This is a genomic window from Mesorhizobium atlanticum, assembly GCF_003289965.1.
Lineage (GTDB): Bacteria > Pseudomonadota > Alphaproteobacteria > Rhizobiales > Rhizobiaceae > Mesorhizobium > Mesorhizobium atlanticum.
Genome location: NZ_QMBQ01000008.1, coordinates 224,887 through 279,584, shown reverse-complemented (window position 1 = coordinate 279,584; position 54,698 = coordinate 224,887). Strand labels below are relative to the sequence as shown.

Genomic DNA, 54,698 nt, shown 5'->3' with positions numbered 1-54,698 from the left:
GGGCGCCGCAGCGCCCGAGGCGAGTTGTTCTTGTCATGCATTCCTCCCAGATTCCCTTGATCTGGCCGTGCAAGACCGGGGCGGTAGATGCGATTGCGCGACCGGTTTGTTTTGACCGCCCCATCCCCTCTGGAACGGCTGAATGGTAGTCCTTTCCCTGGATTTGAAAAGTATCAATTAGGAAAAGCTAATGTCCTAAGACCTTTGACCTATCTTTGGACGCGCGCCAACAAAAAACGGCCCCGTACGGGACCGTTTTGCTTTGATGGCGCTGCGCGGTTGGTCGCGGGTTTTTCAGGTGAGCGGCGACAGCTGGATTTCGACACGCCGGTTCTGTTCGCGCCCCTGGGCCGTCGCATTGGATGCGATCGGGCGCGTCTTGCCGAAGCCAGTGACGGCGAAGCGGCGCTGATCGACGCCCTGGCCGGCCAGGTAGTTGGCGACGGCGAGCGCGCGACGCTGCGACAGGTCGAAATTGTGCTGGTCGCTGCCGGTCGAGTCGGTGTGGCCGAACACGTCCACCGTCGTCTGGCGGAACTTCTTCAACACCAGCGCGACGGAGTTCAGCACCGGATAGAAGCCCGGCTTCACCGCGTCCTGGTCGACGTTGAAGGTGATGTCGGACGGCATGTTGAGGATGATCTGGTCGCCGCTGCGGGTGACGCTGACGCCGGTGCCCTGCAACTGGCGGCGAAGCTCGGCCTCGTTCTGGTCCATGGTCGCGCCGATCGCGCCGCCGGCCAGCGCGCCGATGCCGGCGCCGATCAGGGCGTTGCGGCGGTCATTGCCGCCGGCGAGCAGGCCAAGGCTGGCGCCTGCAAGCGCGCCAAGGCCGGCACCGGCCGCCGTGTTGGAAATCTTCTGGTCGCCGGTATACGGATCGGTGGTGGTGCAAGCGCTCACCAGCACAGCCGTCGCCACGACGACGAGCACGGTCTTCTTCATGAGATTGGTCCCTCTCCAATTCGCGGCCCTTGCGGCCACGCCAAATCAGCCCTTCCGCAGCCTTGTAGCATGAAATGCGGCGAAAAACGGAACGGGGATGCAGCCGTAAAACTAGCATGCCGTCCCCGCTTCGCCTCTACCACAGATTCTTGCCGTCGATGACCACCACCTCGACCTTGTCCAGGTCGAAATCGTCGAACAGGCGCGAATTGACACTGATCTTCGGATTGTCGAAATCCGGCTTCCCGGTCGACCAGTCAGGCGTCTCGGTGAAGGTGCCACAACCGCAAATGGCGCAGAAACCATGCTTCACGGTCTTCGAGCCCAGCGATAGAAGGAGACGTTTTCCGGTGGGCTCGTGAGCTTGAATTGCGACGGGACATAGTAGGCCCATAGCGACCCTCGCTTCGAGCAGAACGAGCATGTGCATTGCGTCACCGTCTGCGGCGCCTCGGCAACCTCGAAGGTTGTCGCCTTGCAGTGGCAGCTGCCTTTGATGGTCATGAACTCACCTCTCCGTTGTCCGCCGCGCCCATATTGCAGGCAATTCCGAACGGAAAAGCGCTACGCACTTTTCCTGGAACTGCTCGGTGGCAAGGCAACATAAAGAAGCAGTCCTGACAACTGTCCGTCAGCAGCTTCGGCAGGGATGCCGGCGCGCTCGAAGGCTAGAGAGTTTCACCGTTTCACGGAAACGGCGAACCACTCTATATCTTTGTTTCCACGCAATTCCGGACGGAATACTATGGCGAAGAGGCCAAGCCTAACCGCTCACACTTTTCCTGGATTGCGCTAGTAAGAGGGCGGCGGCACGAACAGGCAGATGGTCTTGCCGGCGTCGAGCCCGGCCTGATGCGCGCACCAGTGATACTCGCCGTCGGGCGAATTCTTGATCCGCTTGTCGCTATAGGCCACCACCTCGCCCGTGCCTTTTATGACATAGCCTTCGGGCCGCTCGCTGATCGATGACTGCGGCACTTCCTTGCAATCGAAGTTGGCACAGCAGGCAAAGGGGTATTTCCAGCCTTGCGGCATGGCGGCCGTCGGTTGGGCGTCGTGCGCGATGGCCGGCGGCGCCAGCACCGAGATGGCCCCAACAGCGAAGAGGGAGAACAAAAGTCGGCCAGCCGGTCGAACGGCTTGGGCCGATCTTGATGTGGCAGCAGACATCGAGCGTTCCTTTCGAGCATCAAGCGTTTTCGCTTGCCCGTTCCCGGAACGTGTCTTCCCAGTGGCCGGATCGTCGGTCGCAGATATGCCGCAGCCGGCCATAAATGCTTTTAAGCCCAGCACGAAAACTGGGCTGATTCCTCGACTGACGCAAGCAACCGCTTGCAACGGCGATGCGGCGTTTTGCACCAGCCTCTGCCATCCCGAACCGTGCGCCGGCCTGGCTAACGACCGGTTAGCCGCACGGTGCCGGTGCCCGACAACGGGAAACGGCTCAAGCTGGTTCCGGACGTTCAGCCGGGAACATGCCCATCATACTGCGGCAAGTCGTCGGCGATTGTGAACCATTTCGCCTTGGAGCCGACAAAGATGTGCGCGGTCGGCCGTATGCTCGGATCATCGACCAAGGTTCCCATCGCGACGTGGACATAGGCACCGTCGCGGACCAGCGAATAGAGCAGCGAGCCGCATCGGCCGCAATGCGCGTCATGGCCGCTCTTATCGCCGAAAATCAGCAGCCTGTCATCGCCCGCGGTGAGACGGAACTTGCCGCGCTCGATGCCGGCGAAGGGCTTGAACGCGGAACCCGTCGTGCGCCGGCAATTGGAGCAGTGGCAGTTCGCGGCATAGGCGAATTCGTCCGCCACTTCATAGTGAACGGCGCCGCAGAAGCATTTCCCGGTAAGATTGCGTGTCACCGGCTCCTCCATGCGGCGCCAGGACCCTAATCCAGGTCCGCCACCGCTTCGCCCGCGCCGCCCTCGATGCGATGCGACAGCGAGGCTTCCATGAACTCGTCGAGGTCGCCGTCGAGCACGCTCGACGGCGAGGTGCTTTCAACGCCGGTGCGCAGATCCTTCACGAGCTGATAGGGCTGCAGCACGTAGGAGCGGATCTGGTGGCCCCAGCCGATGTCGCTCTTCGACGCCTCCGTGGCGTTGGCGACCGCCTCGCGCTTCTTCAGCTCTTCCTCGTAGAGACGCGAGCGCAGCATTTCCCAGGCCTTGGCGCGGTTCTTGTGCTGCGAGCGCTCGGCCTGACAGGCAACCGCTATGCCGGTCGCGAGATGGGTGATGCGGACCGCCGAGTCGGTGGTGTTGACGTGCTGGCCGCCCGAGCCCGAGGAACGATAGGTGTCGATGCGCACGTCGGATTCGGAAACATTGATCTCGATCGAGTCGTCGATAACGGGATAGACCCAGACACTGGCGAAGGAGGTGTGGCGCCGCGCATTGCTGTCGTAAGGCGAGATGCGCACCAGGCGGTGGACGCCGGATTCGGTCTTCAGCCAGCCATAAGCGTTGTGGCCCTTGATCAGCACGGTTGCGGATTTGATGCCCGCCTCTTCGCCGTCATGGACTTCCAGCACCTCGACCTTGAAGCGGCGGCGCTCGGCCCAGCGCGTGTACATGCGCAACAGCATCGAAGCCCAGTCCTGGCTTTCGGTACCGCCCGCGCCGGCATGGATTTCGAGATAGGTGTCGTTGGCGTCGGCTTCGCCGGAGAGCAGCGTCTCGACCTGACGGGCTTTCGCCTCGCCCTGCATCGAGCGCAGCGCAGCCTCCGCTTCGGCGATGATGCCGTCGTCGCCCTCTTCCTCGCCGAGCTCGATCAGGCCGATATTGTCTTCCAATGCCTGGGTCAGCCCCTTGACGGCGGCGATACCGTCCTCGAGCTCCTGGCGCTCCCGCATCAGCTTCTGCGCTTCGATCGGATCATTCCAGAGGCTGGAATCCTCGGCGCGCGAGTTCAGGTATTCAAGCCTCTTTACAGCCTGATCCCAGTCAAAGATGCCTCCTCAGCAGGGTTATCGCCTGCCTGATCTCGTCGACAATGTTTTGCGTTTCCGCGCGCATGGCTTTTCGTTCGGTCCTGTTTTCTTCGGTCTTTTCGGAATAGGCGCGATACATAGGCACGGCATCGCCGCCTGTAAAGCGAAATGGGCCGGCGGTCCCGCCAGCCCATTCGAGCGCTATCGAGACGTCAGTAGAGCCCGCCGCCGCCGTCCTGGATGGCCTGGTTGGCTTGTGGCGACAGCGCGCCACCCGAACCGTTGGAGCCATCCGCGCCCATGCCGATCACCCAGTAGCTGTCGGCCGGGCCGGTGCCCGGCTTGAACGCCTCGACGATGGTGTTGGGATCGCCTTCGGCGGCACGCATGCCGGTCTTGCGGTTGATGGCGATGAGCTTCATGCCGTCCGGAACCTGGAAGTCGGTGTTCGGCTTGCCGTCGAGCGCCACGCGCATGAAGTCCTTGAAGATCGGCGCGGCGAGACCGCCGCCCGTGGCACCCTTGCCGAGGCCGCGCGGCGTGTCGTAGCCCATGTAGAGACCGACGACGAGGTTTGGCGTGAAGCCGATGAACCAGGCGTCCTTTTCGTCGTTGGTAGTGCCGGTCTTGCCGGCGATGTGGCGGCCGAGCTCGCCGATGGTGGCGCCGGTGCCGCGCTGCACCACGCCTTCCATCATCGAGGTGATCTGGTAGGCCGTCATCGGGTCGAGCACCTGCTCGGAATTGTCGACCAGTTCCGGCTCGGGCTGGTTCTTCCATTCGGTGGCGTTGCAGCCCTCGCAGCCGCGCTCGTCCTGCTTGAACACCGTCTTGCCGTAGCGGTCCTGGATGCGGTCGATGAGCGAAGGTTTGATCGATTTGCCGCCATTGGCCATGATTGAATAGGCCGACACCATGCGCATGACGGTCGTCTCGCCGGAGCCCAGCGCCATCGGCAGATAGGGCGCCAGGTGATCGTAGACGCCGAAGCGCTCGGCATATTCCACGACCAGCTTCATGCCCATATCGTTGGCAAGCCGCACTGTCATCAGGTTGCGAGACTTCTCGATGCCGGAGCGCAAGGTGGCCGGGCCAGCGACCGTGCCGTCATAGTTCTTCGGCGTCCAAGTGGTGTTGCCGCTCTGGATGGTGATCGGGCCGTCCATGATCACCGAGGCCGGCGTATAGCCATTGTCGAGCGCGGCCGAATAGACGATCGGCTTGAACGAGGAGCCGGGCTGGCGCATCGCCTGGGTCGCGCGGTTGAACTCGGACTGCGCATAGGAGAAGCCGCCGACCATGGCGAGCACGCGGCCGGTATGCGGATCCATGGCGACGAGACCACCTTCGACCTCGGGCACCTGGCGCAGCATATAGGTGTTGTCGGAGCCATCGTTCTTCTGCACGAAGACGACGTCGCCGGGCTCCAGTACTTCCGCAGGCGACTTCGCCCTGACGGACTTGCCGTTGACGAAATGGCGCATGGCGAAGCCCATGTCGTCCTTGCTGACGGTGCCCTGGACGCGATCCTTGACGAGATCGCCGGAGACTTGGCGCGCCGGCTGAAGGCCGATGGTCAGGCCGGCATCCGAACTGTCGAGCACCACGGCCAGCGTCCATTCCGGTACGTCCTCGAGACCTTTCACATTGCCGAGCGGAACGCCCCAGTCGCCGGAAATGTCGATATGTGTGACCGGACCGCGGTAGCCGCGCAGCATGTCGTATTTGAGCAGGCCATTCTGCAGCGACTTGCGGGCGATGAGCTGGATGTTCGGATCGAGCGTGGTGCGCACCGACAGGCCACCCTCGTAGAGCGCGTTCTCGCCGTAGCGGGCAATTATCTGGCGGCGGACTTCCTCGGTGAAATACTCGCCGGCAAACAGATAGGATCCGTTGCGGCGCGGCGTCACGCCGAGCGGCTCGGCCTTGGCCTTGGCGCCCTCCTCGCGGGTGACGTAGCCATTCTCGACCATCTGGTCGATGACCCAGTTGCGGCGCTCGATCGCCCGGTCAGCATGCTTGAAAGGATGATAATTGTTCGGGCCCTTGGGCAGCGAGGCGAGATAGGCGGCTTCCGCGACCGTCAGTTCGTTGACCGACTTGTCGAAATAGGTGAGCGCCGCACCCGCGACGCCATAAGCGCCGAAGCCGAAGAAGATTTCGTTGAGATAGAGTTCGAGGATGCGGTCCTTGGAATAGGCCTGCTCGATGCGGAAGGCCAGGATCATCTCCTTGATCTTGCGCTCGTAGGTCTGGTCCGAGGTGAGCAGGAAGTTCTTCGCCACCTGCTGGGTAATGGTCGAAGCGCCGACCTGGCGCCGGCCCGAGCCCAGATTCTGCAGGTTGACGATGATGGCGCGGCCAAGGCCGGTGATGTCGATGCCGGGGTGGTTGTAGAAATTCTTGTCCTCGGCCGACATGAAGGCGGCCTTGACGCGGTCCGGGATGGCTTGGATCGGCAGATAGAGGCGCCGCTCGCGCGCATATTCCGCCATCAGCGAGCCGTCGGAGGCGTGAATGCGCGTCGTCACCGGCGGCTCGTATTTGGCCAGAACCTCGTAGTCGGGCAGGTCCTTCGCGACATGGCTGATATAGATGGCAAGGCCGGCCGCCACCAGCAACGCCAGCGTCGTGCCGATGCCAAAGAAATAGCCGATGAGACGAATCATACCCGCTCCAGTCCGAGGTTCGGGATTTTCCTAAACGAAGCCGACAGTCGCGCAAGCTTCCCGGGGCGGTCCCAATCCGCAATCAAAGACCCATGTCGCCACCATGTGGACAAAATACGGCAGCGCGAAATTTGAGGTCTCGGTTATTGAATAATAACGCCGGGTGTTGTCGTCATGCAACGGCTGCTTGTGGTTGTAGACGCCCGGTGGTTGTGAGCGGGCACAGCCGGTCAACCGCCCGTCGCCGTTCCGGTCTTGGCCGCGGCAAACAGGGCGACCGCGTTGGTTATGCTTTGCGCCGCCTTGCCGCGCCAGTCGGCGTTGAGCAGCTGTGCCTCGTCCTTGCTGTTGGAGAGGTAGCCAAGCTCGACCAGAACGGACGGCACGTCCGGAGCCTTGAGCACCCTGAAGCCGGCCGAGCGTTGCGGATTGTTGATGAGGCCGACACTGGTCGACAATTGGCCTACCAGCGTATGGGCGAAGCTCATCGAGAAGCCATGCGTTTCCCGGCGGATCAGGTCGATCAGGATGTCGGTGACTTCCTTGTTGTCGTCCTCGATCTTCATCCCCGCAAACTGATCGGAGAGGTTCTCGCGATCGGCGAGCGCCTGGGCCTCGGGATCTGAGGCTTTGTCCGAGAGCGTGTAGACCGTGGCGCCGCGAAGACCTTTGACGGCGATCGTATCGGCATGGATCGAGATCAAGAGATCCGCCTCGTGCTGGCGCGCGATCCGCACGCGCTCGTCAAGCGCCAGATACACGTCGTCGTCGCGTGTCATGAAGACATCGTATTTGCCGACCGTAGCCAGCTTGTCGCGCAATTCCTTGGCAAAAGCGAGCGTGACGTCCTTCTCGACCGTGCCGGCCGAGCTTTCGGCGCCGCCATCGACGCCGCCATGGCCGGGGTCTATCACCACCGTGAAGCGATGGCCGGGCGCCGAGACCGGCCCGGTGCCGACCCGCTCGCCTTTTTCGGTGGAGACCGTCGAACCGGTGGTCAGCGACTGGTTGGCGAGCGCCTCGTCGAACTCTCGTTCGGAGGCGGCCGACATATCGATGGCGATGCGGTAGCCGCTGCCGTCGTCATTCTTGAGCACATCGAGCTTGTCGACGACGAAAGGACCCTTGCCGGTCAGGATCAGTCGCGAACCATGTCCCTGGTCGCCGTAGCGGACGGCCCGCACAAGGCCGCGCGGCTTCACATCCTTGGCGTCGAGAGCGAATCGCGTGCGCGGCAGGTCGACGACCAGGCGATCGGGGCCTCGCAACAAGAACCATTTGATGTCCGGCTCGCGGTCGAAATTAACGACGATGCGCATCTTGGTGGCGTCGCCGGCCATCTTGTAGCCGGTAGCGCCAAGCGGGGCGTCGGCGCGCGCGGCGGCCGCGAAACAAAGCAGCAGCGCCAGCAGCGAGGCGGCCCAGACCATGCGCGTGAAATGCGCCGCGGCCCCGCCCCTCTTGTCCGCGCTGCCCGCCAGTCCCATCTCTTGTCCGTCGCTCCCGGTTTGACGCATGCGCCCGATCTTCTCACAGAGTGCCCGTCAGGCCGCCAATTCGATTAACGATTGGTATTCAGAGAAGGTTAACCAAGCCTTTCATGCGGTGATGCCCAAGGCCACCTTCCCTAACGGAAGCGCTTTTTGCCGGCATCGGAAATCGGGGTTGCCTTCCATCCCGCCAAATCATAAAAGCGACGTTGGATCACTGCAATCCTGGAACCGCTCGCCTCAGCAGTTTCCTGCCAAAGGTCGGATGCAAAGGCGGCTCCGTTATCCTTCCAGGCTCAGGTGGTCGCGACGATTTTCGCAGGCGTGCTCCCGTGGCGGGGGAATCGCTTGCGTGAGGAAAACGGCCGGGTTGCCCCGCGCCGGCTCTTCGTGAGCAAACAAGCTGGTCCGGCTCAGCCCGGGCTTTGGTTCAAAAGGTTCTGCTGGGTGCCGATGGCTTCAAGCGCAATCATGGAAAGGTCCGCATCAAACCGCGCCATAATGGCTGCGGGCGGCACCGCCATTGCGCTCAAGCGGCGGCTGGCGGACATTCAATTATCCGGCATGCACACAGATACAGGCGCACAGCGGCGGGCATTGCCACGCCAGCTGCGGCCGTCGGCTGCCGGCAGGAAACAAGATAATGCCCAACAAGATGCTGATAGACGCCTCCCACCCGGAGGAAACACGCGTTGTCGTCGTTCGCGGTAACCGCATCGAAGAATTCGACTTTGAATCCCAGGACAAGAAGCAGCTCAAAGGAAACATCTATCTCGCCCGCGTAACCCGCGTCGAACCTTCCCTCCAGGCAGCCTTTGTCGAGTATGGCGGCAACCGTCACGGTTTCCTCGCCTTCAGTGAAATCCATCCCGACTATTATCAGATCCCGGTAGCCGACCGTCAGGCTCTGCTGCGCGCCGAAGCGCAGGAGGCCGAGGACGACGACGAGGAAGCGGAGAACGGCGAAGAGCAGCAGGCGCGCGATCGCGGCGGCCGGCGCAACCGTCGGCGCGGCGGCAAGAACCGCGACCGCGGCGAGCACAGACACGCTTCCTCGGAAAACGAGGAAAGCCCGGCTGAGCCCGCAGCCCTCGAACAACCCGCCGCCGAGCCCGCCGGGAGTGAGGAAGCTGGCGGCGCGACCGTCGATGCCTCGCCAGAAGATGCCTCGATCGTCGCCGAAGCCGTCGAAGTCGAAACCGACCAGGAAACGGCTGAAGAGCCTGCCGCCGAGATTGGCGGCGACCAGGCAGCGGACGACGAGGACGGCAAGCCGTCCGAAGGTGGCGCCACCTCGATTGCCGCGAGCGTGGAAGCCGACGTGATTTCCGAGGCGGTCCCGCAGGCGGATCTGCCCGAGCAGAGCGGCGAAGCCGCCAGCGACAACGATCGCGGCATGCTGGAGGATGTCTCGGCCTCGCATTCGGACGAGCACGAGGTCGAGTCGGTCGGCGCCGAGGACGCGCTCGAGGAAATCCGCAATCGCCGCAAGCCGGTGCGCCGCCAGTACAAGATCCAGGAAGTCATCAAGCGCCGCCAGATCCTTCTGGTGCAGGTGGTCAAGGAAGAGCGCGGCAACAAGGGCGCCGCGCTCACCACCTATCTTTCACTTGCCGGCCGCTATTCGGTGCTGATGCCGAATACCGCGCGCGGCGGCGGCATCTCGCGCAAGATCACCAACGCCCAGGACCGCAAGCGGCTGAAGGAGGTCGTGAGCGACCTCGACGTGCCGCAGGGCATGGGTGTCATCCTGCGCACCGCCGGTGAAAGCCGCACCAAGGCCGAGATCAAGCGCGACTATGAATATCTGATGCGGCTTTGGGAGAACGTCCGCAGCCTCACGCTGCAATCCACGGCCCCTGCCCTCGTCTACGAGGAAGGCAGCCTGATCAAGCGCTCGGTGCGCGACCTCTATAACAAGGATATCGACGAGATCCTGGTCTCCGGCGAGGACGGTTACCGCGAGGCCAAGGACTTCATGCGCATGCTGATGCCGAGCCACGCCAAGGTGGTTCAGCCCTACCGCGACACCACGCCGATCTTCGTGCGCAACGGCATCGAGGCGCAGCTCGACCGCATGCTGCAGCCGCAGGTGACGCTGAAGAGCGGCGGCTACATCATCATCAACCAGACCGAGGCGCTGGTCTCGATCGACGTCAACTCCGGCCGCTCCACCAAGGAGCATTCGATCGAGGAAACCGCGCTCCACACCAATCTGGAGGCGGCCGAGGAGGTCGCGCGCCAGTTGAGACTGCGCGACCTTGCCGGTCTCATCGTCATCGACTTCATCGACATGGAGGAGAATCGCAACAACCGCGCTGTCGAGAAGCGGCTGAAGGATCACCTCAAGAACGACCGCGCCCGCATCCAGGTCGGCCGCATCTCGCATTTCGGCTTGATGGAAATGTCGCGCCAGCGCATCCGTGCCAGCGTGCTGGAATCGACGATGAAGCCCTGCCCGCATTGCGGCGGCACCGGCCATGTGCGCTCCGATTCTTCCGTGGCGCTGATGGTGGTGCGAGCGATCGAGGAATTCCTGCTCAAGGATTCGCGCAGCCACATCATCGTGCGCACGCCGGCCGCGACGGCGCTTTATGTGCTGAACCACAAACGCGCCAACCTGGTTGAGCTGGAGGCCCGCTTCGGCCTGACGATCACGATCGAGGCCGATGAAACGCTCGGCACCCAGCATTACGCGATCTTCCGCGGCGCCATCGCCGAGAAGCCGGAAGGTTTCGTCGAGGTGCGCAGCCTGCCGGCCTATGTCGAGCCGGAAGAGCCAGAGGACGAGATCGTCATCGAGGAAGAAGAAGAGGTCGCGGTGCAGGCCGAACAGCCGCGCCCGCAGCAGCAGGGCCAGCACCAACAGCGGTCCGAGGACGGTGAAGGCCGTGATCGCAAGCGTCGCAAGCGCCGGCGGCGGCGTGGCGGCAGGGACCGCGACCGCGAGCAAAATGGGGATGTCACGGCTGCGCCAGCGGAAGCTGGCGAAACCAGCGACCATGCCGAGGATGCACCGGAAGAAGCAGCCCAGGAGGCGACCGCCAGCGGCGAAGCCGTGGCGGTGACCGCCGAGGACGGCGCCGGCAAGAAGCGCCGGCGCGGCAAGCGCGGCGGCAAGCGCAATCGCCGCGAGGACGAGACTTCAGAGGCCGTCGCCGGCGACGTCGAGGACGAAGCGGCGGAAGACGAGGACGCCGCAGGCGAGCCGGCAGTAGCAGCCGCGCCCGAGCAGCCTGCTGCTCCCGCGGCCGCCAATGACGATGCCGAGGCGGTCGAAAAGCCAAAGAAGCCCCGCCGTTCGCGCGCCAAGAAAGCCGCCGAGGAAGCCGTGGCCGAGACGGTGTCCGAACCCGTGGCGGAAGCCCAGGTCGCGCCCGTGGCGGTCGAGCCGGAGCCGGCACATGCCGCTCCTGAGCCGGCACCTGCCGCTCCCGCGGCGACCGAGGCGGAACCTGCCGCCAACGCGCATCCAACGCGGCGCAAGCCGCAGTCGATCGATGCGCCGGTTGTTCCCGTCGTATCCTCGAACGTGTCCGACGAGGCCAAGGCCGAGGACAAGCCGAAGCGCGCCGGCTGGTGGCAGCGCAAGGGTTTTTTCTAAACCTTTCAGTTCGTTAGACTGTTCTTCTGAGAGAATCCCGCGCCGCACCTGGCGCGGGATTTTTCATTTCCGCGAAGGGGCATTGTTTTAAGGCGCGAAAATCGACCAGTTCATCATCCGGGCGAGCTTCTCCAGAGCGATGGAGCCGAGCTTGGAGTTGCCGTTCTCGTTGAGACCGGGCGACCAAACCGCCAGCGAAGCCACGCCGGGCACGATGCCGAGAATGCCGCCGCCTACGCCGCTTTTGCCGGGAATGCCGACGTGGAAGGCGAAATCGCCGGAACCGTCATAATGGCCGCAGGTAAGCATCAGCGCGCCGATGCGGCGCGCCCGCTCGGCCGACACGACCGAGTGCCCGGTCGCCGGGTTTCGGCCGCCATTGGCCAGAAATCGTCCCGCCATGGCGAGCTGACGGCAGCTCATGGCGATGGCGCAATGGTGGAAATAGACACCCAGCGCCAGTTCCGGCTCATGATGGAGATTGCCAAAGGATTTCATGTAGTTGGCCAGAGCGAAGTTGCGGTAGCCGGTGGCCCGCTCGGATGCCGCCACTTCGCGGTCGATGATGATCGTCTCGTCATCGGCGAGGAATTGGATAAAGCGCAGGATCTCGCCGATCGCCTCGCGCGGCTGATGGCCCGCGAGCAGCACGTCCGAGACAACGATGGCGCCGGCATTGATGAACGGATTGCGTGGAATGCCATTCTCATGCTCGAGCTGGACGATCGAGTTGAACGGATTGCCGGACGGCTCGCGGCCGACGCGCTGCCAGAGCGCATCGCCGATCTTGCCCAGCGCCAGCGTGAGGGTGAAGACCTTCGAAACGCTCTGGATCGAAAAGGGCTGATCGGCATCGCCGGCAAGGATGACGCGGCCATCATTGGTCACGGCGGCGATGCCGAATCTCTTCGGATCGACCTTGCCGAGCTGCGGGATGTAGGTCGCCACCTTGCCGCGATCGGTGCGCTCAGCCATTTCGGCGGCGACTTCCGCCAATGCTTGCTCGAGGTCCGGCATGGCTTCTATTTCAGCCAGCGTTCGATACGGGCCAGCGCCTCGACCATGTCTTCATGGCTGCCGGCATAGGAAAAGCGCATGGTGCGATGCCCTTGCAACGGGTCGAAATCGCGGCCAGGTGTGGCCGCGACATGCGCCTCGGCCAGCATCTTGCGGGCGAAGGCCATGCTGTCATTGGTGTGGCGGGTGACATCGCAGAAGGCGTAGAAGGCGCCGTCCATGGGCGCGGCCAGCGCGAAACCAACCTCCGGCAGGCGCTTCATCAGAAGGTCGCGATTCCAGGCATAGCGCGCCTTCACCTTTTCCAGCTCCTCCGTGGCTTTGAAGGCCTCGGTCGCGGCGATCTGCGACAATTCCGGCGGCGAGATATAGAGGCTTTGGGCGATGCGCTCGACCGGCCGCACCAGTTCCTCAGGCAGCACCATCCAGCCGATGCGCCAGCCGGTCATGCAATAGTATTTCGAGAAGGAGTTGATGACGATCACGCCGGCGCCGTGCGCCAGCGCGGTGACATCGGGCGCCGCATAGGCCAGCCGGTGGTAGATTTCGTCGGAGATGACGGCGATATCGAGTTCCTCGGCCGTCTTTACCAGGGCCGCAAGTTCGTCGGCGGGGATCACCGCGCCGGTCGGATTGGCGGGACTGGCGAACAGCACGCCCTTCAGCGGCTTATCGCGATGCGCGCCCTTCAGGTGATCGGCATGCAGATAGGCGTCCGCGCCGAGCTCGATCTCGACGATCTCGATGCCGAGCGCCGCCATGATGTTGCGGTAGGCCGGATAGCCGGGCGCGGCGATGGCGACGCGATCGCCCGGATCGAACATGGCCAGGAAAGCGAGGTTGAAGGCGGCCGACGAGCCGGTCGTGACGGCAATACGGGACGGCGCGACGTCAATCCCGTAATGCTCGCCATAGTGCTCGGCGATCGCCTTGCGCAGCTCGGCTAGGCCCAAGGCATCGGTGTAGCCAATGCGGCCGTGCCTGAGGGCCGCGGCCGCTGCCGCGCGGACTCCGGCCGGCGCGGGATCCGATGGCTGGCCGACGGCCATCGACACCACGGGCACGCCGGTGGCCTTCAGCCGGTTGGCTTCGGCCAGGATGTCCATGGCGTGGAAGGGCTCGACCTCCCCCCGGCGCGAAAGCGAAACGACCATTTGACCTCTTCCAACTGCCCTATTTCGGTGAATTCCGCACGCAAGCAGCGCAGACTTGCCTTGAACTGCCCTGGTTAAAGGGGCAGCGCCGCACAAATGCCCGATTGATGTGGGGATCACAAGGGCGCAGGAAGTTGCCGGCGCCGACTTTTCATCTTTCGCCCGCTCGTCTACCAGTGGACCTATGTTGAGCCGACTCCGACCATCGATTGGCAGATCGACCTCCCTCAGCCGAACCGCGCGCGGCTTTGCGACGCTTATGCTTGCCGCCGCCGTTGCCATATCGAGCTCGGTCAGTGCCTTCGCGCAAGGCGTGCCAGTGGTGCGCGACGCCGAGATCGAGGCGCTGGTGCGCGACTACGCCCGGCCGATCTTCAAGGCCGCGGGGCTTGCCAATGACGGCATCGACATTGTTCTGGTCAATGATCCGAGTTTCAACGCTTTCGTCACCGGGCGGCGCCTGTTCATCAATACCGGTGCGCTGGTGACCGCCGAAACGCCGAACGAGATCATCGGCGTCATCGCGCACGAGGCCGGCCATATCGCGGGCGGACATCAGCAGAAATTGCGCGATCAGCTCGACCGCGCCAAGACAATGGCCATCATCGCCACGCTGCTCGGCGCCGGCGCCATAGTTGCCGGCGCCACCACCAGCAGCAAGGGCCTGGCGGGCGCCGGCATGGGCGTCGCCGCCGGGGGCGGCGAGATGGCGCAGCGGTCGATCCTCGCCTATCAGCGCACCGAAGAGATCACCGCCGACCGTTCGGCGATCACCTATCTCAACGCCACCGGCCAGTCCGGCATGGGCATGCTCAAGACCTTCGGCCGCTTCCAGAGCGCGCTGTCGCTCGCCGGCACCCAGGTGGACCCCTACCGGATCAGCCATCCGATGCCGCAGGAGCGCATCGCCAACCTTGAAGTGCTGGTCAAGCAGAGCCCCTTCGTCAACGTTGTCGACCCGCCGGCGCTGCAGCAGCGGCACGACATGATGCGCATCAAGATCGCCGCTTACATGCAGGGCCAGGCGGCCGTCGCGCGGCTGATGCGCAAGAACCCGACCAGCCTTGCCTCGCGCTACGGCGATGCGCAGCAGACCTATCTCTACGGCAATCCGGGCGCCGCGCTGATCAAGACGGCGGCGCTGATCAAGGAGCAGCCGAAGAACCCGTATTTCCATGAGCTGCGCGGCGATATCCTGATGAAGGCCAACAAGCCGAAGGACGCGGCGGACGCCTATGCCAAGGCGGTGAGCCTCGATCCCGCGCACTCCGGACTGCTGCTGGTCTCGCTCGGCCAGGCGCTGATGGCGGTGGGCACGCCCGATTCGCTGAAACAGGCCGTGGTCCAGCTCAATAACGGCGTCGGGCGGGACAAGGAGAATGCCGAGGCCTATCGCTTCCTGGCGCAGGCCTATGGAGAACAGGGCGACATTCCGGCCGCCGATCTCGCCACCGCAGAGGGCCATTACTATGCGGGCGACTACAAGAATGCGAAGATCTTCGCCATGCGCGCTCAACAGAAATTGAAGCGCGGCGAACCCCGCTGGGTGCGCGCTCAGGATATTATAAACTATACACCGTCTAATAAACTCAAATGAACCTCCCGGACGTCGGCGACGACGAAGGCGGACCGGAACAGGCAAAGGGACGACGATCATGAACAAGGCAATCCTGCTTGGCAGTGCCGGCGGTCTGGCGGTGGCGCTCGGCATGCTGGCCTTCGGTTTCGTGGCAGGAAATCCACAGGCCGCGAAGGCCGACACCGTGCAGGTGGCCCAGGTGACGTCCTCCACCGACACCAAGGCGGCCGCCGATACCAAGATCGACCGCAAGGAAGTCGAGGGCATCATCCGCGATTATCTCTTGAAGAACCCGGAAGTGCTGCTCGAGGTGCAGGACGCGCTCGAAGCCAAGCAGAAGGAAGAGCAGCGGCTTGCCGCGCTCGGCGTCATCAAGAATTCCAAGGACGAGATCTTCAACTCGACCTTCGACGGCGTCGTCGGCAACCCGACGGGCAAGGTCACGATCGTCGAGTTCTACGACTACAATTGTGGTTTCTGCAAACGCGCCATCGAGGACATGAAGGCACTGACCAAGGCCGACCCTGACCTGCGCTTCGTGCTCAAGGAGTTCCCGATCCTCAGCCCGGATTCGCAGAAGGCCAGCGTCGTCTCGATGGCGTTCCACTTGATGCATCCGGAGAAATACGGCGAATTCCACACCGCGCTGCTCGGCGGCCAGGGCCGCGCCACCGAAGCAACCGCCATTAAAGTGGCGCTTTCGCTCGGCGCCGACGAGGCGACGCTGCGCGAAAAGATGAAGGATCCGAGCATCGCGGAGACGCTTTCGCGTACCTACGATCTTGCGACGAAACTGTCGATTACGGGCACGCCGTCCTATGTGGTCGGCAACGAGGTGATCTTCGGAGCGCTCGGCCAGCAGGTTCTGGCGGAAAAGATTGAAGAAGCCAAGAGCGCGCTCTAAGCGCTTGCGGATGCAAAAGCCGGCCGCTGTGGACAGCGCAAGAACGCACTTGCGCTCTTTTCGCGGGCGGCTATGCCCATTATAGAGGCCCAGTGCGCCGGCTCGTAGCCGGCGTGAAACAAGGTCGGCATATTGAAAACGATTTTCGTCCTCAACGGTCCCAATCTCAATGCGCTCGGCAAACGCGAGCCGGGAATTTATGGCGGCAAGACGCTTGCGGCCATCGCCGAGGACTGCAAGGCGGCGGGCGCCGCGCTCGGGTTCGAGATCGATTTTCGCCAGTCCAATCATGAGGGCGATCTGGTCGACTGGATTCAGGAAGCAGGCGAGAAGGCTGCAGGGATCGTCATCAATCCCGGCGCCTACAGCCACACCTCGATCGCCATCCACGACGCCATCCGCTCAGTCGCGCCGCTGCCCGTCGCGGAAGTCCATCTTTCCAACATCCACGCGCGGGAGCCCTTCCGCCACGTCTCCATGGTCGCGCCGGTCGCCGTCGGCATGATCTGCGGGTTCGGGCCGCTCGGCTACACGCTCGCGCTGCAGGCACTGGCGGCACGCCTGTGACCGGCCCCCAAACAGAAGGCTCGAAAATGTCCATAAAAAAGACCGGTGTTGACCAGCAGCTGATCCGCGATCTGGCAGGCATCCTGAACGACACCAATCTGACCGAGATCGAGGTCGAACTCGGCGATCTGAAAGTGCGCGTGTCGCGCCAGTCGCAGGCTGTCCACGCGGTCGCCGCGCCCCTGCCCGCGATCGCCGCTCCCGTCGCCGCTGCGGCTCAGCCGGCCGCGGTCGCCTCCGTGGCGCCCGCCGATCCGTCCAAGAACGCCGTGCCTTCGCCGATGGTGGGCACCGCCTATCTGGCGCCCTCGCCCGACGCCAAGCCGTTCGTCGAGATCGGCCAGAAAGTGAAGGAAGGCCAGACGCTACTCATCATCGAAGCGATGAAGACGATGAACCAGATTCCTTCGCCGCGCGCCGGCACGGTGACGGCGATCCTCATCGAGGATGCCCAGCCGGTCGAGTACGGAATGCCGCTGGTAGTCCTCGAGTAGGAACAGCCAAGAGATGTTCCAGAAGATCCTCATCGCCAATCGCGGCGAAATCGCGCTCCGGGTGCTGCGCGCCTGCAAGGAGCTCGGCATCCAGACGGTGGTGGTCCACTCGACCGCGGATTCCGACGCCATGCATGTGCGGCTCGCTGACGAGAGTGTCTGCATCGGCCCGCCGCCGTCGCGGGAAAGCTATCTCAACATCCATCAGATCGTCGCCGCCTGCGAGATCACCGGCGCCGATGCCGTGCATCCGGGCTACGGCTTCCTTTCCGAAAACGCCAAGTTCGCCGATATCCTCGCCGCGCACAACATCACCTTCATCGGCCCCTCCGGCGATCATATCCGCATCATGGGCGACAAGATCGAGGCCAAGCGCACGGCAAAGCGTCTCGGCATTCCCGTCGTGCCCGGCTCCGATGGCGCGATCAGCGACGACAAGGAAGCCAAGCGCGTCGCCGCCGAAATCGGCTATCCGGTGATCATCAAGGCCTCGGCCGGCGGTGGTGGCCGCGGCATGAAGGTGGCGCACACCGAAGCCGACCTCGAAGTCGCGCTGCAGACGGCAAAGTCGGAAGCGGGCGCGGCCTTCGGCGACGACGCCGTCTATATCGAGAAATATCTGGAGAAGCCGCGCCATATCGAGGTGCAGGTGTTCGGCGACGGCGCCGGCCGAGGCGTGCATTTCGGCGAACGCGACTGCTCGCTGCAGCGTCGTCACCAGAAAGTCTGGGAGGAAGCCAACTCCCCCGCGCTCAACACCGAAGAGCGCTCGCGCATCGGCGGCATCTGCGCCAAGGCCATCGCGGATCTCGGCTATTCCGGAGCCGGCACGATCGAGTTCCTTTATGAGAATGGCGAGTTCTATTTCATCGAGATGAACACCCGCCTGCAGGTCGAGCATCCGGTCACGGAAGCGATCACCGGCATCGACCTCGTGCATGAGCAGATCCGTGTCGCTTCCGGCGCCGGGCTGTCGGTCAGGCAGGAAGACATCAAGTTCAACGGCCATGCCATCGAGTGCCGCATCAACGCGGAGGACCCGCGCACCTTCACGCCATCGCCCGGCACGATCACGCATTTCCATACGCCAGGCGGCCTTGGCATCCGCGTCGATTCCGGTGTCTATTCCGGCTATAAAATCCCGCCCTACTATGACAGCCTGATCGGCAAGCTGATCGTGCATGGCCGCAACCGCGTCGAGTGCATGATGCGGCTGCGCCGCGCGCTCGACGAATTCGTCGTCGACGGCATCAAGACAACGCTGCCGCTGTTCCGCGACCTTGTCGGCAATCCGGACATCGCCAATGGCGACTACGATATCCACTGGCTGGAAAAATACCTGGCCAAGGATGAATAGCACGGGGATGCGATGACCCGCCCCTACGCGCCAGGCTATCGCATCCCGACCGACCTGCTGCTCAGGGCTTATGCCTCGGGCGTCTTCCCGATGGCCGAGAGCGCCAACGACCCGGAAGTGTTCTGGGTGCGGCCGGAAACGCGCGGCATCATTCCGCTGGACGGCTTCCATACACCGCGCAGCCTCAAGAAGACGATCCGCAAGCATCCGTTCGAGATCCGCTACGATTTCGATTTCGAGGCGACGATCGACGGCTGCGCCGAGAAGCGCGAAGAGCGCCGCTCGACCTGGATCAACGTGCCGATCCGCGAAGCCTATGTGGAACTCTATCGGCTTGGCCATTGCCATTCGGTCGAAGCCTGGCGCGAAGACCGTTTGGTCGGCGGCCTTTACGGCGTCTCGCTCGGGCGTGTGTTCTTCGGCGAGAGCATGTTCGCCAGGGAGACCGATGCCTCGAAGACCTGCCTCTATTATCTCGTCGAGCGGTTGAAGGCGCGCGGCTTCGCGCTGCTCGACACGCAGTTCACCACCGAGCATCTGAAGCGCTTCGGCGCCGTCGACGTGCCGCGCGGCCAGTATGAGAAGCTGCTGGCCGAGGCGCTGAAGGGCGAGGCCGTCTTCTATCCTTGAGGTCAGCCCTGCGCCGCATCCAACGGCGTCTGGGCATGGAACATCATCTTCCAGCCGTCGGCGCGGTGAACATAACCGCTGCTGACCAGCGCGGCATAGGATTCGCCGTTCTCGCGCGTCGCGCGCGCTTCGTAAGTCAGCATGACGATATCGCTGCCCGGCTCGACCATGCCCTTCAGCTTGATGTCGAGGTCGCGCCAACGGTTGGGTTTGCTGGCAGTCCCTGCCAGTTCGGAGTTGGTCATCGCCTTGGCCAATTGCGGGAACGCCACCAGGCATTCCACATCGGCATTGGCTTCATAATAGGCGGAATCGCCGGTCCAGAAGCCCCTCTCGATGTCGAGAAGCTCCTGCTTGTTGGCCATGATCGGCTTCGTGGTGGTCATCGCGGAATCCTCCTCGCCTTGCCGAGTTGGAACGGCTCAAAGGCGGGCAGGTTCCGGGATCAGTTGGTGCTGGAAGGATCGTCGTCGGTCGGCTCGGGGGCAGCGTCAGCCGGTTCGGGCGCGGCGTCGGCCGGCTCCGCCGAGGCCTTGGGTTTGGCGGCCGGGGTCTTCGACTTGCCTGTCTCGGCCTTTGCCGCGGTCGGCGGCGGCACGTCCGACTTCTGCTTGCAGCCCTTGAGCCAGACGTCATAGACGGCGTGCTCGACGGCGTTGAGACCAGGGCTTTCGGCAAACATCCAGCCGGTGAAGATACGGCGGATCTTGCGGTCGAGCGTGATTTCGTCGACTTCCACGAAGGAATCGGTCTTCGGCTGCTCCGTATCCGGCCGCGAATAGCAGACGCGGGGCGTGACCTGCAAAGCGCCGAACTGCACGGTCTCGTCGACATAGACGTCGAAGGTGATGATGCGGCCGGTGATCTTGTCGATGCCGGCGAACTCGGCCACCGCATTGGTGATGCGGTCGCCGGCCGCCGGCGCAGGGGCCGGCGCCTGCGCGGCGGCGAAAGCGGCCGTGGAGGCAACCAGAACGGACGTCGCAGCTATCAGCGCCTTAGAGATATGGCCTGGAATCCTGGGTCGCAATTCCGGACGGAAAACCGCTGCGCACTTTTCCTGGAATTGCTTAGAAGAGCTCATGCAAAAGTACCGGTGGTTGTGCCCTGGCGATTCTTCAATGCCCAAGGCTAGTCATGGCTGCGCAGTCAGCAAGCAGCTAAACGCCAATTGTGGCGATAAAGGATCGAAGCGGCGCTTTGGATCGCGATCCGGAGGATTACGATCCCGGCGTCCAGGCATCATAGTCGCCGGTCACTTGCGGACGATGCTGGTTGGTCAGGATCGAACCTTGCGGCCGATAGGCGCCGGGCGTTCCGGTGAGGTTCGCCCGATGCGGCTTTTGCCATTCGCGAGCCTTATAGTTCTCGCTAGAGGGAGGCGTGTCGACGCGGTGATGAATCCAGCCGTGCCAGCCCGGCGGGATCTTCGAGGCTTCCGAATAGTCGCGGTAGATCACCCAACGGCGGGTGCGGCCTTCCGAATCGACGCCGCCCTCATAGTAGACATTGCCGGCTTCGTCTTCGCCGACCTTCTTGCCGAAGCGCCAGGTGTGGAAGCGGGTGCCGAGCGTCTGGCTGTTCCACCAGGTGAAAAACTGCAGCAGGAAAGTTTTCATCCAGATCCTCGCGGCGGCAGCGGCTGCGCCTTTCCCCTGCTTATGGCGTCACCCAAACGCGAAGGCAAGGGTTTTGCCATGCCCTGAACGTAAATGCTTCGTGCGCTAAATCGATGCAGCAGAGCCCTCAACCTCCGCTCGGCTTGCCAAGCGCGGCCTGTCTTTCTAAAGCTCGACCGGTCCGTTTCGGGCGCGCCTTGAGGGAGGGGTGACGATTGGTTCCAGCCGCCGACAATCGGATCAGCGCGGAGGATATTCGCCGCCGCAAGGGCGGCGTGCCGATCGTGTGCCTCACCGCCTATACCTATCCGGTTGCCCGGATTCTCGATCCGCATGTCGATCTGCTCCTTGTCGGCGACAGCGTCGCCATGGTGCTGCACGGCCACGCCACGACGCTCGGCGCCTCGCTGGAGATGATGGTCGCCCACGGCCAGGCCGTGATGCGCGGCTCGGCCAAGGCCTGCGTCGTGGTTGACATGCCGACCGGCAGCTATGAGGACTCGCCGGCGCAGGCTGCGACATCCGCGAGGCGCATCGTCGAGGAAACGGGCTGCCAGGCCGTGAAGCTCGAAGGCGGCGTCGACATGGCCGCCCAGATCTCGGCCATCGTCGCCGAAGGAATACCGGTGATGGGTCATATCGGGCTGCAGCCACAGTCGGTGGAAAAGGACGGCGGCTACAAGATCAAGGGTCGCACGGAGGAGAACATCGCAGCGCTCTTCCGCGACGCCGAGGCGGTGGAAACGGCCGGCGCCTTCTCGGTCGTCATAGAGGGGACGATGGAGGCCGTGGCCGCGAAGTTGACCCGTCATATTTCCATACCGACGATCGGCATCGGGGCGAGCGCCGACTGCGACGGCCAGATCCTGGTGATCGACGACATGGTCGGCATGACGGTCGACCGCGTTCCTATATTCGTCAAGGAATACGCGGATTTGCGCAGCGTGATCGCCGATGCGGCGGCGCGCTACGCGGCCGAGGTGCGCAGCCGCGCCTTTCCCGGCCCCGACCACGTCTTCACCACGACATCCGGCAAGGACGAGACATGAACGCCCCAACCGTCGTCGACAGCGTCGCCGCCCTTCGCGCACAGGTCCAGGACTGGCGCCGGGCCGGACTCAGGGTCGCCATGGTGCCGACCATGGGCGCGCTGCATGACGGCCATATCTCGCTGGTCAGGATCGCGCTCGAACAGGCCGACCGCTGCGTCGTGTCGATCTTCGTCAATCCGACGCAGTTCGCGCCGACGGAGGATCTCGACAAATATCCGCGTCAGCTGGCCCGCGATCTCGACCGGTTGCGGGAGGCGGGCGCGCATCTCGCCTTCACGCCGAGCGTAGGCGAAATGTACCCCGCCGGCTTCGCCACAAAGATCTCGGTGGGCGGCCCCTCGTCGGGTCTCGAAACAGACTTCAGGCCGAGCTTCTTCGACGGCGTCGCGACCGTCGTGGCCAAGCTCTTTCTGCAGGCTGCGCCCGATTTCGCGGTGTTCGGCGAGAAGGACTACCAGCAGCTTTGCGTCGTCAGGCAGCTCTGCCGCGATCTCGACCTGCCCGTCGAGATCGTCGGCGCGCCGACCGTGCGTGACGCGCACGGCCTCGCCATGTCGTCGCGCAATGCCTATCTGGGCGAAGCCGAGCTCGATGTTGCGCGCCTGCTCAACGTGATCCTGCGCCGCACGGCGGGGGCGCTTTCGACCGGCACGGATGAGGCGGCCGCCACCGAAGATGCCGCAAAGGCGCTTATCTCCGCGGGTTTTCGAAAGGTCGACTATGTCGCCGCCCGCGCGAGCGTCACGCTTGCACCCTGGCAGCGGAACCGCGGCGGCCGTCTGCTCGCGGCAGCCTGGCTCGGCACGACGCGGCTGATCGACAATGTGGAGATTCCCTCCGCCTGAGCGCTCGCGGCCTCGATCGGCTGACGATCCGCGGGCTGTCGCCGCTGCGCTCCGTGATGCCTACTCTTCCGACGGCATATGCAGATACATCGACTGGATGCCGACGCGTCCGGGACCGGTGAAGCGATTGACGACGAAATTCATGGCGGCGCCGAAGAAGCCGCTGGAAAGCTTGTCGATCCTTGTATCCATCCTGACCGAAGCGTCCTTGAACAGCCAGCCGCCTGGCTCGACATCGATGGTTTCGCCGGGCGCCAGCACCTTTTCGAAGACGTTGCCATAGCCGTGCAGCCAGACGATGCCGTCGCCTGTCTCGCCACGGAAACGGTCGATGAAGAAGCCGCTCTGGCCGAACAGCATCGTTCCCAGCCCGCGCACCCGCTCGAAGCTGTAATCGACGCTGGCGGTGGCGGCGAGGAACTGGTGCTCGCGCACCTGGATCTCCTCGCCGCGCCGCAGATGGATCGGCACGATATGGCCCGGCCCGTCGCGGCTGAAGGCGATGACGCCGGGCCCGGACGCCTCGGTGACGAAGATTTGCAAGCCGGCGATCATGCGCTTCAGCGCGCCCTTCAGAGATTTCAGGCCGATGGTGATGGTGGTGTTCTTCCAGAGCAGGATGTGGTGCTCGAAATAGACCGGCATGTTGGTCACATCGACCGACAGCACCGGCACCAGTTCGCCGGCGACGTGATAGGTCACGCCGCCAAAAGTCTCGTCCGACACTTCGGTCGGCATCAGTTCCGGCAGGCTCGGCATGGCAATCCCCCATTGCGGCGACGCTTCTGCCTTGTGGAGTTTGCGACGCCGGCGACGACCAGCCTTGATCGCGCGGATCGGCGCGATCAAATCAAAACCGCGCGATGAACAGGCGTGCCTCTAGCCCAGCTGTTTTTCCATGATGAGCGCGGGCAATCCCGAGTTGCCACCGCAATTGGCGGTCCTGCCCGCCGGCCGGAATCCATTGGCCTCGTAGAAGGCGATCGCCACGGCATTCGCTTCCTCGACTTCGAGGCGCAGCGTATCCATCTCCGGAAAACTGGCTTCGACTTCGTCGAGCAGCGACTGGCCAATCCCCTGCCGCTGACAGGCCGGATGCACGTAGAGCTGGTTCAGGAGGACGATCTTCGGGTCGGTGGTGGCGGCGGCGAATGCCATGCCGCCGAGCCGCCTGCCGTCGTCAGCCACCAGGAACTCGGAATTGGGCCGCGTCAGCCGCGCCTTGAGCGAGGCGATCGAATGCCAGTCGTCGGTGATCGCCGTAACCCGTTCGGCGCCGTAGATGGCGTCATAGGTCGCATGCCAGGTCTCGACCAGCAGCGCGTGGACCGCAACAAGATCGCGCTCGCTGGCGGTGCGGACGAACATCGCCTTATTCGATACCCAGCTTGGCCTTGACGAGGTCGTTCACCGCCTGCGGATTAGCCTTGCCGCCCGTCGCCTTCATAACCTGGCCGACGAACCAGCCGGCCATGGTCGGCTTGGCGCGCGCCTGCTCGGCCTTGTCCGGGTTGGCGGCGATGACCTCATCGACCGCCTTCTCGATTGCGCCGGTGTCGGTGACCTGCTTCATGCCGCGGCTCTCGACGAGCTGGCGCGGATCGCCACCCTCGTTCCAGACGATCTCGAACAGGTCCTTGGCGATCTTGCCTGAAATGGTGCCTTCCTTGATCAGGTCGAGAACAGCGCCCAGCTGCTCAGGCGAAACCGGAGCATTTTCAATGTCTTTGCCGGCCTTGTTCAGCTGACCCAGGAGATCGTTGATGACCCAGTTGGCGGCGAGCTTGCCATCACGCCCGGCGGCAACCTTCTCGAAATAGTCGGCGATCGGCTTTTCCGAAACCAGCACCGAGGCGTCATAGGCGGACAGCCCAAGCACATCGACCAACCGCGCCTTCTTGTCGTCAGGCAGTTCCGGCAGATCCTTGGCGAGCGCGTCGACATAGGCCTGGTCGAACTCCAGCGGCAAAAGGTCGGGATCCGGGAAATAGCGATAGTCATGCGCTTCTTCCTTGGAGCGCATCGAGCGCGTCTCGCCCTTGTTCGGGTCGAACAGGCGCGTCTCCTGGTCGATCTTGCCGCCGTCCTCGAGAATGGCGATCTGCCGGCGCGCCTCGTATTCGATCGCCTGGCCGATGAAGCGGATCGAATTCATGTTCTTGATCTCGCAGCGCGTGCCGAATTCGCCGCCCGGACGGCGCACCGAGACGTTGACGTCGGCGCGCAACGAGCCTTCGTCCATGTTGCCGTCGCAGGTGCCGAGATAGCGCATGATCGAGCGCAGCTTGGTGACATAGGCCTTGGCCTCTTCGGCCGAGCGGATGTCGGGCTTGGAGACGATCTCCATCAGCGCGACGCCTGAGCGGTTGAGGTCGACATAGGACATGGTCGGGTGCTGGTCATGCATCGACTTGCCGGCGTCCTGCTCCAGGTGCAGGCGCTCGATGCCGACCTCGATGTCCTCGAACTCGCCCTGGCGATCGGGACCGACGGAGACGATCACCTTGCCCTCGCCAACGATCGGCTGCTTGAACTGCGAGATCTGGTAGCCCTGCGGCAGGTCCGGATAGAAATAGTTCTTCCGGTCGAAGACCGACTTGTGGTTGATCGCGGCCTTCAAGCCCAGCCCGGTGCGGATTGCCTGCTTGACGCATTCCTCGTTTATGACCGGCAACATGCCGGGCATCGCCGCGTCGACCAGGCTGACATTGGCGTTCGGCGCGGCGCCGAACGAGGTCGAGGCGCCGGAGAAAAGCTTGGCCTGCGAGATCACCTGCGCATGCACTTCGAGCCCGATGATGATTTCCCAGTCGCCGGTGGCGCCGGGGATCAGACGTTTTGCGTCGGGGGTGCGGGTGTCGATGATGCTCATGGAGGCTATGTACCTAGAAATTCGCGGATATGCATGAGGCGCATATTTGGATGTGAAACTTCGCTAGTGCAAACCGCTTTGCGAGACAAGCGCAAAGCCGTTCTCTGGCCTTTTCCGCCACGTTCACCTATAGGACATCCACCCCAATGGAGAGTGGATGTCCACTTACGCTCAGTGCCGGTGAAGCCCTGACCTCGTAGGCGAGGCAGGGCAGAAAAACCTGAAATCCCGTGCCGCGATGTCTCGCGGCGGCGGCTTTTGTTGTTTTTCCCGGACTTTATTCAATAGACATTTCGCGTAGCGCATGACCCCGAAAATCGGAACCGATTTTCGGAAAGGATCATGGGCCAACCAATAGTGCCACAGCGTCCTTTTGCGCGTCCAAGAGGACGCGCGGCGCTGTGGGGAGCAGCGCATCCTGCTCGCGCAGGGCGGGCGTATCGAAATCGAAAAGAGCGAGAACAAGAAGATCGCCGAGGTTCGGTGCCTGACCCGCGACGGCTGGCGCTATCCGGGCTTCGATCTGGAACTCTTTCGAAAACTGAGGCGCAAGAAAGCGGTTTCCTCGACGGATGGGGGACCTTACCGCATCACCCGACGCGGGCTCCAACTCGTCCGCGCCGAGCTCGACAACCGATAGAACGCGCCCACGCCGCCGGCTGGCAACAGCCGGCGGTTTTCACTCAAGATCAAGCGGTGGCGATGTATTGCTTGATCTCCTCAGCCTCGCGCTCGACATCCTCGATGCGGCGCTTGACCACGTCGCCGATGGAGACGATGCCGTCGAGCAGGCCGTTTTTCTCCACCGGCAGATGGCGGAAGCGGCCCCTCGTCATGATCTCCATGACCTCGTTGACCGTGTGGTTTTCGTTGCAGATCTTCACTTTCGGCGTCATCGCCGAGCGCACGGGGATATCGAGCGCGGCGGCGCCTTCCCTGGCCACGACCTTGACGATGTCGCGCTCCGAGAGGATGCCGACGATCTTTCGGTCGCCATTGGTGATGACGAGCGCGCCGATCCTGTGCTCGGCCAGCATGCGAATGGCCTCGCTGAGTTTCTCATTGGGCCCGAGCGTGAACACGTCATGGCCCTTGCTTTCAAGAATTGCCTTAACCGTCATGGCGTCCTCCACTGCCTTTGACGCCGGCTCCCCGCCTCAACCGGCTTTTGAGCCCCTGCGCCCTAGGAAGACACTGGGTGACTCTAAGCGCGCCAAGGCGCGCTTGTGTTTTGATGCATGTCGTTTTCCCAAAACCGCTGCGCACTTTTGGGCGACATGCATGGCAACATCGTGCGCCGTGATTGGTTGCTTTTCAAGTGCGCCTAAGGACTAGGCGGCAGCCAGCCGCGGTCGAAGAAACGCAATCCGAAAAAGCCGGCGACAAAGCCGCCGATATGGGCTTCCCAGGCAATCTGGCCATCGACGCCCGGCGCGAAGCCGAGCAGGCCGGTGGCCAGGTTGATCACCATCCAGACGCCGAGAAAGGTCATGACGCCGCGCGAGCGCAACACGGCCGCGATCGGCAGGGGCTCTCCGGCGAAGGCCGCCCTGCCGGATGACCGGTCGATGCGGAAGCCATAGCGCGCGGCCGCGCCCATCATGCCGGAAATCGCTCCCGATGCACCGACGAGCGGCATCTCGCCATAAGGATGCAGCACCCAGAACAGAACAACCGAAGCCAGCCCGGTCACAGCATAGAATATGGCGAAGCGCAGCGCGCCGAGGCGATTAGCGAGCGGCGAGCCGAAGGCCGCAAGCCAGATCATGTTGATGGCGATATGGGCAATGCCACCATGCATGAACGCATAGGTGAACGGACGCGTGAACAGGAACCAGTCGAAGCCATATTTGCCGGTGTAGAGCACCGGAATGAAGGCACCGTCATAGAGCAGCACCATCTGCTGCGTCTCGTTCAGCAGATATTCCTGCAGCAGATAAACGACCGCGCAAATGGCGATCACCGCAAGCACGACCGGCGGCAGGTTGAACACCGGTTCGCGGCGCCGCGGCTCGGGCGCCTCGTTGGGTGGCGGTTCGGTTTCAGCGGGGCTTACCGGTTCGCTCATGCGCCTTCGGGGGTCTGGGACTTGGGGTTTCGGCGAGCATGTAGATCACGCCCGTTCGAATCACAAACGGCTAATCGCCACAGCGTCTCAGCCGAAAAGGGGCGAATCAGAACAGGGTCGAATCAGAACAGGGTCGAATCAAAAAAGAGGCCGTTCAGGTGTCCCCTGAACGGCCGGTCGAGTCCCCTGTTCCTCGTAAACTCGTGACTGAAGTGCTGCCGATCGCCGCTGGAACGACCGTTTTGGAGTGGTTTCGATGTGCCACGGGCCTCAGCGGCACGCAATGTAAACCATTTGTTAACCTTAACGATCCCGAGGCGTGAACAAACGTTAACGATACTGGCACGCATCCTGCTCCGCACCGCATGAAGGTCATCGGAGGGCGCCCTGTCTGTTCGCCGATGGGACATCAAAAGACAGATTGTGCGGGAGCGGAATGGACATGAAAGAAAAAGGATCGATCGCGCTGTTCCAATATTGGAACCAGCTGCGTGATGGCCGTCTCGCCCCGAAACGATCGGAAGTGGAGCCGGCCGACATCAAGTCGCTTCTGGCCGACACCTTCATCCTCGAGCGCGACACGCGCGGCGAAGCGGTGTTCCGGCTGGCCGGCACGAGGCTCTGCGCTTACTACGGACGCGAGCTCAAGGGTTTCTCTTTTCCTTCGCTCTGGCGCGAGAAAGATCAGCGGCTGGTGTCCCGACTAATGCAGGGCGTTTTCGATCAGAAATCGGTTCTGTTCATGACTTACGAGGGATTCAGCCGCAACGGCCGCTCCAACAAATTCGAGCTCCTGGCGCTGCCCTTGGATGGGGGCCACGAGAACCCGCGCTGCCTCGGCATTATCAGCACCGCCGAAAAGCCGTTCTGGCTAGGCGCGGACCCGCTCGCCGACGCGCTCATCGACACGATCCGGGTGATAGATCCCGAGAAGGAACCGATGTTCCTGAAGAACCGGCCGGCGATCGAGGTTCCCTCACTCGTTCCGTCCGAATTCGATCCCCCGGAAACCATTTCGGCGCTCGGCCGCGTGCGCCGCATCCGCCATCTCGTCGTCCTCGACGGCGGGCGTCACGAATGAGCCTGGCCGTGCCGGATTTTCCCTTCGCTCGCGGTTAATTTTTCCGCGTCGCGCGGCTTCCAGGCCCAGGCTTTCGCGGCCGATTTTTCCCGTTTGTTAACCTGCTTCGCTGTAGTTTTTCGGGGCGAAATTCCACGCATCGTCGCGCGGAATGCCAACGGGGTGCAGGCAGTCATGAGGTCAGCGGCGGTAGAATATGCACCGTCACGAGCTGAACGGCGCAACTTTCAGCGTGTCCGGGTCAAGATTTACGGACGCTTCATGCTGGAAGACCGCACCGAGCATCCGTGCCAGGTGATCGATATGTCACCCGGCAACGTCGCGTTGCGCACCGACCGGATCGGCATGCCCGGCGAGAAGGTTATCGCCTATATCGACCATATCGGCCGCGTCGAAGGGATCGTGACGCGCACGTCGCAGGACGGTTTCGCCATGACCGTCATCGCCTCGGATCGCAAGAAAGACAAGCTCGCCGCGCAGCTCACCTGGCTTGCCAACAAGCATGAGCTGGACCTGCCCGAGGATCGTCGCCACGAGCGCGTGGCGCCGCGCAATCCGATGAGTGTCCTGCAGCTCACCGACGGGCGCCAATATCAGTGCCGCATCATCGACCTGTCGCTCTCGGGTGCCGCGATCGAGATCGACGTCAAGCCGGCGATCGGCATCCAGGTCATGCTTGGAACAATGCGCGGCCAGGTGGTGCGCCATTTCGAGGATGGCGTCGCCATCGAATTCGCGGTCATCCAGCGGCCGGAAACGCTCGACCAGGAATTCAACGCGCCGCGGTCATAGAGGGCGAAGCCGCCGAGCTCACACTTTCCTGGAATCGCTCAAGCGCGGGTTCGCCCGCAGCGAAGCGGACCGGCCCCTGGCGGCCGGTTTTTTGTCGCCCGGTTTCGGCCGGCCGGCTCCGGCGAAAGCTCGCAAATCTGAATAATCCGAGATCGCGATAGTTCAAATTTTATGTTTATTCTACTGGCGTTTTACTCAATGTCTACTTCGGGTTTTTGCGTCAAATAAATCCCAACGTGGCACAGTCTCCTCAAACGGGGAGACTACAAGAATGAAAATGACGAGGGGCAAGCTGTTGCTCTTGGCAATGGCGATGCAGCTTTCCGCCTGGGGTACGGCAAGCGCAGGACCGGTTTTCATGCATACGGGTGGCCGCACCACCCAGCCGGTCGGTCACTATGATTTCTGTCAGCGCATTCCGGTCGAATGCAACGAGCGGACGCCGAAGGGGCCGCCGGTCGAACTCACGCGCAAGCTGTGGGCGACGATCGTCAACGTCAACAATGCGGTCAACACCCGCGTCAAGCCGCGCACCGACATGGAAATCTACGGTGTCGAGGAATACTGGGCCTATCCCGACAACGGCGTTGGCGATTGCGAGGACTACGCGCTGGAGAAGCGCCGCGAGCTGATGGCCGCAGGTGTGCCGGCCGGCAATCTGTTGATGACGGTGGTGCGTCAGCCGAATGGCGACGGCCATGCCGTGCTCACCGTGCGCACCAGCCTCGGCGAATTCATCCTCGACAATCTCGAGCCGAAAGTGCTCGCCTGGGACGATACGGTCTACACCTATCTCAAGCGTCAATCGACTGAGAATTCGGGCGTTTGGGTGACGATCAACGACGGCCGCGAGGACGCGGTCGCCAGCGTCCGCTAAGGCGCCAAAGCGATTAGCCACGTCGCGCTCGCGCGACGTGCTTCGGGAAAAGCCCGGTCGAGTCCCCACCCTCCCCGTCCCCAACGACCGGGTTTTAGGAGCCGGCCCCTGTCCCCGGGGCCGGCTCCGCTGTTTCAGGCCGTGCCTGTCGAGGGCAAACGATCGGGGCTTGCCGAAGGCCGCTGCCGAGACGGCCTTTGCGAGCGAGGCGGAAGGGAGCAATATGGCTCGCTCATTGCGGATGAAGGCGATGCTGGAAGTCCCTGAGGATCGCGGCGCCCGACACCGGTTGTTCAAGGCTATAGACGGAGCGTTCAAGGCCGGAGATTTCGCGGCCCTGGGTGCTGCGCTCGGCGGCTCGGCGCGCTGGTTCGACGAGCGGATGCCCTTCGAGCTCGGCCTTGGCCATCCGCTGGAATATGCGATCTACTGGAGCCCGGCCGCATTCATCACCGCCCTGCTCGATGCCGGCTCGAACCCGAATTACGAGGATCCTGCCGGCTTTCCCTCGATCATTGCGGCGTTGTCGACGGAACGGCCGGATCGGCTGGACGTCATCCATATCCTGCTGGAGCATGGCGCCGACCCGAATATGCGCGGCGTGAACGACTGGACGCCCCTGCACTACGCGGTTTCGCGGCGTGACGCCGAGGCGATCCACCTGCTGCTACTCTCGGGCGCGGACCCGTCGCTAAGGACCCGCATCGACGACTATGAGACACCGTTGGAAGGCGCGGAAGAGGCCGGCTTCGAGGCCGGCGCCTTTCTGCTGCGTGAAGCGATGAATAGCCGCCGCGGATGACGCGCGGCGCGCGGCCGCCGTCATACCACCGTCAGCTTGGCCTTGAAGCGTTTGGCGTTGGCCACGTAATGCGCCGCCGAGACGCGCAGCCGCTCGATTGCCGCTTCGTCCAGCGTCCTTATCACTTTGGCGGGCGAGCCGACGATCAGCGAATTGTCGGGAAAAACCTTGTTTTCGGTCACCAGAGCGCCGGCGCCGACCAGCGAGTTGTTGCCGATCCTGGCGCCGTTCAGCACGATGGCGCCCATGCCGATCAGGCTGTTGTCGCCGATCGTGCAGCCATGCAGCAGCGCGCGATGGCCGATCGTGCAGCCTTGGCCGATGGTCAGCGGAAAGCCCGGATCGGTGTGCATGATCGTATGTTCCTGCACATTGGTATCGGCGCCGATGATGATCGGTTCACCATCGCCGCGGATGGCTACGCCGAACCAGAAGCCGACATTGCGGCCGATCCGGATATTGCCGATCAGCGTGGCGTCCGGCGCAATCCAGTTCGTGTCGGCGTCCTCGAACTCGGGCGCTTTCCCATCGATTGCATAGACCGGCATTTTGCGTCTCCGAATCGTCTCAACCAGAGAATTCGAAGGACCCTAAGTTCTCGGTCGCCCAGGATGCAATGGCGATGAGCACGATGCCGAGCGCCATGGACCAGGCAATGGCCGTGCAACCGCAGGACAACAGCGCCATCGTGCCGATACGGCCCTCGCGCCGGGCGGCCAAGGCTTCGTTGGTAAGCATGAACGGTCCGGCGCAAGCCGTTGCTGCGAGCGAGCGCAGGATATGGACCGGCGAAACATAGGGCTCGGCAAAGGCCAGGCGCCGGCCTGACAACAGTTCCATGGCCGATCCGGCCAGCCCGCAGCCCGTGACACCAACCGCGAAAGCGTAAAGAACAAGCACAATGGGATCCATGTTTACCAACCGTTTACCATGAAAACGCACATTCGTGCCAACGCGCTGCAAGAGCCATGCCGCGCAGGCTGTGCCGCCGAAGGACAGGTGGGCGGATCGGGAAAGAGCGAATGAGACAGGCAAATATCGCCGAGAGCCCGGACTTCGAGGTCGTCGATTCGACCTTGATGAAGCGGGTCTTCTACATTTTCGCGGCTCTCGCGCTGCTGTCGGTGGCCATCAGCGTCGGCGGCAAATGGCTTGGACGGTCGATCGCCATGGCCGGCTATACCGATGACACGACGGTGCGCCGGATCGTCATGGGCAACAATCTCATCAGCGTTCCGGCAAACTTCATCCGCTTCGACCAGGCGAGGCGAGACGGCATTGCCTCACGGCTCGATCTCTACCTGCGCTATCCCGAGATGGACGGCTACAGCGCGGCCGCGCGCGACGACTTCAACCACACGACGACCAGGAAGATCATCTTCCTGTCGTTCGAACCGCGTATGATGTCGCGCGACATGAGTGGCCGTTTCGCGCCGATCTACAGCGCCCTGATCAAACGGCCGGGCACGCCCGGTCCGGGCGGCACGACGGTTTACGCTTTCAGCGAAAAGTCAGGCTATCTCAACGAGGTGCTGGCCGTCGCCGAGCGTCCCGGCAAGGATCCGTTCGTCGCCCGCTGCCTCAGCGGGCCGAGCGCGGAGGAATCACTGGCGCCTTGCGAGCGCGACATCCAGGTCGGCGACGAGCTCAGCCTCACCTATCGTTTTCCCCGCGAGCTGCTGGCGAACTGGCCGGCGCTCGACGCGGCAATTGCCGCCAAGGTCGCGAGCATCCTGAAAACGGGTCATTAGCGGCTGGCTCAACGCTTGTCCGTCTCGGGCGCCAAGACATGTCTGGCATCGGACGGACAAGGCGCGCTAATGGTTCAGCATGATGCCAGCCTATCTCGACTTCGACACATCGAGCCGCCGCCTACGTCTCGACCCGCATGAACCGGCCTTCGTGCAGAACCCCTATGAGGCCTATGCCTTCCTGCACGGCACTGCTAGCGCCTTCTTTTGGGAAGACTACGGTTTCTGGTGTTTTGGCGGTTTCGATGACGTCAACCGGCTGCTGCGCGACCGCCGTTTCGGCCGCCAGAACCCGGCGGGTATTCCCGACAGCCGTGGCGTTGGCGACGACCGCTCGCACCTCGTGGCCTTTGATGCGATCGAGGCCAATTCCATGCTGGAACTCGAGCCGCCAGTGCACACCCGGCTGCGGACACTGGTAAACCGTGCCTTCGTCTCACGCCAGGTCGAGCGGCTCAGGCCACGGATCGAGGCATTGGCCAACGAGCTGGTCGACCGTTTCGAGCCAAACGGCGTCGACCTTTTGCCGGCCTACGCCTCGCCCTTACCGATCACCATCATCGCCGAGATGCTCGGCGTGCCGGTCGAGATGGGGCCGCAACTGCTCGACTGGTCGCACCAGATGGTCGCCATGTACATGCACGGCCGCACGTGCGAAACCGAGGACACGGCCAACCGCGCCGCGCGCGATTTTGCCGCCTTCCTGCGCGGCTACGTGACCGAGCGGCGCAAGAAGCCCGGCGACGACCTGCTGTCGCTGCTGATCGAGGCCCAGGATAACGGCCAGAAGCTGTCGGAAGACGAGCTGGTGTCCTCGGCGATCCTGCTTCTCAACGCCGGCCATGAAGCGACGGTACACCAGACCGGCAATGCGGTGCGTTCGATCCTGGCCCAGGGCGGCGATCCGCGCCGGTTCTTTGAAACGCCGGAGAAAAACGTCGCGGCGGTCGAAGAATGCCTGCGCTTCGACGCGCCCCTGCATATGTTCCTGCGCTATGCCTATGAGGAGATCGAGATTTCGCCAGGCATCATGGTCAAGCCCGGCGAGATGGTCGCGCTGCTGCTCGGTATGGCCAATCGCGATCCGCTGGCCTTTGCCGCGCCTGATAGCTTCAACCCGGCCCGCACGGACCAGAAGAACGTTTCCTTCGGCGCCGGCATCCATTTCTGCATCGGCGCGCCGCTGGCGAGGCTTGAACTGCAGGTGTCGCTGAAGACGCTGTTCGACCGGCTGCCGGATCTGCGCCTGGCGGACGAGCCGCGCTTCCGCGACACTTACCATTTCCATGGGCTTGAACGGGTTGCCGTGGCCTTTTGACCGGCAAACCGTTCCGCCTCGAACAGCTGAAATCGTCGTCCGGAACCTAACCATGAAATTCGCCTATCTGCAGGAGCCGCCCTTTTGCTTCACCGATGCTACCGGCAAGCTCGGCGGTTGCGATGCAGTGCTCGCCGAGAAGGTTTGCCAGGTGCTCAAATCGGAGGACTTCTCGTCGATCGAGACGGAGTTCGCCGAACTGCTCCCCGGTTTGGTCGACGGCCGCTGGGACATGACGACGGGCCTGTTCATCTCCGAGGAGCGCAGCAAGCTCGTGGACTTCACGCGGCCAATCTGGTCGCTGCCGGACGGGCTGATGGTCGCCAAAGGCAATCCGCTGGAGCTGAACGGCTATCGCTCCGTCGCGCAGCATCCCTCCGCCGTGCTCGCGGTGATATCCGACCAGATCCAGCACCAGACCGCGCTGCGGAACGGCGTGCCGCCCCGCCGGATCAGGATATTCGCCACGCAGGCCGAGGCCGCCGAAGCCGTCGCGGCAGGCCGCGCCGACGCCTATGCCAGCGTCGCCATGGCGCATCGCGGCTATGTCAACAGCCGGCCAGGCGCGTTGCTCGATGTGATCGATGTGCCGGCTTCCGAACGGCAGCCCGCCGCGGGCGCTTTCGCTCTCGCCAAGGGCAATGACGCGCTGCGCCGGCGCGTCGACCAATGTCTCGGTGATCTGCTCGGAAGCGCCTGGCATCGGGAGATGATGGGCCAATTTGGCTTTTCCGACAGCGATGTCGACCGGCTGCTCTGAGTCCTGCGAAACGCTCAAAGCTTGATCACATATTCCTTGCGCGTCGTCTCGAGCACTTCCCAGGTCCCTTTGAACCCCGGCCTTAGCACGAAACTGTCGCCGGCCCGCACCGTGCGCGCCTCGCCGCCATCCTCGGCGATCACCGAGACGCCGGACAGGATGTGGCAGAACTCCCATTCGTCGTAAGAGATGCGCCATTTGCCCGGCGTCGCTTCCCAGATGCCGGCATAGAGGCCGCCGTCGCGCTCCTCGACATTCCAGGTGCGGAATTTCGGATCGCCTGAGATCACCCGGTCCGGGGCCGGCGCACCGGCCTCCGGCTCGACGGCTTCGACATCGACCGAAAGAAAGGCCGACATATCAGACCTTGCTCAGCGCCTGTTCGAGATCGGCGACGATGTCGTTGACGTCCTCGATGCCGATCGACAACCGCACCGTGTCAGGCCCGGCGCCGGCCTTGACCTTCTGCTCGTCGGACAGCTGGCGATGCGTGGTCGAGGCCGGATGGATGACCAGCGACTTGGTGTCGCCGACATTGGCGAGATGCGAGAACAGTTCGAGTGCCTCGACGAATTTGACGCCGGCCTCGTAACCGCCCTTGAGACCGAAGGTGAAGACGGCGCCCGCGCCCTGCGGCGAATATTTCTTCTGCAGCGCATTGTTCTTGTCGCTTGGCAGTCCGGGATAGTTCACCCAGGCTACCTTGGGATGGTTGGAGAGCCAGCCGGCGACGCTTGCGGCGTTGTCGCAGTGACGCTGCATCCTGAGCGGCAGCGTCTCCAGGCCGGTCAGGATCAGGAAAGCGTTGAAGGGCGAGATCGCCGGGCCGAGATCGCGCAGGCCGAGAACGCGCGCGGCAATGGCGAAGGCGAAATTGCCGAAGGTCTCATGCAGGACGAGCCCGCCATATTCGGGTCGCGGCTCCGACAGCATCGGATATTTGCCGGATTTCGACCAGTCGAACGTACCGCCGTCGACGATGACGCCGCCGATCGAATTGCCGTGTCCGCCGATGAATTTTGTCAGCGAATGCACGACGATGTCGGCGCCATGCTCGATCGGACGCACCAGATAGGGCGAAGCCAGCGTGTTGTCGACGATCAACGGCAGGCCATGCTTGCGGGCGATGTCGCCGATCTTCTCGATGTCGACGAAGACGCCACCTGGATTGGCGAGGCTTTCGATGAAGATCGCCTTGGTCTTGTCGTCGATCTGGTTCTCGAAGGTCGAGAGGTCGTTGACGTCGGCCCAGCGCACCTCCCAGCCGTAATTCTTGAAGGCGTGGCCGAACTGGTTGATCGAACCGCCATAGAGCTTGTTGGCGGCGATGAAATTCTCGCCGGGCTGCATCAGATTGTGGAAGACGATGACCTGCGCGGCATGGCCGGAAGCAACGGCAAGCGCGGCGGTGCCGCCTTCGAGTGCTGCGAGGCGCTCCTCAAGCACCGCCTGCGTCGGGTTCATGATGCGGGTGTAGATGTTGCCGAAGGCCTTCAGCCCGAACAGCGAGGCGGCATGGTCGGCGTCGTCGAAGACGAAGGAGGTGGTCTGGTAGATCGGCGTGGCGCGCGCGCCGGTTGCCGGATCTGGCTTGGCGCCGGCATGAACGGCCAAAGTGTTGAAACCGGGCGTACGGGTCATCGAAATCCCTCTCCTGATCTTCGAAAAATCGCCGGGCATTCTTGGCGAAGCCCGAGTTGGAATGCAAAGAAGAAAATACCTTTCGGGGTGCGACCTTGGGCGAACGCCCGAGAAAATCTATTTCTTCCCGGAATAATTTTGCGCGAGCTGCGCCTGCTTATTTCTGCCGCACGCCGAAGCTCTGAAAACCCTGTCGCATTATCGGCTTCTTCGACGAGAGAACGCCGGAATTGACACCGGTCCAGCCGATCTCGCCGGACAGCTTGCCATATTCGATCTTTGGACAGCGGTTCATCACCACCTTGATGCCGGCCGCCTCGGCGCGGGCGGCGGCCTCGTCATGGCGCACGCCGAGCTGCATCCAGACGACCTTGGGCAGTGGGTCGAGTTTCAGCACCTGGTCGACGATGCCAGGGACCGCCGAAGAAGCGCGAAAGATGTCGACCATGTCGACCGGATGCGGCAGGTCGGCGAGGCTGGCATAGACCGTCTGTCCGAGGATCTGCTTGCCGGCGTGACCGGGATTGATCGGCAGCACCGAAAAGCCTTTGGCCAATAGATATTTCAACACGAAGTAGCTCGGCCGCACGTCGTTGGGCGACGCGCCCACCATGGCGATCGTCTTCACCGAGTTCAGAATGCCGGCGATGTAGGTGTTGTCGTAAGTGTCGTGATTCATGGCTCGTCCTCATACAGCGCTTCGGCGAGAAAGGCAGCCGGATCGCTGCAGAAGTCGCGCATCATGCGAAAATGGTCGGTGTCCTGAAAATCGATCGAGTCGAGGCCGAAGCGGCTTATGCGGAAGAGCCGCGCGTTCGGACAAGCCATCAGCAAAGGCGAGTGCGTCGCCATGATCACCTGCGCGGTGCCGGACTGCTCCATGCGTTGAAGCAATTTGAGCAGCTCGATCTGACGCGTCGGCGAGCGCGCGCTTTCGGGCTCGTCGAGAATGTAGATGCCTTGCCGGCGGCAGCGCTCTTCGAAGAAGCGGATAAAACCTTCGCCATGCGACCATGAGAGGAAATCGGGCGGCGCACCGCCGGATTCCCGCGCCGCCTCGTCGAGATAGCGTGCAACCGAATAGAATGACTCGGCGCGAAAGAACCAGCCCGCGGTCACCTTTGGCAGCCAGTGGCACCGGAAACTGCTCGCCAGCCCTGCGCCGCTCTTGTCGATGGCGCGAGAATGATCGACGGGCATGTAGCCCTTGCCGCCGCCAGCCTCGTCATAACCGGCCAAGGCACCGATCGCTTCCAGCAGTGTCGATTTGCCGGTGCCGTTCTCGCCGACGATGATGGTGATGGCCGAAGCGAATTCGAACTCGAACTCGCGGTCGCGGAAAATCGGCAGGTTCCAGGGATATTGCTCCCAGTCGGCAACGCGTGACGGCTCAAGCAGGATGCGCTTGAGGTAGGGCGCTTTCAACCGCGTCAGTTGCTTGCGGGCAGCCACGGCGGACCTTCAGCGATGGAATGGCGCGGCTTCATTCAAACCGGCTACTCGTCGGTCCATTGCGGCTTGCGCTTGCCGATGAAGGCGCCGATGCCTTCCTCGGCGTCGCGGGCCAGCATGTTTTCCACCATCACACGGCCGGTATAGGCATAGGCGTCGGCCAGCCCCATCTCGGCCTGGGCGTAGAAAGCTTCCTTGCCGGCCTTGACCACCAAAGACGATTTCGAAGCAATGGTTTGCGCGTATTTGTTGACAACCTGATTCAAATATTCGCGCGGCACGATGCGGTTGATCAGGCCGAATTCCTTGGCGGTCGCGGCGTCGATCGTCTCGCCGGTGAGCAGCATTTCCATCGCCTGCTTGCGCGAGACGTTGCGCGACAGCGCCACCATCGGCGTCGAGCAGAACAGGCCGATATTGACGCCAGGCGTGCAGAAGGTCGCCTCATGCGAGGCGATGGCGAGGTCACAGCTCGCGACCAGTTGGAGGCCGGCGGCGGTCGCCAGGCCGTCGACCTCGGCGATCACCGGCTTCGGGTGGCGCACGATGGTCTGCATCAACGTCGCGCAGGCGTCAAAGGTCTTTTCGAAGAAGGCCTTGCCGCGATCCGCTTCGGCGCGGTGCGCCGTCATTTCCTTGAGGTCGTGACCGGCGCAGAACACTTTTCCCGACGCCGCCAGGATGATGACGCGCACGGACTTGTCGGACTTGACGCGATCGAACTCGGCTTGCAGCGACGCCATCGTCGCCAGTGAGAGCGCGTTGGCCGGCGGGCTGGCGAGCGTAAAGCGCAGAATGCCCTTGTCCTGGCTGACTAGAACGGGGCCGTCGGCGACGGCGGGCTTGATGGCAACAACTTCAGCCATGTCCAATCTCTCGGGTCAGCGCGCGCGGCGCATGGAGCAACAGAACTAGCACGCTGCCGGTTGAAGAACAGCCGCGAGGCGTGTTTTCTCCGTCGCACCGTTTGGTCCAGGCATATCGCCCGGAGCTGTCACCTAATATAGGACGTTGCCCATGCCCGCCCAAAGCGATCTGAAGCCAATGCTCAACGCGGCGGAAGTCAATGCGCTGATGGCGAGCGTCTATCCGCAGCTCAACGACAACTTCATCTCCTACGAGGCGATCGACGTGTTTCCCGGCGGCTGCACCGTGCGGCTCAACGCCGACGAGCGGCATCTGCGCCCCGGCGGCACGGTCTCAGGCCCGTCCTTATTCACGCTGGCCGACATTGGCGGCTATGTCTGCGTGCTCAGTCACGCCGGACCGGACGCGCTTTCGGTGACGGTCAACCTCGACATCAACTTCATGCGCAAGGCCGAAGCCGGTCCGATAGACGGCCATTGCCGGATCCTGAAGCTCGGCAAGAGCCTGATGGTGTTCGACATCGACATCGTGGCGGGGCCGGATGGACACACTGTGGCGCATGCCACCGGGACCTATTCGATCCCGAGGAAAAGGGACTCAAGAGGTTGAAAATGAAGAGCTACTTCGCGCTTGTTCAAAAGACCGGAGATAGCGCGTTCGGTGTTCAATTCCCGGACATTCCGGGATGCTTTTCGGCTGCGGACGAGGAAAAGGATATCGGTCCGAACGCAGTCGAGGCTCTGCAGATCTGGGCCGAGGATATTCCCGTTGCCGAGCCGTCCAGCCATGAGGCAATTATGTCTATTCCCGAAATCCGGACTGCGCTGTGTCGTGGGGCCTATCTGGTTTCGGTGCCCCTAGTTCGGCCGCTTGTGCAGGTCGGTCTTGTGGTAAAATAATACCGTTCAATTAACATATTGTTTTCTCGACGTTTTATTCGCTATACGCATTTTCGGCTGCCTTGACGCGTCAGGCGCCCTCGCCTATAAGCCCACCCGAAGCAGCGGCCGCAATGGCCGCCGTTTTGTTATTGGCGGGTGGCTCCGGCTTTCCCGTCAATCCAAGCAACAAGAAACGCCTTCTCTTGTCCCTCCTGGACGGGAAAGGTCAACCTGAGAGCAAAACCATGGCTACCTTTTCGCAGAAGCCTGCGGATGTGGTGAAGAAGTGGGTTCTGATCGACGCTGAAGGTCTCGTCGTCGGTCGTCTGGCCACTGTCATCGCCAACCATCTGCGCGGCAAGCACAAGCCCACCTTCACCCCGCATGTCGATGATGGCGACAACGTCATCGTCATCAATGCCGACAAGGTGGTGTTCACCGGCAAGAAGTACACCGACAAGGTCTACTACTGGCACACCGGCCATCCCGGCGGCATCAAGGAGCGCACCGCGCGCCAGCTGCTCGAGGGCCGTTTCCCCGAGCGCGTCGTCGAGAAGGCCGTCGAGCGCATGATCCCGCGTGGCCCGCTTGGCCGCCGCCAGATGAAGAATCTCCGCGTCTATGCCGGCGCCGAGCATCCGCACACCGCCCAGCAGCCCGTCACGCTCGACGTGGCCAAGCTGAACTCCAAGAATAAGAGGGCCTCGTAATGGCTGAGCTTTCCTCGCTCGCAGAACTCGGCACCGTCGCCGCGCAGCCGGCCGCGCCCGTGCATGTCCAGAAGCTCGACAAGTCGGGCCGCGCCTACGCCACCGGCAAGCGCAAGAACGCCATCGCGCGCGTCTGGGTGAAGCCGGGCTCCGGCAAGATCACTGTCAACGACAAGGAATTCGCGACCTATTTCGCGCGTCCGGTGCTGCAGATGATCCTCAACCAGCCGATCGTCGCGGCCAACCGCGCCGGCCAGTACGACATCGTCGCCACCGTCATCGGCGGCGGCCTCTCTGGCCAGGCCGGTGCGGTGCGTCACGGTATCTCCAAGGCGCTGACCTATTATGAGCCGGGCCTGCGCTCGGTGCTCAAGAAGGGCGGCTTCCTGACCCGCGACAGCCGCGTGGTCGAGCGCAAGAAGTACGGCAAGGCCAAGGCCCGCCGCAGCTTCCAGTTCTCCAAACGCTAACAAGCGCTTGGAGGCAAGTTCCCGAAGCGCTAAGCTTTACGGGTTCCAAGCTTTCGAAAGGCCGCCTCCGGGCGGCCTTTTGTTTTCCGTCACCAGTGTCCGGCCGGCGTCTTGATGTAGTCGATGAAGGCGCGCAGCGGCGCCGGCACCAGTCGGCGGCCGGGATAGTAGAGAAACGGCCCAGAGAAGCTCTGCCACCACGGCTCCAGCACAGGCTCCAGCGCGCCACTCTCGAAATGCGGACGTACCCAGTCCTCGAAGAGCCAGAGAATGCCGACGCCGGCGATCGCCGCATCGATGGCGAGATCGACGCCCCCACCGATGCTGACGAGCAATGGTCCCGTGGTATCGACGCGCACCACCTCACCATCCCGCTCGAACTCCCAGGGCGTCATGACCCCGCTCGGGAAGCGGCCGCGCACGCAGGCATGGCCAAGCAGGTCGCGCGGGTGCCGCGGCCGTCCGTGCCGGTCAAGGTAGGACGGCGCCGCGGAGGTGGTGAAGCGCTGCGTGCGCGGTCCGATCGGCACGGCGATCATGTCCTGCTCCAGCCGCTCGTCATAGCGGATGCCGGCATCGCAGCCAGCCACCAGCAGGTCGACGAAGTTCTCCTCCGCGATCACTTCCAGACGAATGGCCGGATAGGCGGCGAGAAATCCCGGAACGATTTTTGGCAGCACCAGCCGCGAGGCGCTTATCGGCACATTAAGGCGCAAGGTCCCGGCTGGCCGGTCGCGAAAGCCGTTCACGACATCGAGCGCGGCCTCCACCTCACCCAGCGCGGGGCCAAGACGCGCCAGCAGGCCGGCGCCTGCCTCGGTCAGGGCGACACTGCGCGTGGTGCGGTTGAAGAGCCGCACGCCGAGCTGGGTCTCCAGACGGCGAATGGCTTCGCTGAGCACGGACGCGCTGCCTGCCGTGACGCGGGCCGCTTCGCGAAAGCCGCCGGCGCGGGCGACGGCCATAAATGCCTGGAGATCGTTAAGGTCAGCTGCCATTGTTCTTATTTCCGTACAGGTCGTGCCAGTTATACCCGGTTATCGGGACAGCGGCCATGCCCTATCTCCGACGTCGGCAGCGAAGGAGACCAAGATGTCCAGCGTAAACAAATCCGGCACCTACAAACTCGGCGACCGCTCGGTCCGCCGCCTCGGCTATGGCGCCATGCAGCTTGCGGGCAAAGGCGTGTTCGGCCCGCCGAAAGACCATGGCGCGGCGATTGCCGTGCTGCGCGAAGCGGTGGCGCAAGGCGTGAACCATATCGACACCAGCGATTACTACGGGCCCTACGTCACCAACAGGCTGATCCGCGAGGCGCTGGCGCCCTACCCCGACGACCTCACCATCGTCACCAAGATCGGCGCCCGTCGCGGTGAAGACGCCTCCTGGCTACCGGCCTTCACAGCCGACGAGCTCGAGCAGGCCGTGCACGATAATCTCCGCAATCTTGGCCTCGAGGTGATGGACGTCGTCAATCTGCGCATCATGTTCGGGGTGCATGGTCCGGCCGAGGGTTCCATCGAGGCGCAGGTCACCAAGCTTGCCGAGTTGCAGCGCAAAGGCCTCGTGCGCCATATCGGCTTGAGCAACGTCACCCGCGCGCAAATCGCGGAAGGCCGCAAGATCTGCGACATCGTCTGTGTGCAGAACCAGTACAATCTCGCGCACCGGGAAGACGACGCGCTGATCGACGAGCTGGCGCGCGACGGCATCGCCTATGTGCCGTTCTTCCCGCTCGGCGGGTTCAGCCCGCTGCAATCGTCGACGCTGTCCAACGTGGCCGAACGGCTCGGCGCGACCCCCATGCAGGTGGCGCTGGCGTGGCTGCTGCAGCGGTCGCCAAACATCCTCTTGATTCCGGGCACGTCGTCGGTCGCGCATCTGCGGGAGAATCTGGCGGCTGCCGAGCTGAAGCTGTCGGCGGATGTGTTGCAGGAGTTGGATGGCGTGGCGAAAGCTGCGTAGCTCGGCGCAGCACCCCGCCCGCGCCTGCGGCGCGACCTCCCCAACGAGGGGAGGTAGGGCGCCGCGCTTTATACTCGAACGCTGATTCAGCATTCAGGATTTCGGAGGCATGCAGCGACGGCAGGTCGGCACGACGCTCTACCTCCCCTCGATGGGGAGGTCGGCGCGAAGCGCCGGGCGGGGTGAAGCGCCGACGCCAGCTAATTGATGCTCGCCGTATGCGCCGCCTCAGCCTGTTTGATGTCCGTCCTGTACGGCACCCGATAACCATTCGCGGCCAGCCACTCGATCGCCGCTTTCGGCTCGTCGGTCTGGATAATCGTCGCGCCGCGATCGACCCAGAAACCCCAGGCTTCGCGCGGCAGGCTGGCGGCGACGGCGAGTTCATCGCCGCGGCCGCCGGCAAGGAAACCGCCTGGCTTGTGGACGATGGCGTAGGTGTCGGCCCAGAGATGCCAGTTTCCGCGGACCGCTTCCGCCCTCATATGGCCGCTGAACAGCGGGCCACCGTTCGAAGTCAGCGTTTCCGCGCCGTTGCGCCAATTGATCAGTTCGATGGCATGAGGCGCGAACGCCTTGTCGACGTCATCGGCGAAGGCGGCGTCATGCACGGCGTCGTCGGCCAGGATCGGCATGAACTGGAAGCCACCGCCGGCCTTGGCGAGCGCGGCGCCCGCGGCATCGATGCGTTGCCGGTTCCAGAGGTTCTCCTTGACGATCACCTGATCGGCCATGCCGAGATCGCGCGCCTCCGCTATCATGCCCGGCAGGTCGGTCACCTCCAGCTTGTTGTCGAGGTTGATCAGGATCCTGTCCCTGGTCGTCAGCAGCATCTCGCGCAGAGTCGACACCGTCTCGTTGGTGACGGCGCCCGTGCCCTCGATGACCAACCGGCACTTCTTCAGCTCGGCCAGCGTATAGTTCACCACCTCGCCCTTGCAGGTGGTGGTGCGGTCGAGCCAGCTGTCATGCATGATGACGAACTCGCCGTCTTTCGCGCGCCGGACGTCGACTTCGACGATTTCGGCGCCGATAGCGATCGAGCCTTCGACCGCGGCCAGCGAATTCTCGGCATAGAGCGTCTTGCCGGCTTGCATGCTGCCGGCGCGGTGCGCGGCGATCATCACATGATCGCGCCATTGATTGGCGTGCTCGAAGCGGTCGATGATTTGGGCAGCGCGCGTCTCGCCGGCTAAACTTTGATTAGGAATTGCACCAAACGCGGCGGAGAGAAAAAGGCTCAGCCAGAGTGTTCGCATCGGGGAATCGCTCCGTTCCGGGTCGGAACCCGGTTAGGCGACGCCCATGACAGGGCGGTGAACGAAGCCGGCTAGTTGTTTTTTGATTGGCGCAATTCCGGACGGAAAGCCGCTTCACACTTTCCTGGAATTGCTTGGTCAAATCCTCTTGGAGAGGCGCCGGAACCAGGTCAGTGCCGGGATTTCAACGAAGCGCCAGGTGAACCAGGACGCGACGATGACGGCGATCAACATTGCGATCAAAGCCGCGAAACCGATCCATGGCGAGCCGGCGCCGAAGCCGGTCGCGTGGTCGCCGCGCAGCAACAGGTCGCCGACGATGCCGAGCCCGAGCTTGCGCTCGACCAGGCCGCCGACATTGATCATGCGCGCCTGGACGAAAATGTGGACCATGTAGATCGAATAGGAGAGCGAGCCGAGCATCAGCATCGGCTGGCTGCGCAAAGCCGCGCTGACCCACCCGCCCTCATGCGCGAAAAGATAAAGCGCCAGCGCGAAGACGAGCGGCGCCGCGACGCCGATGTCGCTGGTGCCGGCAATGGAGACGAACAGCGCGATTCCCGCGATCATCGCAAGCTCGGCAAGCGTCCAGGCAAGGCGCCCTGCCCCGCTGCCAAGCGCTTGTCGCGCCTCTGCAATGGAATCGTGCTGAAACCAGGCGAGCAACGCGCCGAGCGAGAAGCCGTAAAGGCAACGGATGAAGCCGAAATCGAAGGACACGTCCATATGACGCGTCGAGACCGCGAGCAGGAAAAGCGGCGCCGTCACGGCGGCGGCGACGAACCATATCCAGGCGCGCTGGCCGGCGGCGAAGACGACGGCGGCAAAGAGCAGATAGGTGAAGAACTCGGCCGAAATGCTCCAGCTCGGCGCGTTCCAGCCCAGATGATCCTCGACGCCCATGCCCTGCAAAAGAAACAGGTTGGCGACGAGGCTTTTCAGGTCGAAACCGGCGGTGAAGGGTGCCGGACCCGTTCCGTGCAGTGCCGGGAGGACGAGCCGCGGCGCCTCGAAGCCGGCGAAAGCGGCAAGCATAAGGACATGCAGCGGATAGATGCGGCCGAAGCGTACCATCGCGAAGCGGGCAAGATCGTCCTGCTCGTTCAGCCGGCTGCCATAGGCGCTGGCGATGACGAAGCCGGAGAGCACGAAGAAGAAATCGACGAACAGGTAGGAGCCGCCGACAAAGGCGCTTTGCGAAATCATCGAGGTGGTCGGGAAGTGGAACAGCGCCACCAGCAGCGCGCAGATACCCCGCCAGGAATCCAGCACTAGGAAGCGCTCGCCGGCCATCGTGCCGACACGGGTCGCCGCGGGTGCGGGCGCAAGGTTGAGCAGAGCCGTCTCAGCCATAATGATACAGATCCTGTGTTGCCGTGGCACTCGCCGAGCGCCGCGCCGTTTCCGCAAGCTGTGACTGGCATGTTGCGTGCCGGTTCTGTAGTGGTGGCTGCCCCGATGCAAACCGAGGACCCGTAATGGCGAACAAAGAAATCGACCACGCCTTCACCGCCCGCTCCAAGACGGGCGCGTCGTTCGAGCCGACCTATGCCGGCGCGCTGTCGTTCATGCGGCGCAAATACACGAAGGACGTGAAAGGCGCGGACGCCGTCGTGTGGGGCATTCCCTTCGACGCCGCCGTCACGAATCGACCGGGTGCCCGCTTTGGGCCGCAGGCGATCCGCCGCGCCTCGGCGATCCTCGACAACGACCCGCAATACCCGTTCTCGCGCGACCTGTTCGAGCACCTCTCGGTGGTGGACTACGGCGATTGCCTGCTCGACAGCGGCAACCACCAGAAGACGCCCGGCACGATCGAGCGCGAGGCGGCCAAGATCCTGAAATCAGGCGCGTTCCTTTTGACGCTCGGCGGCGACCATTTCGTCACCTGGCCGCTGCTCAAGGCGCATGCCGCGATCCACGGGCCGCTGGCGATGGTGCAGTTCGACGCGCATCAGGACACCTGGCCGGATGACGGCAAGCGCATCGATCACGGCTCCTTCGTCGCCCGGGCGGTGAATGAAGGCATCATCGATCCCGACCGCTCGATCCAGATCGGCATCCGCACGCATGCGCCCGATACGTTCGGCATCAAGATCCTCTACGGCCACGAGGTCGAGGAAATGCGTGCCTCCGACATCGCTTATGCGATCGTCGAGCGCACCGGCGGCAAGAAGACCTACCTCACTTTCGACATCGACTGCCTCGATCCGGCCTTCGCGCCCGGCACCGGAACGCCGGTGGCGGGTGGCCCTTCCTCGGCAAAGATGCTGTCGACACTGCGCCAACTCGGCCAGGTCGATGTCGTCGGCGCCGACATCGTCGAGGTTGCGCCGGCCTATGATCATGCCGATATAACGGCGATCGCCGGATCGATCATCGCCATGCACTATCTCGGCCTGTTGGCGGAACGAAAGGCACGGGCGGAAGAGTTGAACAACGGCAATCATGCCGCGATAAATCACGCTAACGGCATATGACATTGGAATCGCAGGGAATTTTGTAAGCGATGAAACCGAAAATCTTCATTGACGGCGAACACGGCACGACGGGCCTGCAGATCAGGGCGCTGCTTGCCGACCGCGGCGACCTGGAGATCATCTCCATCCCGACCGAGCGTCGCAAGGAGACCGCCGCCCGCGCCGAATTCCTCAACGCGGCCGATGTCGCGATCCTTTGCCTGCCGGACGCGGCGGCAAAGGAAAGCGTGTCGCTGATCACCAACGACACGACCAAGGTGATCGACGCCTCGACCGCGCATCGCGTCGCCGAGGGATGGGAATACGGCTTCGCCGAAATGGACAAGGATCAGGCGAAGAAGATCGCCAGCGCGAAGCGCATCGCCAATCCGGGCTGCTGGCCGCAAGGGCCGATCGCGACGCTTCGTCCGCTGGTCTCCGCCGGCCTGTTGCCGGCCGATTTTCCGGTCACCGTCAACGGCATCTCCGGCTATTCCGGCGGCGGCCGGCCGATGATCGAGGACTATGTCAGTAAGGGCGAGGACGCGCCCGAGTTCCTGCCCTACGGGCTGACGCTGCAGCACAAGCATGTGCCGGAGCTCCGCACCTATGCGAAGCTGTCGCACGATCCGATCATGCAGCCGGCAGTGGGCAATTTCGCGCAAGGCATGATCACCGTGGTGCCGCTGCAGCTCGGCGGTCTCGACCGCGTGCCGACCGGTGCCGAGCTTCACGCGGCGATCGCCGACCATTATGCGTCGATCGACGGCGGCGTGGTCGAGGTCGCGCCATACACCCATATGGAGCGCATCCCGGAGATCGATCCGGAGATCTATAACGGCACCAACCGGATGAAGGTCTATGTGTTCGCCAATGACGAGCGGGCGCAGGCGCTGCTGATGGCTGTCTACGACAATCTCGGCAAGGGAGCGTCGGGCGCTGCGGTGCAGAATCTCAATCTTATGCTTGGCATCAAGCACTGAACGGCAATGCAGGCATTTCCAGAGCGCTGGGCCGTTCGAAAGCTTCGCTCGCGATACTGATCGCCGGCCGTCAGCTTCTGACGCTTACCTCGGTCGGCAGCGGATAGGCGCCCTTGGTGCCGCGCCAATGCGCGGTGGCAAAGCCGAGCAGGACCAGGGCGATCGCCTGATGCGTCAGAGCCATGTGCAGCGGCACCTGCATCAACAGCGTGCCGATGCCGATCGAGGCCTGGACGACCACCAGCGCGAACAGAAGCGTGGCCCGGCGGGCATGGGTGGTGACGGGCTGACGCCGCCACGTGGCGATCATGTGCCAGAGCGCCACGACAAAGACCGTATAAGCGCCCAGCCGGTGAACGAACTGCACCGTCTTCGGATTTTCAAAGAAGTTCAGCCAGGCGGGCTTCAGGAGAAGCAGATCGGAGGGGATCACCTTTCCGTCCATCAGCGGCCATGTGTTGTAGGAAAGACCGGCGTGAAGGCCGGCGACCAGTCCGCCGAGATAGATCTGGACCAGCGTCAAGAACACGATGAAGCCCGCGAGCCGCTGCGTCGAGCGATCAGCGGCAGGCTCCGAATGCGGCGCGAGACCTCGCGCGACCACCATGGTGGCGGTGAAGATCAGCGCGGCAAGCGTCAGATGCGTCGCCAACCGGTACTGGCTGACCGAGACACGGTCGACAAGGCCGGAAGCCACCATCCACCAACCGATGGCGCCTTGCATTCCGCCAAGCGCCAGGATGCCGAGGAGCTTCAACCCAAGGCCGCGCTCGATGCGGCGCGTTGCCCAGAAGAACAGCAGCGGCAAGGCAAAGACCACGCCGACGCTGCGCGCCAGAACGCGGTGCGCCCACTCCCACCAGAAGATGGACTTGAAGTCCTCGAGGCTCATGCCCTTGTTGATCTCGGTATATTGCGGGATCTGCTGGTAGCGCTGGAACTCTTCCTGCCATTCGGCGTCGTTGAGCGGCGGGATGACACCATGTATCGGCTGCCACTCGGTGATCGAAAGCCCCGAGCCGGTGAGACGCGTGGAGCCGCCGACCAGCACCAGCGCGAACAGCACGAGCACCACGACGTAGAGCCATCCGCGCACCAGGGCGCGGTTATGCAGGTCTCGGTCGCGTGCGGCATAGGGGGCCGTGGCGGAGATGGCAGCCATGGACGTTTTCCGGCAATTGAAACGCTGGAGTGGTGGACCAAGGCTCGCGCCGTGACAAGACTGGATAGCGCGGCACGCCGTCGCGCCGAGCCGCAGCAGTTGCGCGCACACGTCATTCAGCCTAAGCGAGACGGGTCAACGAGACCGCGACATGCCCATTCGCCTGAAAAAGCTGATCGGAACCATCTTGTTGGTGGCGCTGGTCGTCATCTACGCGCTGATCGCCTCGGCCGTCGCTGTCACAAGGCTCGCCGAATACGGGCCCACGGCACATCTCCTGTTCTTCCTCCTCAGCGGCTTTCTCTGGGTGCTGCCGGCCATGGCCATCATAAAATGGCTGATCATCGAGCCGCGGCCGAAGGGCTGATCCTGTCTGACGCCGGCGCCGCCGGCCAGCCTAGATGGTCACCACCATCTTGCCGGCGTTGGCCAGCGGCGTGGTGATGCCGGACAGCATCGTGCGGATATGGGCGACGCTCTGGTAGCGGCCGTTGACGGAGATGCGCGGCAGCGCGTGCAGGAAGCCGGCATGCTCGGCCCTTAGCACACCATGCCGTGTGGTCACCGCCGAGGCATAGCCCGCGTCGCGGGCGAAGCCCACTTCGCGGCACCCGACAGCGCTGGCAAAACCATAGGGGTAAGCCAGATGACGCGGCTCCTCGCCCAGCTTTTCCTTGAGGATACGGCGGACGTCGCCGATCTCATGGCGCGCATCGGCTTCGGACAGGCGCTTCAAATTGCGATGATTGACCGTGTGCGCGCCGATGGTCACCAGCTTGTGCGCGGCCATGGTGCGGAGTTCGTCCCAGCTCATCAAGGTGCCTGGACGGCCCGAGTCGAATTTGAATCCATTCGAACGAGCCAGTTCCCGCAGCGCCGTACCCTGCTCTTCCTCGGCGACTTCCAGGGTCAGCCAGGCGTTCAGCCGCGCCACGGCCTGGATCTTTCTGCCCTGTGTCGAGCAATCGATCACTGTCGATCCGCCCGCCGTCTTCAACGTCAGGCGCGAGCTGGTGTCGACGATATCCTCTATGACATCCCACCAGAGATCGACGGCGCCGTCGATCAGGCCCGGGGCGACGTAGATGGTGATCGGCGCGCCGTGCTTCTCGAGCACCGGCAGCGCCTCCGTCATGTTGTCGCGATAGGCGTCATCGGCGGTGATCGTAGCGAACTGCCCACCCTTGCCGCAAACCTTGATCCGCTCGATCGCTTCATCAAGGGAAACAAAGGCATAACCCCTTCCCTTCATGTCGGCGATAAGCCTGTCCAGAAAAGCCGGGGCAATATTCAGATGCCGATTGACGCTGTTCGGCCTCTCCGGCGTCGCAGTGACGCGGTGCAGCATCAGGATGGCGCCGATGCCGCCGACAAACGGCCGGGCCAGGGGCGCCAGGCCGGAGTAGCGGGCAAGGTTCAACGCCAGTTTCCGGATTGCCTCGCCCCCGTCGATCATTCCTTCACCTTTTGCGCCTAGGCTTATCCAAGCACGACATTCGCCTATGCGAACCCCCAAGTCGGAACCAATACGTCTTAAGGATTGAGGGATGGTTGACGCCGCCGCGTCATTTGACGGCAACCAGGTCGCTGCCAATGAGGTTTCCACGCGGCCGTTGAAAGCCGATCAGGGCCGGTGGGCCGCTTCCGCAAGCAATGGCGCCGGCCTAGCCGATTACATTCAATTCTGCGCCTCGGCGTTGTTCGCGCCGGCGCAAAGCGCATCCTGGGTGAACAACTGGGCGACCGAGACGGGCGCCGACATGGCTGTCGCGACGCTTTTCTGCGACGGTCGCCCGGCGCTCTCGCTGGCGCTGGAAGTCATTCGGCGAAGTCCCTTCAAGCTTGCCCGTTTCGCCGGCGGTCGGCACGCCAACGGCAATTTCGCGGCAGCCGATCCACGTTTCCTGTCCGCCATCGACGGTCCGGCAATCCGCTCGATGTTCAAGGCGATCGCCCAAATGCGCCCGGACATCGATCTGATCTCGCTGGAAAGGCTGTTGCCCGATCTCGATGGCGTCGCGAACCCGCTCGCCGCGCTGCCCAATTTCGCGAGTCCGAACCTTGCGCTCGCGGTCGATCTGGACGGCGGGTTCGACGCGCTGCTGTCGCGCGCGAGCGGCAAGCGCAAGCGCAAGAAGCACCGCTCGCAGACGCGCAAGTTCGAGGCAGTCGGAACATTTCGCCGCATCGAGGCCCGCACCCGCGAGGAGGTAGACAGGCTGCTCGACGCTTTCCTCGAGATGAAGGAGGCGCGTTTCGCCAAGATGGGCATCGCCAATGTCTTCGGCGATGCGGGCGTGCGCGCCTTCTTCCGGGCGCTGTTTACCGATGCGCTCGCCGAGGACAAGCCGTCGTTTCTGCTGCATGGCCTGGACGTGGCGGGAAAGCTGCGCGCGGTGACCGGGTCCAGCCGCTCGGGCATGCGGCTGATCTGCGAGTTCGGCGCCATTGCAGAAGACGATCTCGCCTTCACCAGCCCTGGCGATTTCCTGTTCTTCGACAACATCCAGGAAGCCTGCGAGCTCGGCTACGAGGTGTATGACTTCTCGGTCGGCGACGAGCCTTACAAACGGCTCTGGTGCGATATCGAGGTCCAGCATTTCGAGGTGCTCGCGCCGCTGACGCTGAAGGGCCGAGCGCTGGCGGCGGGGCTGCGGCAAGGCGCGCGGGCGAAGGCCTTCATCAAGAACAACCCGACAGTTTGGAAGCTGACCAAGACGGTGCGCCGCAAGGCCGCCGGACAGGCAGCACCTGCCGCGGCCGAGGACGACAGCTAGACCTGGCAAGAGTCGCTCACTACGCCGCCTGAACGATCTCGACCAATTCAACGTCGAACACCAGGTCCTTTCCGGCCAACGGATGATTGCCGTCGAGCTTGAGGCTGACATCGTCGACGCCGATGACCGTCACTTGCATGGTACGTCCCTCGCGGGTGCGGGCCTGCAATCGGGTGCCAACATCGACATTGATGTTTGCCGGCACGGCGGCGCGGTCGATGGTTACGACCGCCTCGGGGCGATGAGGACCATAGGCCGCGTCAGCAGGAACGGTGACGGTGCTTTTCGTGCCAACCTCCATGCCCTCGACATGGGTTTCGAGACCCGGAATTACCTGTCCTTCACCGAGTGTGAACTGCAACGGTTCACTGCCGGAAGAATCGAATTGGGTGCCGTCCACCAAGCGCCCGATGTAGTTGATGCGTACGGTGTCGCCGTTCTTGGCCTGTGTCATAACAGCCATCCTTTGGGAGTTTTGGGGGCCGGCCTGGGGATCTCGGTCCCGCTCTCGATCATCCACGCACGAAAATGCGCGGGGCGAAACATCGAAACTAGGTGCCGTGCCGTCGATGTAAAGTGCGGGAGCCGCCGAGAAATGCCCCGGTCCGGTCTTGCACCTAGAGCGCGTCGCGATCCTTCGGATTCGCTTCATGCGCTTTAGGTCTTTGATTTTACGCATGTCTTTATCCCGAAACCGGTTCCCACTTTCGGGAGACATGCTTTAAGGATTGCCATCCCCCCGGCTGAGCCGTCGTGGTCTCGGTCTCCGGTGCGTCGAGGTTATCCTTGGCAAGCGTCGCGGCAGCGCCGGACAGCCTTGCCGGCCTCCAGCCCTATGCAGCCGAACGGCGTCCGGGCAAGGGATCTCCCGGCTCATGGCCGACCGGCGTGACCAGCGTGACGTCCGGATAGCCGTTCTCGATCAGCTTCACCGCGGCCTGGGTCACCTGGTCGTCGGCTTCCAGCATCGACAGGAAGACTTCGGTGCCGTCGCCGACCAGGCGGCTGATGCCTTGCGCGTCGGCCGGGCCGCATTCGACCACGACGAGATCGTAGGCCGTGGTCAGCGACTGCATGATGATGGGCAGCCGGTCGGCGGCGCGCATGGCGCGCACCGGGTCGGCGGTGCCGACCGGAATGACATGCGCATCCGAATAGAGATCGGGATGGATGACGTCGCTGAACTGCGCTTCGGAAGCGAGCAGATTGGTGATGCCCGGAAACAGGCTCGAGTCCAGCATCGGCCGCGACGCCGCGCCCGATGCTGTTAGATCGAGCAAAAGCACACGCAGGCCGGCATCGGAGACTTCGCGCGCCACCAGCACGGCGGACGCGGCCGCCTCGTCGCCTTCGGGCGACACGAAGATCGCGCGCGCCGCGCCGGAAGCGATCAACTTCTCCGCAGCCTTTTCGATATCGATCTCGCCGAGCCGGGATTGGCGCGGCTCGGGCGCCGATCCGGCGGGTTCAGAAGGCCCGACAACGGACGCAGGACGGTCGGCAGCGGCGGCATGGACCTCTGCCGGCTCGCTCTCGGCCGGCCTGGGGAGTTCCGTTTCCGCGATGGAATGACCTGCCGCGGCTTCCTCGTAAGGAGCAAAAGCACGATCTTCGTCATGTGCCTCGGCGATCGCCGGTTCCGTGCGCGCGACAGGCATCGCCACCTGCTCTATGTTCTCAAAACGGGCACCGGGGGCGGGACGCATGGCGCGGCCGGAGAACAACTCGCCAAGCAGCGTACCGATCGCCATCAGCAGCAGCGAAGCTGCGGCGGCGGCCCCGGTGATCGGCCCGATCTTCGGGAAATAAGGCTGGGACGGCACCTGGGCCTGCGCGATCAGGCTCGCCGCGACGGGCGAGTATTTGCGATCCTTGCGCGAGGCCGCCGCATTGTAACTTGCCATATAGGATTCAAGCTGTTGGCGCTGAACGTTCGCGTCGCGCTGCAAGGCATCTAGCTGCACCTGCTGCTCGCCGGCGCGCGCCGACGCGGCTTTCAGCGTGTTGACATCCGTGACCAGCTGATCCTCGCGGGCCTTGGCCGTCTGAGCCTGGGCCGACAACCCCCTGATGATCTTCTGGGCCTCGTTGCGAATCTGACCGTCGAGGTCGGCAAGCTGCGACTTCAGCGCCCGGATGCGGGGATGGTTGTCGAGCAAGGTCGTGGAAAGATCGGCAATGTTGGCCCGGAGCTCGACCTGGCGCTCGCGCAGGCGCTGGATCAGCTCGGAGGACAGAACCTCGGGCACGCTGTCCAGCGAACCGCCATTCTGCAGCGCCCGGCGCACGCTCTCGGCGCTCGCCTCGGCGGAGGCGCGGCTGGCGCGCACGCGCGACAATTCGCTCGACAGCTCGGCGAGCTGCTGAGTCGGCAACACCGCATTGTTGCCGCCCATCAGAAGGTCTGACTGGGCGCGGAACGCTGCGACCTTGGCCTCGGCGTCCTTCACGCGATTCTGCAGTTCGGTGATCTCAGGCGCCAGAAAGTTGGTCGCGGCGGCGTTCGATTCGAGCTTGGCGTCGCTCTTCGAGGCGATATATGCGTTGGCGATGCCGTTCGCGATCGCCGCAGCAAGCTGGGGATCCTTCGAGGCGAACTCGATGGCGATCGCACGCGTCTTTTCGACGGCATAGACGTTGAGCTTGTCGTGCATGGCATTCAGCACGAGCTCTTCCGGCGGAATATCGTGGGGGTCGCTCTTCAAGCCGAACAGCACGAGCATGCTATTCAGCGCGGACATGTCACGCGCCGCGTTGAACTCGGGTTTGCTTTCCAAGTCGAGATTTGCAGCCACCTGCTTGAGGATATCAGGTGAGGAAATGATCTGGACCTGAGTCGCCACGCCCTGTTCGTCCAGAATCGGCTTGTCGTCGTCGTTAGTGC

General features: G+C 63.3%; 58 protein-coding genes and 1 pseudogene (2 of these 59 only partly in view). 26 read left to right on the top strand and 33 right to left on the bottom strand.

Features of this window, described 5'->3' with window-relative positions; translation table 11 throughout:
* From DPM35_RS25725 to DPM35_RS32555, 9 genes and pseudogenes are all read right to left on the bottom strand, one after another.
* Window positions 1-37 carry the 5' portion of a hypothetical protein gene (locus DPM35_RS25725; RefSeq protein ID WP_112130045.1) on the bottom strand. Its footprint begins 572 nt before the window's first position, so the window shows 37 of its 609 coding nt (coding positions 1-37); the start codon lies at window positions 35-37; the stop codon falls past the left edge of the window.
* A gap of 257 nt (window positions 38-294) precedes the next feature.
* Window positions 295-945: a YiaD family glycine zipper/OmpA-like lipoprotein gene (locus DPM35_RS25720; RefSeq protein ID WP_112129995.1), complete on the bottom strand. Its 651-nt coding sequence runs from the start codon at window positions 943-945 to the stop codon at window positions 295-297.
* Window positions 946-1,081: 136 nt separating this feature from the next.
* Window positions 1,082-1,449 (bottom strand): annotated as a pseudogene (locus DPM35_RS25715) (GFA family protein).
* Window positions 1,450-1,737: 288 nt separating this feature from the next.
* The gene (locus tag DPM35_RS25710) at window positions 1,738-2,115 is read right to left on the bottom strand and encodes a hypothetical protein (RefSeq protein WP_112130044.1); all 378 of its coding nucleotides are present in this window, start codon (window positions 2,113-2,115) and stop codon (window positions 1,738-1,740) included.
* A 293-nt stretch (window positions 2,116-2,408) separates the two neighbouring features.
* Window positions 2,409-2,825: a GFA family protein gene (locus tag DPM35_RS25705; protein WP_181592136.1), complete on the bottom strand. Its 417-nt coding sequence runs from the start codon at window positions 2,823-2,825 to the stop codon at window positions 2,409-2,411.
* Between the two features lie 14 nt (window positions 2,826-2,839).
* Window positions 2,840-3,971 (bottom strand): peptide chain release factor 2 gene (gene prfB, locus DPM35_RS25700; protein WP_112130042.1). Its coding sequence is split into 2 segments (ribosomal slippage): window positions 2,840-3,904 and window positions 3,906-3,971, totalling 1,131 coding nucleotides; the frame shifts between segments, so codons are not numbered across the junction.
* Window positions 3,972-4,098: 127 nt separating this feature from the next.
* On the bottom strand, window positions 4,099-6,555 hold the full coding sequence (locus tag DPM35_RS25695; RefSeq protein WP_112129994.1) for a penicillin-binding protein 1A: 2,457 nt from the start codon (window positions 6,553-6,555) through the stop codon (window positions 4,099-4,101).
* A gap of 230 nt (window positions 6,556-6,785) precedes the next feature.
* Window positions 6,786-7,985 carry an N-acetylmuramoyl-L-alanine amidase gene (locus DPM35_RS25690; protein WP_245431641.1) on the bottom strand — a complete coding sequence of 400 codons (1,200 nt, stop codon included), beginning with the start codon at window positions 7,983-7,985 and terminating at the stop codon, window positions 6,786-6,788.
* A 473-nt stretch (window positions 7,986-8,458) separates the two neighbouring features.
* A complete protein-coding gene (locus DPM35_RS32555; protein WP_181592135.1) occupies window positions 8,459-8,596 on the bottom strand; it encodes a hypothetical protein in 138 nt (45 codons plus the stop codon).
* A gap of 92 nt (window positions 8,597-8,688) precedes the next feature.
* On the opposite strand from DPM35_RS32555, the gene DPM35_RS25685 reads away from it, so the two are divergent.
* The gene (locus DPM35_RS25685) at window positions 8,689-11,649 is read left to right on the top strand and encodes a ribonuclease E/G (RefSeq protein WP_112129992.1); all 2,961 of its coding nucleotides are present in this window, start codon (window positions 8,689-8,691) and stop codon (window positions 11,647-11,649) included.
* Window positions 11,650-11,736: 87 nt separating this feature from the next.
* On the opposite strand, the gene DPM35_RS25680 is transcribed toward DPM35_RS25685, so the two are convergent.
* Window positions 11,737-12,666, bottom strand: a complete 930-nt coding sequence (locus DPM35_RS25680; protein WP_181592134.1) for a glutaminase — start codon at window positions 12,664-12,666, stop codon at window positions 11,737-11,739.
* A gap of 5 nt (window positions 12,667-12,671) precedes the next feature.
* Window positions 12,672-13,820 (bottom strand): pyridoxal phosphate-dependent aminotransferase, encoded by a 1,149-nt coding sequence (locus DPM35_RS25675; protein ID WP_112129990.1) that lies wholly within the window; start codon window positions 13,818-13,820, stop codon window positions 12,672-12,674.
* A 184-nt stretch (window positions 13,821-14,004) separates the two neighbouring features.
* Here DPM35_RS25675 and DPM35_RS25670 point away from each other — a divergent pair, with 184 nt between their 5' ends.
* The 6 genes from DPM35_RS25670 to aat all read left to right on the top strand — a co-directional run bounded on the left by DPM35_RS25670 (window position 14,005) and on the right by aat (window position 19,351).
* Complete coding sequence (locus DPM35_RS25670) at window positions 14,005-15,417, top strand: M48 family metalloprotease (protein ID WP_112129989.1); 1,413 nt, start codon at window positions 14,005-14,007, stop codon at window positions 15,415-15,417.
* A 58-nt stretch (window positions 15,418-15,475) separates the two neighbouring features.
* Window positions 15,476-16,303, top strand: coding sequence for a DsbA family protein (locus DPM35_RS25665; RefSeq protein WP_112129988.1), 828 nt, complete (start codon window positions 15,476-15,478; stop codon window positions 16,301-16,303).
* A gap of 132 nt (window positions 16,304-16,435) precedes the next feature.
* Complete coding sequence (aroQ, locus tag DPM35_RS25660; protein WP_112129987.1) at window positions 16,436-16,870, top strand: type II 3-dehydroquinate dehydratase; 435 nt, start codon at window positions 16,436-16,438, stop codon at window positions 16,868-16,870.
* 26 nt (window positions 16,871-16,896) lie between these two features.
* Window positions 16,897-17,364 (top strand): acetyl-CoA carboxylase biotin carboxyl carrier protein, encoded by a 468-nt coding sequence (gene accB, locus DPM35_RS25655; protein ID WP_112129986.1) that lies wholly within the window; start codon window positions 16,897-16,899, stop codon window positions 17,362-17,364.
* 13 nt (window positions 17,365-17,377) lie between these two features.
* Window positions 17,378-18,721 carry an acetyl-CoA carboxylase biotin carboxylase subunit gene (gene accC / locus DPM35_RS25650; RefSeq protein WP_112129985.1) on the top strand — a complete coding sequence of 448 codons (1,344 nt, stop codon included), beginning with the start codon at window positions 17,378-17,380 and terminating at the stop codon, window positions 18,719-18,721.
* 12 nt (window positions 18,722-18,733) lie between these two features.
* Window positions 18,734-19,351, top strand: a complete 618-nt coding sequence (gene aat / locus DPM35_RS25645) for a leucyl/phenylalanyl-tRNA--protein transferase (protein ID WP_112129984.1) — start codon at window positions 18,734-18,736, stop codon at window positions 19,349-19,351.
* A 2-nt stretch (window positions 19,352-19,353) separates the two neighbouring features.
* Here the strand turns inward: aat and DPM35_RS25640 are convergent, their stop codons facing one another.
* The 3 genes from DPM35_RS25640 to DPM35_RS25630 all read right to left on the bottom strand — a co-directional run bounded on the left by DPM35_RS25640 (window position 19,354) and on the right by DPM35_RS25630 (window position 20,970).
* Complete coding sequence (locus tag DPM35_RS25640) at window positions 19,354-19,737, bottom strand: hypothetical protein (protein WP_112129983.1); 384 nt, start codon at window positions 19,735-19,737, stop codon at window positions 19,354-19,356.
* A gap of 59 nt (window positions 19,738-19,796) precedes the next feature.
* Window positions 19,797-20,435, bottom strand: a complete 639-nt coding sequence (locus tag DPM35_RS25635) for a DUF2155 domain-containing protein (protein ID WP_112129982.1) — start codon at window positions 20,433-20,435, stop codon at window positions 19,797-19,799.
* Window positions 20,436-20,571: 136 nt separating this feature from the next.
* Window positions 20,572-20,970 (bottom strand): NADH:ubiquinone oxidoreductase subunit NDUFA12, encoded by a 399-nt coding sequence (locus tag DPM35_RS25630; protein ID WP_112129981.1) that lies wholly within the window; start codon window positions 20,968-20,970, stop codon window positions 20,572-20,574.
* Between the two features lie 215 nt (window positions 20,971-21,185).
* On the opposite strand from DPM35_RS25630, the gene panB reads away from it, so the two are divergent.
* On the top strand, window positions 21,186-22,019 hold the full coding sequence (panB, locus tag DPM35_RS25625; protein ID WP_112129980.1) for a 3-methyl-2-oxobutanoate hydroxymethyltransferase: 834 nt from the start codon (window positions 21,186-21,188) through the stop codon (window positions 22,017-22,019).
* Window positions 22,016-22,867, top strand: coding sequence for a pantoate--beta-alanine ligase (gene panC / locus DPM35_RS25620; protein WP_112129979.1), 852 nt, complete (start codon window positions 22,016-22,018; stop codon window positions 22,865-22,867). The genes panB and panC overlap by 4 nt, the downstream gene beginning before the upstream one ends.
* Window positions 22,868-22,927: 60 nt before the next feature.
* On the opposite strand, the gene DPM35_RS25615 is transcribed toward panC, so the two are convergent.
* From DPM35_RS25615 to gatB, 3 genes are all read right to left on the bottom strand, one after another.
* Window positions 22,928-23,626: an AIM24 family protein gene (locus DPM35_RS25615; RefSeq protein WP_112130041.1), complete on the bottom strand. Its 699-nt coding sequence runs from the start codon at window positions 23,624-23,626 to the stop codon at window positions 22,928-22,930.
* 120 nt (window positions 23,627-23,746) lie between these two features.
* Window positions 23,747-24,235 carry a GNAT family N-acetyltransferase gene (locus tag DPM35_RS25610; protein WP_112129978.1) on the bottom strand — a complete coding sequence of 163 codons (489 nt, stop codon included), beginning with the start codon at window positions 24,233-24,235 and terminating at the stop codon, window positions 23,747-23,749.
* Window positions 24,236-24,239: 4 nt separating this feature from the next.
* On the bottom strand, window positions 24,240-25,739 hold the full coding sequence (gatB, locus tag DPM35_RS25605) for an Asp-tRNA(Asn)/Glu-tRNA(Gln) amidotransferase subunit GatB (protein WP_112129977.1): 1,500 nt from the start codon (window positions 25,737-25,739) through the stop codon (window positions 24,240-24,242).
* Window positions 25,740-26,112: 373 nt separating this feature from the next.
* Between gatB and DPM35_RS25600 the strand changes: the two genes are divergently transcribed.
* Window positions 26,113-26,379 carry a YjhX family toxin gene (locus DPM35_RS25600; protein ID WP_112129976.1) on the top strand — a complete coding sequence of 89 codons (267 nt, stop codon included), beginning with the start codon at window positions 26,113-26,115 and terminating at the stop codon, window positions 26,377-26,379.
* Window positions 26,380-26,428: 49 nt separating this feature from the next.
* Here the strand turns inward: DPM35_RS25600 and DPM35_RS25595 are convergent, their stop codons facing one another.
* Both DPM35_RS25595 and DPM35_RS25590 read right to left on the bottom strand, forming a co-directional pair.
* Window positions 26,429-26,860 (bottom strand): CBS domain-containing protein, encoded by a 432-nt coding sequence (locus DPM35_RS25595; protein WP_112130040.1) that lies wholly within the window; start codon window positions 26,858-26,860, stop codon window positions 26,429-26,431.
* A 203-nt stretch (window positions 26,861-27,063) separates the two neighbouring features.
* Window positions 27,064-27,807: a rhomboid family intramembrane serine protease gene (locus tag DPM35_RS25590; protein ID WP_112129975.1), complete on the bottom strand. Its 744-nt coding sequence runs from the start codon at window positions 27,805-27,807 to the stop codon at window positions 27,064-27,066.
* Between the two features lie 442 nt (window positions 27,808-28,249).
* Here DPM35_RS25590 and DPM35_RS25585 point away from each other — a divergent pair, with 442 nt between their 5' ends.
* The 4 genes from DPM35_RS25585 to DPM35_RS25570 all read left to right on the top strand — a co-directional run bounded on the left by DPM35_RS25585 (window position 28,250) and on the right by DPM35_RS25570 (window position 31,359).
* On the top strand, window positions 28,250-28,888 hold the full coding sequence (locus tag DPM35_RS25585; RefSeq protein ID WP_112130039.1) for a PAS domain-containing protein: 639 nt from the start codon (window positions 28,250-28,252) through the stop codon (window positions 28,886-28,888).
* A gap of 174 nt (window positions 28,889-29,062) precedes the next feature.
* Window positions 29,063-29,680 carry a PilZ domain-containing protein gene (locus DPM35_RS25580; RefSeq protein ID WP_112129974.1) on the top strand — a complete coding sequence of 206 codons (618 nt, stop codon included), beginning with the start codon at window positions 29,063-29,065 and terminating at the stop codon, window positions 29,678-29,680.
* Window positions 29,681-29,951: 271 nt separating this feature from the next.
* Window positions 29,952-30,557: a transglutaminase-like cysteine peptidase gene (locus DPM35_RS25575; protein ID WP_112129973.1), complete on the top strand. Its 606-nt coding sequence runs from the start codon at window positions 29,952-29,954 to the stop codon at window positions 30,555-30,557.
* 250 nt (window positions 30,558-30,807) lie between these two features.
* On the top strand, window positions 30,808-31,359 hold the full coding sequence (locus tag DPM35_RS25570) for an ankyrin repeat domain-containing protein (protein WP_112130038.1): 552 nt from the start codon (window positions 30,808-30,810) through the stop codon (window positions 31,357-31,359).
* Between the two features lie 20 nt (window positions 31,360-31,379).
* Here DPM35_RS25570 and DPM35_RS25565 read toward each other — a convergent pair whose 3' ends face one another.
* Together DPM35_RS25565 and DPM35_RS25560 are read right to left on the bottom strand one after the other, a co-directional pair.
* Window positions 31,380-31,907, bottom strand: coding sequence for a gamma carbonic anhydrase family protein (locus tag DPM35_RS25565; RefSeq protein ID WP_112129972.1), 528 nt, complete (start codon window positions 31,905-31,907; stop codon window positions 31,380-31,382).
* 19 nt (window positions 31,908-31,926) lie between these two features.
* Window positions 31,927-32,322, bottom strand: a complete 396-nt coding sequence (locus DPM35_RS25560) for a DUF6949 family protein (RefSeq protein WP_425373411.1) — start codon at window positions 32,320-32,322, stop codon at window positions 31,927-31,929.
* 59 nt (window positions 32,323-32,381) lie between these two features.
* On the opposite strand from DPM35_RS25560, the gene DPM35_RS25555 reads away from it, so the two are divergent.
* The 3 genes from DPM35_RS25555 (at window position 32,382) to DPM35_RS25545 (ending at window position 35,188) form a co-directional block, all read left to right on the top strand.
* A complete protein-coding gene (locus tag DPM35_RS25555) occupies window positions 32,382-33,110 on the top strand; it encodes a hypothetical protein (RefSeq protein WP_112129970.1) in 729 nt (242 codons plus the stop codon).
* Window positions 33,111-33,189: 79 nt separating this feature from the next.
* Window positions 33,190-34,428, top strand: a complete 1,239-nt coding sequence (locus DPM35_RS25550; protein ID WP_112129969.1) for a cytochrome P450 — start codon at window positions 33,190-33,192, stop codon at window positions 34,426-34,428.
* A gap of 52 nt (window positions 34,429-34,480) precedes the next feature.
* Window positions 34,481-35,188: a transporter substrate-binding domain-containing protein gene (locus DPM35_RS25545; protein WP_112129968.1), complete on the top strand. Its 708-nt coding sequence runs from the start codon at window positions 34,481-34,483 to the stop codon at window positions 35,186-35,188.
* 14 nt (window positions 35,189-35,202) lie between these two features.
* On the opposite strand, the gene DPM35_RS25540 is transcribed toward DPM35_RS25545, so the two are convergent.
* The 5 genes from DPM35_RS25540 to DPM35_RS25520 form a co-directional block, all read right to left on the bottom strand.
* Entirely contained in the window at window positions 35,203-35,547 is a 345-nt protein-coding gene (locus DPM35_RS25540) for a cupin domain-containing protein (protein WP_112129967.1), read from the bottom strand.
* A 1-nt stretch (window position 35,548) separates the two neighbouring features.
* Window positions 35,549-36,829, bottom strand: coding sequence for an O-acetylhomoserine aminocarboxypropyltransferase (locus DPM35_RS25535; RefSeq protein WP_112130037.1), 1,281 nt, complete (start codon window positions 36,827-36,829; stop codon window positions 35,549-35,551).
* 157 nt (window positions 36,830-36,986) lie between these two features.
* Window positions 36,987-37,508, bottom strand: coding sequence for a CoA-binding protein (locus DPM35_RS25530; RefSeq protein ID WP_112129966.1), 522 nt, complete (start codon window positions 37,506-37,508; stop codon window positions 36,987-36,989).
* On the bottom strand, window positions 37,505-38,281 hold the full coding sequence (locus tag DPM35_RS25525; protein ID WP_112129965.1) for an AAA family ATPase: 777 nt from the start codon (window positions 38,279-38,281) through the stop codon (window positions 37,505-37,507). The genes DPM35_RS25530 and DPM35_RS25525 overlap by 4 nt, the downstream gene beginning before the upstream one ends.
* A gap of 44 nt (window positions 38,282-38,325) precedes the next feature.
* Window positions 38,326-39,147, bottom strand: a complete 822-nt coding sequence (locus DPM35_RS25520; protein WP_112129964.1) for an enoyl-CoA hydratase — start codon at window positions 39,145-39,147, stop codon at window positions 38,326-38,328.
* Between the two features lie 151 nt (window positions 39,148-39,298).
* Between DPM35_RS25520 and DPM35_RS25515 the strand changes: the two genes are divergently transcribed.
* From DPM35_RS25515 to rpsI, 4 genes are all read left to right on the top strand, one after another.
* Window positions 39,299-39,757, top strand: a complete 459-nt coding sequence (locus DPM35_RS25515; RefSeq protein WP_112129963.1) for a PaaI family thioesterase — start codon at window positions 39,299-39,301, stop codon at window positions 39,755-39,757.
* A 2-nt stretch (window positions 39,758-39,759) separates the two neighbouring features.
* Window positions 39,760-40,047, top strand: a complete 288-nt coding sequence (locus DPM35_RS25510; protein WP_112129962.1) for a type II toxin-antitoxin system HicB family antitoxin — start codon at window positions 39,760-39,762, stop codon at window positions 40,045-40,047.
* A 227-nt stretch (window positions 40,048-40,274) separates the two neighbouring features.
* Window positions 40,275-40,739, top strand: a complete 465-nt coding sequence (gene rplM, locus DPM35_RS25505; protein ID WP_040983169.1) for a 50S ribosomal protein L13 — start codon at window positions 40,275-40,277, stop codon at window positions 40,737-40,739.
* Complete coding sequence (gene rpsI, locus DPM35_RS25500; RefSeq protein WP_040999876.1) at window positions 40,739-41,209, top strand: 30S ribosomal protein S9; 471 nt, start codon at window positions 40,739-40,741, stop codon at window positions 41,207-41,209. Before rplM ends, rpsI begins: the two co-directional genes overlap by 1 nt.
* A gap of 89 nt (window positions 41,210-41,298) precedes the next feature.
* Here the strand turns inward: rpsI and DPM35_RS25495 are convergent, their stop codons facing one another.
* Window positions 41,299-42,207: a LysR family transcriptional regulator gene (locus DPM35_RS25495; RefSeq protein WP_112129961.1), complete on the bottom strand. Its 909-nt coding sequence runs from the start codon at window positions 42,205-42,207 to the stop codon at window positions 41,299-41,301.
* 94 nt (window positions 42,208-42,301) lie between these two features.
* Between DPM35_RS25495 and DPM35_RS25490 the strand changes: the two genes are divergently transcribed.
* A complete protein-coding gene (locus DPM35_RS25490; RefSeq protein WP_112129960.1) occupies window positions 42,302-43,174 on the top strand; it encodes an aldo/keto reductase family oxidoreductase in 873 nt (290 codons plus the stop codon).
* Between the two features lie 200 nt (window positions 43,175-43,374).
* Here the strand turns inward: DPM35_RS25490 and DPM35_RS25485 are convergent, their stop codons facing one another.
* The gene (locus DPM35_RS25485; protein WP_112129959.1) at window positions 43,375-44,433 is read right to left on the bottom strand and encodes a glycerophosphodiester phosphodiesterase family protein; all 1,059 of its coding nucleotides are present in this window, start codon (window positions 44,431-44,433) and stop codon (window positions 43,375-43,377) included.
* Between the two features lie 138 nt (window positions 44,434-44,571).
* Window positions 44,572-45,786, bottom strand: coding sequence for an acyltransferase family protein (locus tag DPM35_RS25480; protein WP_112129958.1), 1,215 nt, complete (start codon window positions 45,784-45,786; stop codon window positions 44,572-44,574).
* A 125-nt stretch (window positions 45,787-45,911) separates the two neighbouring features.
* On the opposite strand from DPM35_RS25480, the gene speB reads away from it, so the two are divergent.
* Window positions 45,912-46,913: an agmatinase gene (gene speB / locus DPM35_RS25475; protein WP_112129957.1), complete on the top strand. Its 1,002-nt coding sequence runs from the start codon at window positions 45,912-45,914 to the stop codon at window positions 46,911-46,913.
* A gap of 29 nt (window positions 46,914-46,942) precedes the next feature.
* The gene (argC, locus tag DPM35_RS25470) at window positions 46,943-47,875 is read left to right on the top strand and encodes an N-acetyl-gamma-glutamyl-phosphate reductase (RefSeq protein WP_112129956.1); all 933 of its coding nucleotides are present in this window, start codon (window positions 46,943-46,945) and stop codon (window positions 47,873-47,875) included.
* Between the two features lie 70 nt (window positions 47,876-47,945).
* On the opposite strand, the gene DPM35_RS25465 is transcribed toward argC, so the two are convergent.
* The gene (locus DPM35_RS25465) at window positions 47,946-49,037 is read right to left on the bottom strand and encodes a COX15/CtaA family protein (protein ID WP_112129955.1); all 1,092 of its coding nucleotides are present in this window, start codon (window positions 49,035-49,037) and stop codon (window positions 47,946-47,948) included.
* Between the two features lie 151 nt (window positions 49,038-49,188).
* Between DPM35_RS25465 and DPM35_RS25460 the strand changes: the two genes are divergently transcribed.
* Entirely contained in the window at window positions 49,189-49,404 is a 216-nt protein-coding gene (locus DPM35_RS25460) for a DUF2842 domain-containing protein (RefSeq protein WP_040999884.1), read from the top strand.
* Between the two features lie 30 nt (window positions 49,405-49,434).
* On the opposite strand, the gene DPM35_RS25455 is transcribed toward DPM35_RS25460, so the two are convergent.
* Window positions 49,435-50,493 (bottom strand): polysaccharide deacetylase family protein, encoded by a 1,059-nt coding sequence (locus DPM35_RS25455; RefSeq protein ID WP_112129954.1) that lies wholly within the window; start codon window positions 50,491-50,493, stop codon window positions 49,435-49,437.
* A 91-nt stretch (window positions 50,494-50,584) separates the two neighbouring features.
* Here DPM35_RS25455 and DPM35_RS25450 point away from each other — a divergent pair, with 91 nt between their 5' ends.
* On the top strand, window positions 50,585-51,814 hold the full coding sequence (locus DPM35_RS25450) for a GNAT family N-acetyltransferase (RefSeq protein WP_112129953.1): 1,230 nt from the start codon (window positions 50,585-50,587) through the stop codon (window positions 51,812-51,814).
* A gap of 19 nt (window positions 51,815-51,833) precedes the next feature.
* On the opposite strand, the gene DPM35_RS25445 is transcribed toward DPM35_RS25450, so the two are convergent.
* Together DPM35_RS25445 and DPM35_RS25440 are read right to left on the bottom strand one after the other, a co-directional pair.
* Window positions 51,834-52,268, bottom strand: coding sequence for an FKBP-type peptidyl-prolyl cis-trans isomerase (locus tag DPM35_RS25445; protein WP_112130036.1), 435 nt, complete (start codon window positions 52,266-52,268; stop codon window positions 51,834-51,836).
* Window positions 52,269-52,647: 379 nt separating this feature from the next.
* A protein-coding gene (locus tag DPM35_RS25440) for a GumC family protein (RefSeq protein WP_112129952.1) crosses the window boundary here: on the bottom strand, window positions 52,648-54,698 show its 3' portion. Its footprint extends 208 nt past the window's final position; only the last 2,051 of its 2,259 coding nucleotides appear in the window; the start codon falls outside the window, past its right edge; it ends in the stop codon at window positions 52,648-52,650.

Excerpts from the sequence above, each read along its gene's own strand:
- DPM35_RS25720 (WP_112129995.1), bottom strand. The coding sequence starts at position 945 with ATGAAGAAGACCGTGCTCGTCGTCGTGGCGACGGCTGTGCTGGTGAGC.
- DPM35_RS25710 (WP_112130044.1), bottom strand. The coding sequence starts at position 2,115 with ATGTCTGCTGCCACATCAAGATCGGCCCAAGCCGTTCGACCGGCTGGC.
- DPM35_RS25705 (WP_181592136.1), bottom strand. The coding sequence starts at position 2,825 with ATGGAGGAGCCGGTGACACGCAATCTTACCGGGAAATGCTTCTGCGGC.
- DPM35_RS25695 (WP_112129994.1), bottom strand. The coding sequence starts at position 6,555 with ATGATTCGTCTCATCGGCTATTTCTTTGGCATCGGCACGACGCTGGCG.
- DPM35_RS25690 (WP_245431641.1), bottom strand. The coding sequence starts at position 7,985 with ATGGTCTGGGCCGCCTCGCTGCTGGCGCTGCTGCTTTGTTTCGCGGCC.
- DPM35_RS32555 (WP_181592135.1), bottom strand. The coding sequence starts at position 8,596 with ATGTCCGCCAGCCGCCGCTTGAGCGCAATGGCGGTGCCGCCCGCAGCC.
- DPM35_RS25685 (WP_112129992.1), top strand. The coding sequence starts at position 8,689 with ATGCCCAACAAGATGCTGATAGACGCCTCCCACCCGGAGGAAACACGC.
- DPM35_RS25680 (WP_181592134.1), bottom strand. The coding sequence starts at position 12,666 with ATGCCGGACCTCGAGCAAGCATTGGCGGAAGTCGCCGCCGAAATGGCT.
- DPM35_RS25675 (WP_112129990.1), bottom strand. The coding sequence starts at position 13,820 with ATGGTCGTTTCGCTTTCGCGCCGGGGGGAGGTCGAGCCCTTCCACGCC.
- DPM35_RS25670 (WP_112129989.1), top strand. The coding sequence starts at position 14,005 with ATGTTGAGCCGACTCCGACCATCGATTGGCAGATCGACCTCCCTCAGC.
- DPM35_RS25665 (WP_112129988.1), top strand. The coding sequence starts at position 15,476 with ATGAACAAGGCAATCCTGCTTGGCAGTGCCGGCGGTCTGGCGGTGGCG.
- accB (WP_112129986.1), top strand. The coding sequence starts at position 16,897 with ATGTCCATAAAAAAGACCGGTGTTGACCAGCAGCTGATCCGCGATCTG.
- accC (WP_112129985.1), top strand. The coding sequence starts at position 17,378 with ATGTTCCAGAAGATCCTCATCGCCAATCGCGGCGAAATCGCGCTCCGG.
- aat (WP_112129984.1), top strand. The coding sequence starts at position 18,734 with ATGACCCGCCCCTACGCGCCAGGCTATCGCATCCCGACCGACCTGCTG.
- DPM35_RS25640 (WP_112129983.1), bottom strand. The coding sequence starts at position 19,737 with ATGACCACCACGAAGCCGATCATGGCCAACAAGCAGGAGCTTCTCGAC.
- DPM35_RS25635 (WP_112129982.1), bottom strand. The coding sequence starts at position 20,435 with ATGAGCTCTTCTAAGCAATTCCAGGAAAAGTGCGCAGCGGTTTTCCGT.
- DPM35_RS25630 (WP_112129981.1), bottom strand. The coding sequence starts at position 20,970 with ATGAAAACTTTCCTGCTGCAGTTTTTCACCTGGTGGAACAGCCAGACG.
- panC (WP_112129979.1), top strand. The coding sequence starts at position 22,016 with ATGAACGCCCCAACCGTCGTCGACAGCGTCGCCGCCCTTCGCGCACAG.
- DPM35_RS25615 (WP_112130041.1), bottom strand. The coding sequence starts at position 23,626 with ATGCCGAGCCTGCCGGAACTGATGCCGACCGAAGTGTCGGACGAGACT.
- DPM35_RS25610 (WP_112129978.1), bottom strand. The coding sequence starts at position 24,235 with ATGTTCGTCCGCACCGCCAGCGAGCGCGATCTTGTTGCGGTCCACGCG.
- gatB (WP_112129977.1), bottom strand. The coding sequence starts at position 25,739 with ATGAGCATCATCGACACCCGCACCCCCGACGCAAAACGTCTGATCCCC.
- DPM35_RS25595 (WP_112130040.1), bottom strand. The coding sequence starts at position 26,860 with ATGACGGTTAAGGCAATTCTTGAAAGCAAGGGCCATGACGTGTTCACG.
- DPM35_RS25590 (WP_112129975.1), bottom strand. The coding sequence starts at position 27,807 with ATGAGCGAACCGGTAAGCCCCGCTGAAACCGAACCGCCACCCAACGAG.
- DPM35_RS25585 (WP_112130039.1), top strand. The coding sequence starts at position 28,250 with ATGAAAGAAAAAGGATCGATCGCGCTGTTCCAATATTGGAACCAGCTG.
- DPM35_RS25580 (WP_112129974.1), top strand. The coding sequence starts at position 29,063 with ATGAGGTCAGCGGCGGTAGAATATGCACCGTCACGAGCTGAACGGCGC.
- DPM35_RS25575 (WP_112129973.1), top strand. The coding sequence starts at position 29,952 with ATGAAAATGACGAGGGGCAAGCTGTTGCTCTTGGCAATGGCGATGCAG.
- DPM35_RS25570 (WP_112130038.1), top strand. The coding sequence starts at position 30,808 with ATGCTGGAAGTCCCTGAGGATCGCGGCGCCCGACACCGGTTGTTCAAG.
- DPM35_RS25565 (WP_112129972.1), bottom strand. The coding sequence starts at position 31,907 with ATGCCGGTCTATGCAATCGATGGGAAAGCGCCCGAGTTCGAGGACGCC.
- DPM35_RS25555 (WP_112129970.1), top strand. The coding sequence starts at position 32,382 with ATGAGACAGGCAAATATCGCCGAGAGCCCGGACTTCGAGGTCGTCGAT.
- DPM35_RS25550 (WP_112129969.1), top strand. The coding sequence starts at position 33,190 with ATGATGCCAGCCTATCTCGACTTCGACACATCGAGCCGCCGCCTACGT.
- DPM35_RS25545 (WP_112129968.1), top strand. The coding sequence starts at position 34,481 with ATGAAATTCGCCTATCTGCAGGAGCCGCCCTTTTGCTTCACCGATGCT.
- DPM35_RS25540 (WP_112129967.1), bottom strand. The coding sequence starts at position 35,547 with ATGTCGGCCTTTCTTTCGGTCGATGTCGAAGCCGTCGAGCCGGAGGCC.
- DPM35_RS25535 (WP_112130037.1), bottom strand. The coding sequence starts at position 36,829 with ATGACCCGTACGCCCGGTTTCAACACTTTGGCCGTTCATGCCGGCGCC.
- DPM35_RS25530 (WP_112129966.1), bottom strand. The coding sequence starts at position 37,508 with ATGAATCACGACACTTACGACAACACCTACATCGCCGGCATTCTGAAC.
- DPM35_RS25520 (WP_112129964.1), bottom strand. The coding sequence starts at position 39,147 with ATGGCTGAAGTTGTTGCCATCAAGCCCGCCGTCGCCGACGGCCCCGTT.
- DPM35_RS25515 (WP_112129963.1), top strand. The coding sequence starts at position 39,299 with ATGCCCGCCCAAAGCGATCTGAAGCCAATGCTCAACGCGGCGGAAGTC.
- DPM35_RS25510 (WP_112129962.1), top strand. The coding sequence starts at position 39,760 with ATGAAGAGCTACTTCGCGCTTGTTCAAAAGACCGGAGATAGCGCGTTC.
- rplM (WP_040983169.1), top strand. The coding sequence starts at position 40,275 with ATGGCTACCTTTTCGCAGAAGCCTGCGGATGTGGTGAAGAAGTGGGTT.
- rpsI (WP_040999876.1), top strand. The coding sequence starts at position 40,739 with ATGGCTGAGCTTTCCTCGCTCGCAGAACTCGGCACCGTCGCCGCGCAG.
- DPM35_RS25495 (WP_112129961.1), bottom strand. The coding sequence starts at position 42,207 with ATGGCAGCTGACCTTAACGATCTCCAGGCATTTATGGCCGTCGCCCGC.
- DPM35_RS25490 (WP_112129960.1), top strand. The coding sequence starts at position 42,302 with ATGTCCAGCGTAAACAAATCCGGCACCTACAAACTCGGCGACCGCTCG.
- DPM35_RS25485 (WP_112129959.1), bottom strand. The coding sequence starts at position 44,433 with ATGCGAACACTCTGGCTGAGCCTTTTTCTCTCCGCCGCGTTTGGTGCA.
- DPM35_RS25480 (WP_112129958.1), bottom strand. The coding sequence starts at position 45,786 with ATGGCTGAGACGGCTCTGCTCAACCTTGCGCCCGCACCCGCGGCGACC.
- speB (WP_112129957.1), top strand. The coding sequence starts at position 45,912 with ATGGCGAACAAAGAAATCGACCACGCCTTCACCGCCCGCTCCAAGACG.
- argC (WP_112129956.1), top strand. The coding sequence starts at position 46,943 with ATGAAACCGAAAATCTTCATTGACGGCGAACACGGCACGACGGGCCTG.
- DPM35_RS25465 (WP_112129955.1), bottom strand. The coding sequence starts at position 49,037 with ATGGCTGCCATCTCCGCCACGGCCCCCTATGCCGCACGCGACCGAGAC.
- DPM35_RS25460 (WP_040999884.1), top strand. The coding sequence starts at position 49,189 with ATGCCCATTCGCCTGAAAAAGCTGATCGGAACCATCTTGTTGGTGGCG.
- DPM35_RS25455 (WP_112129954.1), bottom strand. The coding sequence starts at position 50,493 with ATGATCGACGGGGGCGAGGCAATCCGGAAACTGGCGTTGAACCTTGCC.
- DPM35_RS25450 (WP_112129953.1), top strand. The coding sequence starts at position 50,585 with ATGGTTGACGCCGCCGCGTCATTTGACGGCAACCAGGTCGCTGCCAAT.
- DPM35_RS25445 (WP_112130036.1), bottom strand. The coding sequence starts at position 52,268 with ATGACACAGGCCAAGAACGGCGACACCGTACGCATCAACTACATCGGG.